The following is a 57,671-nucleotide window of genomic DNA, read 5'->3' on the forward strand; positions in this document are numbered from 1 at the left end:
GTTCCAAAAAGGATTTTCCCGATTATGTTCATTAACCAGAGATTTTGGCAGGTTTATTCGATGCATCGTTGTATATTCATCTAAAAATAGTTTAAAGTAGAGGGGAGAGGTGAAAGAAATGTCAGAAAAGGTTTCCAGTATAATGTGGTTTAGTCTTGCAGTACAAGCCTTGCTTGTTCTTGCTGATCATGATGGATTATGCAATAGTAATAAATTGGCTGATAAGCTTGATTCGGAGTCAGGTTTTCTTAGAAAAATATTAAGCAATTTAGTGAAGGCAGGGCTGATTAAAGCAAAGGAAGGCAGGGATGGAGGTTATTCACTTGCCAAAAATCCCGACCAAATCATTCTTGCAGATATATACGCTGCAATTAAATCCGAACCTTTTTCAAAGGGATTTCTTGATGTGAATGATAAGAAATGCTTTCAACCATCTTCACGCGAAGCTTTATGCGGATTGAAAAACGAGATGGAGAGCTGGATTATACAAGGCTTGGAGCAGAAAACGATTGCTGATTTACTTTCAAAATCATAATGTGAAAAACGAAACTGAAATGGTTTCGTTTTTCATAAACTGTATTTGACAAAAGAACAGTATGCGTTATATACTGTTCCTGTATTAATTACAGTTAAATGGAGGTCATTATAAATGACAAAAAATATAATGAGTAAAGAAGAGTATCTAAATAAATCGAAAGAATTGAATATACCGTTTGAAAAGCCCAAAGTCCTTAATGATACGGACTTCATTACGGTAGCAAAAGAACGGAGATCTGTTCGCCAGTACGATGCTGAATACGTGATGACTGAAGAGGAAATTCACGAAATCCTGGATATAGCGATCCAAGCACCGTCTTCTTCCAACTTACAGCCATGGAGATTCCTTGTGATCCAAGATAAGCAAACCCAACAAGAATTGCTCCCCATCGCCAATAACCAACAACAAATCGTCGATGCATCTGCTGTCATTGCCGTTTTAGCGGATATAGAAGGCTACAAAAATGCAGAGCGGATTTATGGTGAATTAGTCAATAAAGGGATCATGAAGAATGAAATCAAAGAGCCATATGTAGCATCCATTCTGCATAATTACGGTAACTTTTCCGCTGAAAAGGCTTTAAGTGTAGCCATGATTGACGGTGGCTTGGTTTCCATGCAGATCATGTTAGCTGCAAAGGCAAAAGGATACGATACAGTCCCAATGGGCGGTTTCGATGAAGCCAAATTTGTGGATGCATTCAATGTACCGGAAAACTTCAAACCTGTCATGTTAATTTCTATTGGAAAAGGAACTAAAGCAGGATTTGAAAAAGTCCGTTTGCCACTTGATACTGTATTGTCTTGGAATAAATACTAAGGTTTTGGAACAATATTTGTACTATGTTAAAAGGATAGCAAAACTCGCTATCCTTTTTTTCATGATTTGAGATTTGCTCTCTACTCCTAAAAATGATTATTCTCGCAAGCGATATAAGGATATGTTACAATTTTTCCACATATTTCTTTCAGGATATCTCTTCTGAAAATCACCGGAAAACTAAAAGCATAAGGGATAAAACGTGCTAAAGAATTATTTTTGGAGCTGCAAGCCAAAAAATACAGCAATTATCGTTGGCCGTTTACAATGGATGGGAGGGAGTCTTTATGAAGAATAAGAAAAGTGAATTGTTCTCGTGGTTGAAATCTATCTTATTCGCTGTAATGATCGTGTTCATTTGCCAACAGTTTTTATTTACACCAGTTACAGTAAAAGGTGAATCAATGGAACCGACTTATGAAAATGATGACCGGATAGTGGTAGCTAAAATCGGAAAGCCGGAGCGCTTCGATATGGTCGTATTTTATGCTCCGGATGCGGAAGAGAATTATATAAAAAGGGTCATCGGTTTACCAGGTGACAGCGTCGAAATGAAAGATGATGTCTTATTTATCAATGGGAAAAAGTATACAGAACCATATTTGAAAACAAAAAAAGGGGAAATTCCACCTGAAGAAAATCTGACGGAGAATTTCACCCTGAGTGATTTACTTGGAAAATCCAGGGTGCCTGCCGGCCATTTATTTGTCATGGGGGATAATCGAAGGAATAGTTGGGATGGAAGAAGATTTGGTTTTATTTCTGAAAAATCACTTATGGGCAAAGTGAAATTTCGTATCTACCCATTAAATGAAATGGGAGTGCCGAAGTAAATGGAAAGCCAAGAGGATAATTATATAGACTAAGTTGTATTTATAGCAGATGATGGATAAGAACCTTTTCCTGTGGTTAAGGTTTTTCATTTTGGATTGTAGGGGGATTAATATGACGAATGGATTAGCTGCCATCTCCATCCCGATGCTGGATGAAGAAATGGGCAGGCAGGTTAAAGGACATGTCGATTCACTGACTGTTCCTCTGGGGAGCCTAGGCCGGCTTGAAGAATGGATAATCGAACTGGCCAAGATGACAGGATTGGCATTTCCGGACATTTCGAAACCGGGGGTGATCGTGTTTGCGGCCGACCATGGAATTACGGAAGAAGGGATTTCGGCTTATCCTAAAGAAGTGACGGAACAAATGGCACTTAATTTCCTGAATGACGGTGCTGCCATCAATGTATTGAGCCGCGCGATAGATGCTTACTTGGACATTGTCGATATAGGGATCGATGCAGATATCGAAGCACCGGGGTTAACTTCGAGAAAAGTCCGCAATGGAACTAGAAACTTTTATAAAGAAGAGGCGATGACAAAGGAAGAAGTAATTCAAGCGCTTGAAATTGGATATGACCGTGCACAGAAAATGATTGCCCGTGGTGCGAACTGCCTGATCCTTGGTGAAATGGGAATCGGAAATACGACTTCCAGTACCGCTATCATCTCCCTCGTAAGCGGGAAAAGCGTTGAATCACTAGTGGGGCAGGGAACAGGATTGAAGTCAGAAGGCATTATACATAAGCAGAGAATAATTGAAGAAGCGATTTTATCAAGAAATCCTAATCGGGATGATCCAATCGATATTTTGATGAAAATCGGCGGGTTCGAAATTGCAGGTATGGCAGGGGCCATGCTTGCTGCAGCGAATAACCGTATACCCATTCTTGTTGATGGTTTCATTACAACCACGGCTGCTGTGTTGGCCAACCTGATTTCCGGACGTGCAGCCGATTATATGTTTGTTGGACATCGATCTGCAGAACCTGGTCATAGAACGGCCATAGAACTGCTTGGCAAGGATCCGATACTCGATGTGGGAATGAGAATCGGGGAAGGAACAGGGGCTGCCCTGTCATACCCCATCCTTAAGGCAGCGACATTGGTCATTAAAGAAATGGCAACATTTGAATCTGCAGGCGTGTCAAATAAGTAAGAAATAGGAGATCTTCATTGTGATGGTCTCCTATTTTTTATGTCTTCTTTCATTTCACTTTTACTTAATGGGCAGATGCCCTTTATATTTCTTCATTTTCCTGACGACGGAAGGCTGGCTGATCCCTAAGAATTTAGCCATTTCATATGTGGACTTACATTGTTTACTCGCTTTCATCATCATCCATTTTTCCACCTGTTCGAGAGCGGTATTGAGATCACTATCATCAACCATCACATCGTCAATCATTAGGGAATCATCTATTTTCTCAAAAGATTCTTGTCCATGGAAATGGGAGGGGAGAAAGCCAGGGAAAATGATGGAGTCTTCCGAGGTCAAAATGAGCCGTTCAATCAGGTTTTCCAATTCACGCACGTTTCCTGACCATTTATGCTGAATCAGTATTTCGTAAGTGGAAGGGTGCAATTTCTTATCTGACTTGTATTTCTTGTTGATGATTTCGAGATTATGATTGATTAAGATGGCAATATCTTCTTTTCTTTCTCGTAATGGCGGTATTTGGATGGGAATCACATTTAAGCGATAATACAAATCGAGCCTGAATGTCCCCTTTTCCACCATTTCCTCAAGGTTTTGATTGGTTGCCGTTACAAGCCGAAAATCTATCTTATGCTCTTTTTTTCCGCCAACCCTTTTAAAAGTCTTCTCTTGCAGGACATTTAATAATTTCACTTGCATATCCAGCGGAAGCTCTCCTATTTCATCCAGAAATAGGGTTCCATTATCTGCTTGTTCAACTAGCCCTTGCTTCCCCTGCTTCTGCGCTCCGGTGAAGGACCCCGCTTCATATCCAAACATTTCAGATTCAAAGAGACTTTCAGGGATGGTACTGCAGTTGACTTCGATGAATGGCTCTTTGCTGCGGTAACTCTGATTGTGCAGCCTGCGGGCGAATACGCTCTTCCCTACACCGGATTCACCAAGAAGCATGACTGTCGCATCCGTTTTGGAAACACGGTGTATCGTTTTGGCGATTTGCCGCATTTCCTTGCTGCGATAGATCAGCTCTTCCTGTTCCCTAAGTTCCTCGACTTCCGATTGGTATTCTTGAATCTTTCTTTCCAATTGACCGTACTGATCCTGGAGGTTCCTGATTTCAGTTTGATCTTGGGCATAGCTGACGACACGAATCAATTCACCATCATCATCAAAAATGGGATAGGCAGTCGACATGACGATTTTTCCCGTCTTTGTATGCTGCATGATCTGGACAGGTGTTTTCTCTTTCAATACCATGGCGGAAATCGACGGTGAAAGAATTCCTTCCGTCTCGAGCTGGTAAACTGATTTTCCAAGATAATGTTCCGGTTCGATTCCATATATCCACCAATGGTTAGGATTCGTGAATAAAATGAATCCTTTTTCATCGGTCACGGTAATATTATTATTGGATGTGTTGATGATGCATTCCAAAACTCTTTTGACATTATTATCACTCATCATTTTCCCCCTTATCCACTGTTCCGGTGATTCAAATATAAATCAAAAACAGAGGTGAAATCAAGAATTTTCAGATATTTTGATTTGGAATTGAATCATTTTTTATAAGAGCCATGCCTGGGATAGTCTCACTCACTTCATTCATCAAAGCTAAAACTAGAGTAATAGAGTAGCGAATCCACCTTAAGTATATGGATATTTACGGTTAACCTACTTATGTTTGGGTATAAATAAAGTAGAGAGTAATCGATTGAAGGAGTGATTGACTTGACTGAAAAAAGAACCTTGGGACAATATTTATACAACTGCTTAAAAGCAGAAGGCATTACAGAGATTTTTGGTGTGCCTGGAGACTATAATTTCTCATTGCTAGATACTTTGGAAGATTACGATGGGATTGAGTTCATAAATGGACGAAATGAACTCAATGCAGGATACGCTGCGGACGCTTATGCCCGTGTGAAAGGAATTTCGGCACTCATCACCACCTTTGGTGTCGGTGAAATGAGCGCATGTAATGCAATCGCTGGCGCGTACAGTGAGAATGTGCCGCTCATACATATTGTCGGCTCGCCAAAGTCCATGATGCAACAGAAGAAGGAGCTTGCCCATCATACGTTTATGAATGGAGATTTTGATGTTTTCCGTAAGGTTTATGAGCATATCACCAGTTATACGGCAATTCTTACACCAGAAAATGCAGCAAGGGAGATACCGGCTGCAATCAGAATCGCGAAAGAAAAGAAAAAGCCCGTTTATTTGGTAGTGGCTATCGATCTTGTTGAAAAACCGTTGGTTTCTCACGGTGAGGCTTCTGAAAATGTGGCCAAAACGAATGTCGATGCGCTGCAGTCAGCAGTGAAGCATATAAAAGGGATGCTAGAACATGTGAACAAAGCGGTTCTGCTTGTCGACGTGAAAACACTTCGTTATAACCTGCAGAAACCCGTACTGCAGCTCGCTGAGAAGTTAAATGTTCCAGTTGCTTCGTTAATGCAGGGAAAAAGCGGGTTTGATGAGAGCCATCCCCAGTATATCGGTGTTTACGGCGGAGCTTTCGGAAGTAAGGATGTAACTCAGACTGTTGAAGAAGCGGATTTCATCATAGCCGTTGGTGCTGTTTGGTCAGACGTCAATACCTCCAAAGGTACAACAAAGCTTAACCCATTGAAAATGGTGGAAATTCAACCTGATACAGTAAAAGTGGGGGAAGCCAGCTATATGAATGTCAAGGCGGAGGAAATTCTAAATGCACTCCAGGACATTGGGTACCGGCAGAACGAATCTGTTGGAAACATCTCATTTCCTTATGACACAATGGTTGAAGACCCATCAGCACCATTGAAGGCGGCTTCTTATTATCCTCGAATTCAGCAAATGTTAAAAGAAAATGACATTGTGGTCACGGAAACAGGAACATTCTCTTATGGCATGTCACAGGTCAGGTTGCCGAAAGGGGCGACCTACATAGCACAGGGAGGCTGGCAAAGCATCGGATATGCCACGCCCGCAGCTTTCGGTGCTTGCATAGCGGATAGAAACCGGCGTGTTCTTTTGTTCACCGGGGACGGATCGATACAGCTGACAGCACAGGAAATAAGCTCGATGCTGGAGAACGGCTGCAAGCCTATCGTGTTTATTCTCAACAATAACGGTTACACGATAGAAAAATTCTTGAATGTAAAAGTCGATATAGAAAAACAGAAATACAACGAAATACCAGAGTGGGATTATACAAAACTGGCTGAAGCGTTTGGGCAAGAGGCATTTACAGCAAAAGTCGAGACGAATGGTGAACTGGATGATGCCATTACAAATGCTCAGAACGCCGATAAGCTTTGCCTTATAGAATTGGTCGTGAAAGATCAAATGGATGCCCCGGAATATTTGCAAAAAATGAGGCAGTATCTTGAAAAACAAGAGAAACTAAAGTAATGCCATGTTCGAAATGCTCTAACGCGGGCGGTCCGGGAGCCTCCTCGGCGCTCTTTGCGCCTATGGGGTCTCCCTTGGACACGCTTTTCTAAGCAGGAGTCTCGAACAGCTGCTCCAATCAACTTCGTTTAAAAAATTCAGATAGAAACCCTTTTGGGGAAAGGGAGCTGATTTCTGAAATCAACTGAACTTTTTAAATAAAAAACTCCAGGCAAACTGAGTTTTCATAGAGTTTGGCGCAAAATGGTGTTCGAAGTCCGAATAGTAAGGTGAAGGTCAATAAAATTCTTGAATGGTCGAATATGGTGCTTCGGCCTTTATGGTTTTTACTCTAATCCTCATTGGATGGAAGAAATATGCGACACTGCTACCGAATAACTGGCTAGCCGAAACCCTTCAGCTGCTTGCTTTGATGAGAAGCCAGCGAAAAGAGAGAGGATTATTGAAAACAGCTGGAACGGATTTTTAAAGAAAGGTCTTCAGTTTATGAAGGCCTTTCTTTTTGGTATGGATACTGTACTTAGATATATCTATACGGCTCGATCAAGGACAAGAATGCAAGTTGGAAAAGTAATAGGATGGATTCCAAAAAGATAATGAGAATGGTTATAAGCCATAACACCAGTTGGCAGCTATTTGACATTATAATACGCAAAAAAGCGTGTATGATAGTTTATCAAAACACGCTTTTTTGTTCTTTTATCAAGGCATATAGTGTTTTTTAGCCAACAATCGGATATTGACATCAATGTTTAGTTAAGTACACGAACTGCCTTTACAAAGCTAGGTCCCCAGTAAGAACTGTTTATGTCAGCGTAGGAGACACCTTTAGATGTGGAAGCATTCAGCATTTGACCATTACCGGCATAAATTCCCACATGATTGATTACACCATCATTGTTGGTATCGAAAAATACTAAATCCCCTTTTTGGAGGGATTTTGAAGATACCGTTGTACCAACGTGTGATTGAGCCACTGAATTTCGAGGCAAGGAAACACCTGCACTTTGGAATGCCCTTAATGTGAATGAAGAGCAATCAAATACATCAGTGCGTGAAGTGCTAGCACCGTAAACATACTTCGCGCCCATATATTTAGCGCCAGCAGCCAAAACTTGATCCGCCTTGGTCGATTTGGACTGTTTTTTAATTGCAGATGCTGAGGCTTGTCCGGAAACCCGGATGGATTGGCCGATACGAATACGATTTGAATTGGAAATAGTAGGGTTCATTTTAAGTAAGGCACTAAGGGAAAGGTTATATCTTTTAGCGATTGTTGATAAGGAATCCCCTAATTTAACCACATAAACTTCTGTTGTATTTTTACTATTATTCGTATTCGTATAGTTGTTAAGGGTATTAACCTTCAAGATCTGGCCGGGAAAAATAAGGTTACTGGTCAAATTGTTTTTAGACTTTAATTGTTTGACAGTCATATTATTGACTCTAGCAATCTTATCCAGGGTGTCACCGGATTTGACCCTATATGTTGCATTAGAAGGGCTGTTTTTAGCCGCAGAGCTAGATGCAGGGGCTTTTCCGGAAACCCGGATGGATTGGCCAATATAAATGCGATCCGAATTAGAAATATCAGTGTTTAATTTAAGCAGGGCACTTAGGGAAAGATTATACTTTTTAGCAATTTTTGATAAAGAATCCCCCAGTTTAACCACATATTTTTCGGTTTTATCTATATTTTTATCTGTTTGGTTGTTAAGGTTATTAACCTTCAAGACTTGGCCGGGAAAAATAAGGTTCCTAGTCAAATGGTTTTGAGACTTTAATGCTTGGACAGTTGTATGATTAGCTTTAGAGATTCCATCAAGGGTGTCCCCTGATTTAACTTGATAAGAACCAGCATAAGCGGAAGTGCCTGCCACTAGGGTACCTATAATAGTACCTGCAAGAATGAAAGAGTTTTTAGAGTTGTTCATTTAGGAAAGTTCCTCCTGATGTGGTAAAAAAATATGTAGCATTTATATTATAAGGGTATGGAATATAAAAAACATGACCCATATAAATAAAATTCAACTTTTTCGTCATTTTTCAGGTAATCTTGCTACAGGTAAATGGGGGTTTATGGGATTTAGATGGAGTGTAAGAGGGCCATACTGTAATTTCGCATAAATGGATAAAAAGAGCATTTCATAAAATGGAAGTTTGAAGTAATTAAAAAGAAAGGTAAGAATAGAATATCCTTACCTTTCCATGATTCATTTTTTAATATTGTCTATAAACGTAGGGATCATCCGGTTCAGCGATTTTACTATGTGATGATACTTTGAGCAGGGGAATGGTTTTCTTGAATGGCTGATAATAAATGGATTCCAATTCACCTGTCACGGAATACCACTCATCATTTTTGGGATGCATTCCTTCAGGAAATTCGATTAGCATACCGAATACCCCAGAGTCCGCGACACAGTGAATGACCCCAAACCGGAACAAGAATACCTGGTTTTTGGCTAGCTCATTTGAATTGTACGAAAATCCGGTTAACGTTATTTGCTTGCCAGCGAACTTTCCAGGAGAGTAATAGATGGCTTCTAAATCGTTTAGGTAGTTTTCATCTGTTAATTGAAGACTATCACGATCAACCAAGCCTTTGAGAGAGTTATCCATTAAAGTTAAATAGTCATCCTTGCCATAATAAAGACTCGTATCCGGCTGCAGGAATTGATGCTGGCTATATTCATCTGAGTCTTCATATACTGGGAAATGAAACCCCTTTTTTTCTACAATATTGGAGTCCATAGTGGCAACAGGCAAAAAGAGACCGGTTAAAATGGGAATGAAGAATAGGAAGTAAGTAAGGTTCCTTTTCCATTTCTTATTTTCCTGGGAGTGATCATGTCCGCACTGACAATCATCACCTTCTTCTTGATTATCTTCTTTAAAATATAAGTAAGATCCCATTAACGTGAATATTGCCAGTATATAGATGGCAACCTGTGAAACATATGAATATTCCATATTAATGTATTTCGATATATTCCCTGAGGCGTGTAAATGCATGAATAAAAAAGTAAGTCCAAGTAATATGAATAATCTTCCCATATAAAACACCCTCTTTAAGAAATAAACAATAAAGTTAGGCCTAAGACGGAAATAAATATATAGGCCATCAAACATAAAACGAATTTTGTTTTGAAGGTACCTAAAAGCATGATTGTATTTTTAATATCAAACATGGCCCCGAATACAAGAAAAGCAACTAGTGAAGAGGGCGAGAAGGTACTTCTAAAAGAACTTGCAACAAAGGCGTCCGCTTGGGAACACAAGGACATGACATAGGACAAAGCCATCATGACTGCATTCCCGGATAGTTTTCCTTGACCGATTTCAAGCAATAGGGATGTTTTCAAAAAAGTTTGAATGGCAGCTGCCAGTAATGCACCAATGATTAAGTATTTTCCAACAGAAAAGAACTCTTCAATCGAGTGTTTGAACATTCCCGTTATTTTTTCTTTAAATGTAAGTTTATGTTGATGTATATGTTCGATATGTTCCTGTTTAAGCTGATTTGTCTTAAACTGAAAAGACAGGATGCATGCAATGATCAGTACGACCACGAATGCAATTCCACCACGATAGAAAACCATGCTCCAGCTATTACCAAACGCTATATAGGTGGAAAACAGGACAATCGGATTGAGAATGGGTGCAGAAAGCATAAAGGCAATGGCCGCTGAAAGAGGAACCCCTTTAGCGATCAAACGGCGGGTGATCGGGACAATCCCGCACTCGCAGGCAAGAAAAAAGACTCCTGCACCTATTGCGGTTAGAACAGATAAGATCGGATTTTTCGGAATGATTTTTGCAATCATCTCTTCTGACACAAACATTTGGATGATTCCAGATATAAGGACTCCCAGTAAAATGAAGGGAAGGGATTCAATTAGGATACTAATAAAAATTGTATTCATTTGCAAAAGGGCCTGAACGTTCATCATAAACCACCTTCCATATTGCTGACTTTACTATATTAGGTTCGTAATAGAAGGAAGTCAATTTATTATTACTTGGGTAATAGGCTGGAAGTTGAAGGGGTAAGGAACTTATGGGATATTGAGGGACTTGGATGATCAAATGTATAAGTTTGGCAGGAATAAGTAGTACTTCAATATAAGCCTTGATCCTTTTGAGGCTAGAGCCTACATTAGCGATAGTCATAATGCTTTCATACACGACTTGTTGATATGGATCTAGGGATGCTTACGGACAAAGTAAAATCCCCTCAAAGTTGTGTAATATCCACGGAATTTACACAACTTTGAGGGGATAAAATCATGGTTCATTTTTCGGCACAGCCTTATTAATTAAGTTTTTACGGGATATGAACGGATTGTCGGTAATCCAGAAACGCCAAGGATAATCTTTTGCTGCCCCGGAGTTCTCGATTCCGACGCGGGGGCCGCTGGATATGTGTTCAGGCATTTTTCCGGCAGCAAGATATAGCGGGGGATCCGTAAAAGGTCGACCATAATCATCCATGGTGATGCCTAGTGCCTTTGTTAGCTTCCCAGGTCCATCGGTCCATTTTCGGATATCGGCAATGCCGCGTCTTTCCTGCATTAACTCAAGCCCTGAATAGGGTTCAACAGCTCGAATTAAAATGGCCTCCGGATTTTCAGGCCCGCCGCTTACGACATTGACCAGAGTATGTGTGTGCATGACGTAAGTATAAATCAATCCGGAATTACCGAACATCACTTCCGTCCGTTTTGTCCTTCTATTTCCAAAACTATGTGCGGCCCTGTCCCCAGGTCCGATATAGGCCTCTGTTTCAACAATGAATCCAGAAGCGGTTCCATCCGCTGTTTCTTTTACAATGAGGCAGCCAAGAAGGGATTTTGCCAGTTCAAGCGTGGGCTGCTGATAAAAATCTGCGGGTAAAATTGAATGGTTTATCACAGTATCACTCCATTTAGTCTCATACAGGTAAAATTCCCTTATCAATGAAAAAAAAACATCAAGGGATTAAAAAGACCGGCTGAATATATCAGCCGGTCCCGAGCATATTTTTAGCCTAATTCTTTTTCCGTTTCTTGATCTTTTTTGATACGGCCTGAACCCACGGAAAGTGCCACCAATATCCCCGCGGAAACAAAAAAGATACCGGTGATGAAAACGCTGGAGAATGCATCGATCCAAGCATTTTCAATCGTTTTTACAAGGACATTGCTGACTTCTGCCGGCATTTTAAGGTTTTCCGGATAAAGCATGATGTTGAATAACGCATCCGTTTTATCGGCCAATGCTTTCAGTGCCGCATGCAATATAGGGTCCTTTTGGCTTACGACCGCATCATCCATATTTTGCTGGAGATTATGATTCATGACAGCGTTCAAGATCGTGATGCCCATCGTTCCTCCTATAGATCGGAAGAATGTGGAAGCTGCTGTAACCGACCCTAGCTGGGATTTTGGAAACTCGTTTTGAACGGCAATCATCAATGTCGGCATGACAAGACCCATACCTATTCCAAGGATGGCCATGAATGAGTACGCAGTGAATATAGTCGTACTGCTGTCCATCATGCTCATTAGGAAGAAGCCAAGCGTTGCAAAGGCCATTCCAAAGGTAAGGACGGTACGAAAACGGAATTTCAATAGTAACCGCCCGCCAATGATGCTGGAAAGAATCATGCCGACCATCATCGGAGTCATGGTCGATCCCGCTTTTGTTGGTGAAACTCCCAGTACGCCTTGCATGAAAAGCGGGACGAACATGATTGCCCCGAACATACCAAGGCCAAGCAGGAATCCCAAAATATTCGTGGTGGAAAAAACTCTATTTTTAAAAAGGGATAAATCAAGGATCGGTTCGACTGCTCTTCTTTCAAAAATGATGAATAGGGTAATGAAGACAATGGTGCTGCCAAAAATCAAGAAAGATTCCAGTGATAGCCATTCAAATTTATCACCACCGAAGGTCAAGCCCAGCAGTAACAGCACAATACCAGGAATCAAGGTGAAAATCCCCAGGTAATCGATATTCACCTTCTCTGCTTTCCTTATGGCTTCATGTTTCAATCCCACATAAATCAAAATGGCAGATAGTAAGCCCGTCGGTACATTGATCAAAAAGATCCAATGCCAGCTGATATGGTCAACGATCAGGCCGCCCAGAAAAGGACCGATGACGGAACTTAAACCAAAAAGAGCTCCAAATACACCCTGCCATTTGGCTCTTTGTTCGGCAGAGAATATATCGCCGATGATCGTTTGGGATAAAGGCATGATCATCCCGCCGCCGATTCCCTGCAGCCCTCTATAAATGATCAATTGCTCCATCGAAGTGGCTGTGGCACATAAAAACGAACCAATCGTGAAAATGATCGTACCAAGCAGATAAAGGGAACGCCTGCCATATAAATCAGATAGCTTTCCAACAATGGGTACGACAGTCGTTGAGGCTATTAAATAGGCAGTCGTCACCCATGCAAAGATGGTAAAACCATTCAATTCCCCGATAATTGTCGGCATGGCCGTACCGACGATTGTCTGTTCCAATGAACTGAAAAACATTCCTATGATCAATCCTGTTAAAACTAGCTTGGTATTAACTGCTTTTTTTTCCGTTTGCATATGATTTCTCCATTCCTGGAATTTTATTCCTTATTCGTTTTGTGACTGATAGGTCAAAATTATAAATCCGAAATGACCATTTAGTCAACGGTTTTTTCACTGAAAATTTCAATTGAAGTTGGATATCAAGATTCATCCATAACAATTAAGTAATTCGACCAGAAACCACCAAATCCTTCCTGATTAATATTTCCAACGTGTTTCCATTTATGATATCCGATATAATAAGAAGGAATATAGATGAACTTATGATTGGAAGTGTAAGATATGAATAAAAAAATCGGGTTTATTGGATGCGGCAAAATGGGTGAGGCAATGCTTGAGGGCATGTTGCTTGCAGAGGTCATTTCACCTGAAGGGATCATGGTCAGTACTGCGAGTGCGGAAACCAAAACTAAAATCACCACGAAATATAACGTTAAAGGCACTTTGGATAATATAGAGGTTGCTGGTTTTGCCGACATTCTCTTTCTAGGGATCCAACCTGCCATGCATAAACAAGTGCTTGAAGAAGTGAAGAATCATGTGAAAGAAGAAGCTGTAATCATTACCATGGCAGCTGGGATCACTATATCTTTAGTGGAGAGCAGTATCGGAAAAAAAGTGAAGGTTATCCGGACGATGCCAAACACTCCTTCGCTTGTCGGTGAAGGCATGACGGCCATGAGCATCAATGGTGAAATTACCGATGCTGATATAGAGGATGTGACTTTTTTGCTGAATAGTTTCGGTAAAACGGAAATCCTCCATGAAGATTTGATGGACGCAGTACCGGCCATCAGCGGTTCGTCGCCTGCTTATGTATACATGTTCATCGAGGCGCTGGCTGATGGAGGGGTCCGTGATGGCATTCCACGGAAACAAGCGTACCGAATGGCAGCACAAGCTGTAATGGGGGCTGCTAAAATGGTACTGGAAACGGAAAGGCATCCTGCTGCTTTAAAGGATGATGTCTGCACGCCGGGAGGGTCAACGATAGCTGCGGTAGCGTCTTTAGAAGAGAATCAGCTAAGATCCAGCATTCTGCAAGCAATGAAGTCCTGCACGGATAAAACGAAAGGCTTCAGTAAGTGAAGAAAGATGGATTGCCCATTGGCGGGCAATCTCATTTTGTATAATATTTTCAGAATGTTTGGTAAAAAAAGAGGGGGGCAGCATAATGAATGGTTACATAGAAGAATTAAGGAAGATATTGACGGAAGAACAAGTAACGGTGAATGAAACATTATTGGAACAGCATAGCCATGATGAATCCTACCATACTCCGCATTTACCGGATATGGTTATATACCCAAGGGATACTGGGGAAGTAAGCGCAGTCATGCGGTTTGCGAATGAGAATGAAATACCGGTCATTCCTTTTGGATTGGGTTCTAGTTTAGAGGGGCATGTCGTTCCAGTCAAGGGTGGAATTTCCCTGGATTTGTCCTTGATGAATCAAATATTGGAAATCAGGGAAAATGATTTCCTTGTGAAGGTCCAACCAGGTGTGACAAGGACGCAACTCAATAAAGAATTAAAAAAATACGGTTTGTTCTTTTCCGTCGATCCTGGTGCAGATGCTACATTGGGAGGGATGGCAGCTACGAATGCAAGTGGTACGACCTCGGTCAAATATGGGATAATGCGAGATCAAGTCAGGGATCTGGAAGTGGTTTTAGCAAACGGTGAAGTCATTCATTCCGGAAGTTTAGCGACAAAGTCATCTTCAGGCATTCATTTGAATGGCTTGTTTGTCGGCTCTGAGGGTACGCTAGGTGTATTTACTGAACTGACATTAAAGGTATATGGCATTCCTGAAGTCACAATGGCTGGAAGGGCCTCGTTTCCAACCGTCGAACAGGCAGTATCTGCGGTTAATGGGATCATGCTTGCTGGAATTCCGATTGCACGAATTGAATTGGTTGATGCCGAGTCCATAAAAAAGGTTAATCAATTCATGGACAAATCCTATGATGTCAAGCCAACTTTATTCCTCGAGTTTCATGGGAATTTTGCCGGACTGGAACAGGACGTCAAATTTGCCAAGGAAATCGTAAGTGATTTTGGCTGTGGCGATATTCAGTTTGAAACCGATTCAAAAGCACGGAATGCCTTATGGGAAGCACGCCATAACCTCGCTTACGCATTCATTCACAGCGCACCTGGAAAGAAACTGATGGTGACCGACGTAAGTGTGCCCCTTCATGAATTATCGAATGCCATACTGGATACAAGGAAGAAAGTCGAACAATCCAAAGTGGAGGGTGCGATCGTAGGACATGTAGGTGACGGGAATTATCACGTATTGTTCATGATCGATCTGAAAAATCCTGAAGAAATAAAAGAAGCGAAGAGGTTAAATGAAGAAATCGTCGAATATGCATTAACAAAAGGCGGTACATGTACGGGTGAACATGGAGTAGGACTTGGAAAATCGAAGTATCAGCGAAGGGAGCATGGAGGAGCTTACGTAGTGATGAAAACGATCAAACAGGCATTGGATCCGAAAGGAATAATGAATCCTGGGAAGATCTTCATAGATTAAGAGGAATGTACTATTTTGTAGATTAGTAATAACATCAAACAGACTTGATCCCATATAAAATATAGTGGAAATCTTGTCTATTATATGGGGCCAAGTCGAAAACGCCAATTATATATCACGGAATGTAAACATATATTCGCATAAAAATGACTTTCGTCTTTCATTCGGGCTATAATCGGAAAATGGTCCGTCCGATCTGATAATTCGACCTATATCTTGCTAAATCGCCTGTAGTGCGGCTAATCCGGCCTGATCCAGATATTGAACGAAGAAGTACAGCTTTCAACGGGATTCTTGTACAAAAAAACAAGACTCCAGACAAGGTTGTGTCTGGAGTCTTGTTTTTTATTAAGCGTTAATGTTATTTGAATTTAAGGCATTTTCAACACTTACATAGTTGTAGCCAAGGTCTGTGGCAACTGCTTCGAACGTGATTTCACCGTTCGCTACATTGACGCCTTTTGCAAGTGCATCATTTTCAAGGATCGCTTTGATGGCACCTTTGTTTGCAATTTGAAGTGCAAATGGTACTGTTACGTTAGTTAATGCAACTGTAGAAGTTTGAGGCACTGCTCCTGGCATATTCGCCACTGCATAATGCACTACTCCATGTTTAACATAAGTAGGGTTATCATGTGTTGTTATGTGGTCGACCGTTTCAAAGATACCGCCTTGGTCGATTGCAACATCGACAATGACTGAACCAGGAGACATCGATTTAACCATTTCTTCAGTAACGAGCTTAGGAGCTTTTGCACCTGGAATCAATACAGCACCGATCACTAAATCGGCATCTTTGACTGCTTCCGCAATATTATAAGGATTGGAGATAAGTGTAGTCAGTTCATTTCCGAAAATATCATCAAGCTGACGAAGGCGGTCAGGGCTTAAGTCAAGAATGGTAACATCTGCGCCTAATCCAATAGCGATTTTAGCAGCATTCGTTCCAACCATACCTCCGCCGACAACAGCGACTTTACCACGTTTAACTCCAGGAACTCCGCTTAAGAGTATTCCTTTGCCGCCGTTATTTTTTTCAAGGAACTGAGCACCGATTTGTGCAGCCATGCGTCCTGCAACTTCACTCATTGGTGTCAATAATGGTAGTGTGCGGTTTACCGCAACCGTTTCATAAGCAATGGCCAAGACACCGCTTTCTTTTAGGGCCTGAGTTAGTGCCGGTTCAGCCGCAAGATGTAAATATGTGAAAAGGATTAAATCTTTTCGGAAATATTTATATTCAGATGAGATAGGCTCTTTTACTTTCATGATCATTTCTGTGCTTGACCAGACGCTAGCAGCGTCCTCGACTATAACAGCACCAGCTTCTTGATATGATTCATTTGTAAAGCTGCTTCCTAGACCTGCGTTCATTTCGATTAATACTTCGTGACCTGCATTGACTAATGCCACAACCCCGGCTGGAGTGATAGCTACACGGTTTTCATTGTTTTTAATCTCTTTTGGAATTCCTATTCTCATCTTAATCCCTCCAATAATATGTTTTTACTATTTGTATAACAAGTATAGTTGGAAAAAGAAATAGTTAGTATGTGGAAATCAGAAAATTGAAAAAGGTGTATTTGTGGAATTCCACAAACGCAGTGTCAAAAAATATGGGCTAGCCAGGAACAAGACCTTTTTAAAAGCCGAATTCAATTCTTTGCAATAGGTTCTTGAATGCGCTCTAAAATCCTTCTTTTCTTATATAGCATGATTCCCGTATCGGCTATATCGGCAATCATGGAACGATTTGTAAGGGCGCCAAAGATTATCCCGGCAACAGGAACCATTTGCATAAGCTTTTTCCAGCCAAACTGATCACGGTATGTATAAACGACTTCCCGCCAACCTTGCAGTTCGGATGCTATTTCCCTTTTTGATTGGGAATCGGTCTGGTCCATTTTCGATAATTCATTTAATAGAGCCTTTTTGCCGACAACATCCGATGTTGTGAATTGCAGACATTTGACGATGAAAATACGTTCTTGGCGGTCTCTAGGATTGAAGCCATATGTAATGGAGATATCCTGAAGCGTTTTGATCGACATGCCGAGAAGAAGGGGGATGTCGATGGCCAAAGTGAAAATTCCGCCAATCCCTGTAGTGGCACCTTGAACCGTTGCCAATTTGCTGCCTGAATTTTTAATATCCTGACTCACGCTATCCATGATTTGGAGGGGGATGCCTGAAACATCTTTCAGGGCTTTAATTTCCAACTCGGGAACCTTTGCTTGCAGCTGACTTAGAATATGAGTTTCTTTCGTTAAATATTTTCCGCCATTCTGAATGTAGCTGCCGATTTCATCAAGCATGACACCCAATTTTTTCTGAATGAAATCCGGTGTCAACTTATCCAATAGCTTGAAGGGAATCCGTCCGATCCGCTCCCAAAACCATAGTCCTTTCTGATCTTTTTCCCATTTTTCAATGATTGTTAATTCTTTTTCAAGCTCTTCTTTTGTTTCAAGTTTCATATGATCAACCTTTCCACACTTCTAGTATTCCATATCAGGGAATATATCATTAATTTTTCTTGTGAAATTCATCATATTGATTAAGTTTAATGTTAAGGAAGAGGGACATTTTTTGAATCGGGTCTTTTAGTCGAATATTTCCCACTTCAGAGATTCTTTTTAATCGGTAATTCAATGTATTCACATGGATATGAAGATTACTTGAAGATTCATTTGGATTGCAGTCTTTCTCTAGATAGACAGTGAGCGTTCGCAGCAATTCCGTCTGGTTTTTCATGTCATATGCTTTTAGCTTAAGGATTGAAGGATGAACACGACGCTGTTTGTTGCTTGCGAGTGACTCAATCATTTGAAACATGCCAAGTTCTTCATAATGTAAAATGAGTTTCATGTCATCTGGGAAAATACTCTTCATTTTAAGGGTGTATTGAGCTTCTTCGTAACTTGATTTAACATCCATTAAGTTTTTATACATATTGCCAGCCGTTCCAAGGATATGCTCAACACCGAAACGCTGTTTCATCTCCAGAATGAAAAAAGGAATGAACTCATAAATCGATGAAGTGAAAGATGGGCTGTTTTCCTGGTTGCCTCCCGCGAAAAGAATGAGCTTGTTATGGTCAATGGCGAATAAGGAACTGTTTATCTTCTGAGTGGTCGTTAACATGTATGAGATGTAGCGCTCCACTTCGCGATTGATCTCTTTAGGAAATTCGAATACCAATATGGAAAAAACCACTGGAACGTGGATGGAAAATTTCTTGAAATGTTCAATTATTTCCGATTCTTCTTGGTAGTGCCCGGTCAACATGCGCCAAAGGAACTCTTGATGACCTGCTTCTTTCCTTTTCTTTTTCAATTGCAATTGCTGTAACTGGTTCTTCGCCTCCTTGGCAGCGAATTGCAGAAATTTCATATCTTCTCCGGAGAAAGGTTCATTTACTTCCAAAGCCCAAATGAATCCAAGTACTTCATTATTTTTCCGGATGGAAACCGCAACCCTGTTACCGAGACCGACATCACTGATGGCCCCGATTTTAATGGGGGCATCTTCTTTCAATAATGCGGGGATGAAGCCATCTTTCCATAAACTGTTGATGACCTTTTCAGGGACACGTCTTCCGATTATGGTCATGATACGAGCCTGATCCGTAGTATCATCGTGTGTGCTATAAGCAAGTAAGCGGTGGTTACCGTCCTCGATCGTAATGGGGCAACCCAAAACAGAACTGATTCTATCGGCAAATTCCATCATATCTCCATAAAGGTCTTTAAAAATATCTCTATTTTTTTCGAATTCCTTCATTTTTATTTGCCCCTCGCTAAAAAAAATTCCTTCTTCTTGAATTTTAAACGTTTCCTATTAATAAGCATAGATAAATCCTTTGTTAAAAACAGAAAATCCCTACCGTGGAAACCGGAAGGGATTTTATTTTAGAATAAGAAGTTAATTAAAAGATAAAGCAAACCAGCTAATGTTGCCGAGATGGGAATGGTAATGAACCAAGTGATGATCATTCTTTTTGCCGTTCCCCATTTAACGCCCTTGACACGATGCGCAGATCCAACACCAAGGATTGAAGACGAAATAACATGGGTTGTACTGACTGGCATGTGTATAACTGTCGCGCCGAAAATGATGAAAGCCCCGGTTAAATCCGCTGCAACACCATTGACCGGACGGATTTTCATGATTTTGCCGCCAACGGTTTTAATGATTTTCCATCCGCCGACGGAAGTTCCAAGCCCCATTGCTAGCGCACAGGAGAATTGAACCCAGAAGGGGATATCGGTACTTGATGCATAACCATTCGCAATGAGGGCCATCGTGATGATACCCATCGCTTTTTGTGCATCGTTCGTTCCGTGGGTATACGATTGAAGTGCCGCAGTAGCAATCTGTATAGTACGGAATTTTTGGTTTGTTTTTGTCAGGTTATTATTTTTAAAGACTACTTTAAAGATGCTGTATACGATAAACCCGATTGCAAAAGCAATTAGCGGGGAGAAGATCAAAGCTTGAAGAATTTTCATGAATCCTTCCCATTTAATGCCGGTGAAGCCTGCTGCAGCAATGGCGGCACCGGCAATCGAACCAATCAATGCATGGGAGGAACTGCTTGGTATTCCGTAATACCAGGTAAGAAGGTTCCATATGATAGCGGCAAGCAGAGCAGCCATGATTACATACGAACCATTCGGAAGCGTGAACGGATCCACGATATCCTTCGTTATGGTCTTCGCTACTCCAGTGAATGTCATAGCTCCGACGAAATTCATGATGGCTGCCATGATGATGGCATGCCTAGGCTTCATGGCCTTTGTTGAAACGGCAGTCGCAATTGCATTGGCTGTATCATGAAAACCATTGATGAAGTCAAATGCTAAAGCAAAGAAAACGATTAATATTGTTAAAATTAATAAAGTATCCATTTATTGGGGTACTCCTTAGGCGTTTTTCATTATGATTGTTTCAAGTGTATTGGCCACTGCTTGACAGTGATCGGCAATCTCTTCAAGGCTTTCGTAAATTTCTTTATATTGAATGATCCTGATTGGATCTTTTTCAACTGTAAACAAGTTTTTGATTGATTGACGTTGGATTCCGTCACAAACTGATTCAAGATCTTTAATCTTGATTGCATTTTCACGAATCATTGGTAATTTCTTAGTGGATAGTGTATCGACAGCATTTTCAATCTCATACGTACACTGTTTGATTGCATCCACAAACTTAAGCATATACTCATCTGCATTGACAATTGAGTACATCTCGAATAATGCTGCACAGTGTTCCAAACCGTCTATGACATCATCCATTCTCATGGTCAATTCAAGAATATCTTCCCGTTCGATAGGAGTGATGAAGGCATTGTTCAGCTCTTTAATCACATTATGAACCATTGAATCGCCTTTATGCTCATAGTCTTTCATCGTATCTGAAAATACTTTGAGATCGGAGATGTTTTTGAGTTTATAATCCGCGAAATAGTCAGCACCTTCTTTAAGGTTTTGAGCGATGTTAAAAAGCATTACTGCGAATTTGTCTTTTTTTGATTTAAAAGCCATGTTAAAGCCTCCCAATTAGTCATGCAAATTTACGCACTTTAGTCGTACGCTTAGTATTAACAAATTGATTGTAACGAATTCATGTAGTATCCGGGAAGGTTTTTCGACGAAAATTTACAAAATCTTAATAAAACTTTATATAAAAACACAATGAAAATTAAAAAATGGGAAAAACCCTACAATTATAAGGGGAATCTGTAGAAAAAAAGCCTTTCCAATATGGAAAGGCAAAAGTTTCTATAAAAATAAAGCAATTAAATAGTAAATGATTCCAGCTAAGGAAGCGGAAATTGGCAATGTAATGAACCAAGTGATCAACATGTTTTTTGCGGTTCCCCATTTTACCCCTTTGATGCGGTGTGCAGAACCGACCCCAAGTATTGAAGAAGATATGACATGTGTCGTGCTGACCGGCATATGCAGGAAGGTTGCACCGAAAATGATGGATGCTCCAGTCATATCGGCAGCCACGCCGTTAACCGGGCGGATTTTCATGATTTTACCGCCAACGGTTTTGATGATCTTCCAGCCTCCGATTGATGTTCCAAGCGCCATGGCTATTGCGCAGGATAGTTGTACCCAGAAAGGAACTTCAGAGGTAGAGGCATACCCATTTGCGATTAAAGCCATCGTGATGATCCCCATGGATTTTTGAGCATCATTCGTTCCATGTGTATAAGACTGGATGGCAGCCGTGAGAATCTGTATTCTCCTGAATCGCTTATTGGTTTTACCTAAATTATTATTTTTGAATACTACCTTGAAGATACTGTATACAATGAATCCAAGCGTGAAGGCAAGGATAGGGGATAGAATCAATGCTTGTACAATTTTAGTGAATCCACTCCATTTAATCGTATCGAATCCACTAGCCACGATGGCAGCTCCCGCTATTGAACCAATGATCGCATGGGAGGAACTGCTTGGAATGCCAAAATACCAAGTGATTAAATTCCATATTATTGCCGAAAGCAGGGCGGCAAGGATTACATAAGAACCATTGTTCAATGTGAAAGGATCAACGATATCCTTCGTTATGGTATGCGCTACACCGGTGAAGGTCAGTGCTCCTAATAAATTCATGACCGCAGCCATGATGATTGCATGACGTGGTTTAAGCGCCTTTGTTGATACTGCTGTAGCGATGGCGTTAGCCGTATCATGGAAGCCATTGATAAAGTCAAAGACCAAAGCAAAAATAATAATTAGCGCGGTTAAGATGAGTAGGCTATTCATACATGGAGGACTCCCTTGATTTCAAGTATGTAAAGTGTATATGGATTGTCGCCAATGAATGGGCAGGACAGTTTGCAACTCCTCAATATTAGAATGGGAGTTTTACATTTGATTATTCTTAAAATTTGGCACCTTCTTTTTTACTTGGTTTTAAGCCGAACTATTCAATTGTAACGAATTTCATACCTATAAGGATAGATGTTTCGTCATTTTTTTACAAAATATTTAACTTAGTGAATGATTTAAAAGACAAAATGATCCCTTTAATATATATAAATGGTATGTAAGGGTGTGTTTTCGCTTAAGAGGCTCTATAAGTCCCGAAGCTTATGGTTAGAAATAGAAGGTGGAGGGAGGTATAATTGGTAAATAAAAGTAAGGGGGAATGATGGAATGATTTCAAATATTGGGGAAACGATCACCTTACATAATGGAGTTAAAATGCCACAGTTGGGTTTCGGTGTATTTAAAGTGAAAAATGGCAATGAAACGGTTGAATCCGTCAAGAAAGCGATCGAAGTTGGTTATCGTGCGATTGATACGGCGGCCATTTATGAAAATGAAGAAGGTGTTGGCCAGGCGATTAGGGAATGCGGAGTGCCACGTGAAGAATTGTTCATTACATCTAAAGTGTGGAATACAGAGCAAGGATACGAAACGACGCTCCAGGCATTTGATGATAGTTTACATCGCCTTGGTTTGGAATACTTGGATTTATACCTGATCCACTGGCCGGGAAAAGATAAATATCTGGAAACCTGGAGGGCATTGGAAAAGCTTTATAAGGATGGAAAGGTGAAATCAATCGGTGTAAGTAATTTCCATGTGCATCATTTGGAGAAGTTACTTGCAAACAGTGAAGTGAAACCGGTGGTCAATCAAATTGAATTGCATCCACTTTTGACTCAAGTCGAAATTCGTGACTACTGTGCAAAACATGAAATAAAGGTAGAATCTTGGAGCCCGCTGGGCAGAGGGAACCTATTGGAAGAGCCGACAATTAATCATATAGCGAAGAAGCACGGGAAAAGCTCAGCCCAAGTGTTGATTAGGTGGCATCTACAACATGATCTAGTTGTAATACCTAAATCGATTACGCCGTCCCGTATCAAGGAAAATGCAGAGGTATTTGACTTTTCATTAAGCCTGAATGAAATGAATCAAATAGATGCCTTGAACAAAAATGAACGGTTCGGCAGCAATCCCGATGAACTTTTGTTCTAAAAAATACTGATAGAAGGGTGTCCCGAATGGGGCATCCTTTTTCTTTTTCCTCATGAACATAATTGAGACAGTTATTGCTTATACTAACTATGTGACAAAGTTGAGCATATGGTATACCCGTTTAATATGTCTAATAATCCTGTTTTCGTTGCCAAATATTTTTAAAAAAAATTAGGTTTTAGATTAATTAAACGGGGAAAATAATGAGTACAGCGGCAAACAAAAAGAAAAAAATCACTAACATGAGGATTGTCCAATCAGTTACTCAAGGGCTATAGCTAGCTAAATCTACCCAATAACTAAAACATTCACATTCATTAGATATTGTGCGTTATCGGCATCATACCATTTGAATGTAAAAGTTAAAAATACTGAAAAAAGGCATGACAATATGGAAGTGATTTGATTTCTTGGAGTCTGCTGCAGAAATTGAAAAATAACTAATTTAAAGGAGGAAATATATTATGGGATTTTTATGGTCATTAATTATCGGAGGTATCATTGGTTGGTTAGCAGGTATGATCGTTGGACGTGACGTACCATTTGGAATTATCGGTAACATTATCGCTGGTTTTGTTGGTGCATGGTTAGGTTCATTAATTCTTGGGAACTGGGGCCCTTCAGTAGCGGATTTCGCTATAATTCCAGCATTGATTGGTGCTATCGTGTTTGTTTTCGTCTTAAGCCTTATCTTAAAAGGCATGAGAAAAGCTTCATAAATGCAAAGATTAAGCTGGCCCAAGTGGCCAGCTATTTTTTTTTTGCCAAAATGGACAGATTTCGTCCCGGCATGCTTTAAACCAATTCAACCCAATCGTAGAAAATCCTGCCGCTGGTCCACAAAAAATATGGGCAACAATTTCAAACCAATGGAAGTAATAAGAACACCGTCCCAATGGAACGGTGTTTATTCAGTTTAAATGGTGACATCGAATATTTCAGGTCTATCCATGAAAGGAGCTTCAATGCTCATTTTTTTTTCTGAAATGGGGTGGATGAATTCGATTTTCCTTGCATGCAGGGCTTGACGTGGAAATGTCTTTTTTCCGCCATACAAGGTATCTCCGGCCAAGGGGTGATTCAAATGACTGAAATGCACCCTGATTTGATGGGTTCGGCCGCTTTCCAGTGTACAGCTGACAAGCGTCAAGTTTTTCTTGGGATCGCGATTGAGTACCTGAAAATGGGTGACTGCCGTCTGGCCTGTAGGGGAAACCCTTCGTCTCGTGGCATGGTGTCGGTCGCGGCCAATTTTTTCTTTGATTTCGCCTTCGTTCTTTTTAATGTTTCCTTCGACTAAAGCTAGATATGTCCGTTTGATCTCCCTTTCTTCCAACATTCTATCTAGCATGGACCCTATGAGGCGGTTTTTGGCAAAAAGGACCGCACCGGTGGTATCCTGATCAAGCCTATGAATATGCTTGATCATACAGGACTGGCCAGTTTTTTGAAGATGGTGCGCCACTCCATTGATGAGGGAGTGTGACTCACCCGGTTGAGAAGGGTGGGTATCCATTCCAGCCGGTTTATTGGCTATCAACAACACATCATCTTCATATATGATGGAAATTCCTAAGTCTGTCGCTTGAACAGTTTCTTTTTCAGCGTGATCCGATAAAGGGATGCTGATCGTATCCCCTTCATTAAGAACAGTTGACCATGCGACGGAATTTCCGTTCACTGTCACTTCTTTACTCATCCTCCATTCATGGACTAATTTCTTTGGGGCCTTCCACCGCTCCCTAAAAAGCTTTTCCAATGTTAATCCATTCCAACTTTGAAGAACATCTATTTTTAAATGTTGGTTAGTTAATTTAAAATTTTCCAATTAGACTCCTACTTTCGACTACTTTGGTTTTATTTAAATGAAAAAAATATTTAATATTTAAAGATAAATCGTGAAAAAAGTAACCTTGGACCTATTGATGAAATTTTCGTGGTGGAAATTACCACATATTTTTTACAAAATTTATGTTATTCTATTGGGAAAGAAATCGCTTGTCCTAGAATATACATATAATAGATAGGTCTAACGGATCTGAAAAAAGGTGGTTTTTTTAGTGAAGACGGTCTTTTCTTCAACTGAAGAACAAGAGCAAGAAATAGCGAGTCTCGTTTCTCGTTTCTACGAATCTGTATTTCCAAAATACTTTACGGAAAGTGAAATTCTTCATTTTCGCGAGATTGGCGTTTTAGAACCCAATCAAAGTTCTGTTACTTACTTGGCAACATTAAGAGACGCATTTCAAGTAATGACATGTCTTCAAGTTCTTATGTCGATATTAGACAAACAAAAGAGAGAAGATTTTATAATGATGGAATCTAAATCTGAAGAATTGTTCCAACATAACATCACACTATTGAATGAATGCGGAATATTCTTCCCCTTTTATTATGACCATTTTTCAAGTATAAACCAAGAAGCGAATAATGATATGCAGATGATGGACATCCAGGTGGCGAATCAATATTTAGTATAAGGCAAAAAAAATGAGCCGGCTATAACGGGAGAAGCATTTCCGTTAAGGCCGGCTCATTTTTTCCATTCCTAATTAATATCATGGTCCTCGAACCATTTCTCGAACGTTACTTCATCATTAAAACCGACGATTCGTTCTTGTTCTTCACCATTTTTATAGTGAACGATGGTCGGGGTCTTTTTGATGCCATAATCGCTCCATCCTTGTTCAAACTCCAAAAGATTGAATTGAACAAGATCAATACCCAACTTCTCTGCCAAAGGTGCTACGACTGGTGTGGTTTTTTGGCTGGTTGAATTCGTAGGACTATAGAAATAAACGGTCACGTCTTTACTATCTTGGAGGTCCTTCTCCAACTCTACAGGAAGGATCAAATTTTGATAATTGGGGTCATCCAGCTGATCGACAGTGGCAGGTTTAAGCTTATCCTTGCCGTATGGATTTCCTTTTGATTTTTCTTCTTTTTTCATGTTTGTAAAAACGCCCAGCAGGACAAAAAGGGCGACGATTATCACTAAAAATATAGCCATTTTCTTCATTAAGCTGCAACCTCCTTGGATCTTGTCCATACGATGTAAATAATAATGACGAATGCAGTCAAGGCTAGAACGTGATGGTGATGAAACCAATACGTTAATATATTGTCCTGTACATGGAACCCTTCCTCATGCAAGGGTGTGTTCGGGAAAGAATGAAACCTTTGCAAAATAATGATACGTGAAAATGTATGCACCGATGCTGTTACTATCCTGGTATAAAAGCAAATCCAATGATCTTATCGAATGATTGCAATTCCTAAAATGATCGTAAAAGGATACGCCGCTGATACCAACAGAGCGCAAACGGTTCATTTTGCTTAATTTCAGAGAAATAAAAGCTTCCAAACATAGCAATGATGGAGCAGCCAAGGCTAAAGTTAATAGGTTTTCCCCATTGCAAATAGTCTTGTTCATGGTTCCTCTTCCCCATCTCTTTTTGCTCTCATGAAAAGTATAGTATGTATGGACGGGGTCTGTAAAATATATATTCTTTTTATCGGGCATTGAGAATGGTTTTTATCCATGCAATTTTGAAATCCATGGGTAGGTTCAGTTGTTTTAATTTTTGAATAAGGGGTATAATTCTTATGGAAGAGATTAAAGGAGTATGAGGAAAATGCCCAATTTGGACCTGCATAAATATGAAAAAATAATGGAAATACGTAATATGAGGCTAGGAGACATAGATGAAATAATTGCTTTGCAGTCGAGTTGCTTTCCTGGAATGGTTCCCTGGAAGCGAGATCAGCTTGAGAGTCATCTGGCAATTTTTCCGGAAGGACAGTTTGTGGCTGAATATGATGGAAAAGTGATTGGCTCATGTTCCAGTCTCATTATTAATTTTGACGAATATGATGACCGACATACATGGGATGATGTAACAGATAATGGATACATCACGAATCATAATCCGGACGGTTATAATTTATATGGGATCGAGGTCATGGTCCATCCTAAATTCCGCAGGATGAAAATTGGTCAAAGACTATATGATTCACGAAAAGAACTTGTTGCCCATTTGAATTTAAAAAGCATCATTATCGGCGGCAGGATCCCCAATTACCATAAACATGCGGAGGAACTGTTACCAAGGGAATATGTGAAAGAAGTGCAATTGCATAAAATATATGATCCGGTTCTTTCGTTCCAGCTTTTAAATGGGTTCACGCTTATGAGGATCAATCCGAATTATTTACCGGATGATCTGCAATCGAATAAGTATGCTACGCTCATGGAGTGGAATAACGTCGATTATCAACCTAAAACAAAACGTTATTATAAAACATCAGAACCGGTAAGGGTTTGCGTCGTGCAGTACATGCTGCGTAAAATCGATTCATTCGAAGACTTCGCTAACCAAGTCGAGTATTTTACCGACGTTGCTTCGGATGCCAATGCGGATTTCGCCGTGTTCCCGGAATTATTCACCACCCAGCTGATGTCTTTCTTGAATGAAAGATCACCAAGCTTGGCTGTACGGAAACTGTCGGATTTCACGGAGCAGTACATTGAATTGTTTACCACTTTAGCTGTAAGGTATAACGTCAATATCATCGGCGGTTCCCATTTCGTAAAAGAAGATGATGATAATATCTATAATATCGCTTATTTATTCCGTCGCGATGGAACGATTGAAAAGCAATATAAAATTCATATCACACCAAATGAAAGAAAATGGTGGGGTATTAACGCCGGTGACCGCGTTCGAGTCTTTGATACGGACTGTGGAAAAATCGCCATACAAATTTGTTATGATATTGAGTTTCCGGAACTCGCCCGGATTGCTACCGACATGGGAGCCAAAATCATATTCACTCCATTTTGTACAGAAGACAGGCAAGGCTACCTGCGAGTTCGTTATTGTGCTCAGGCCCGTGCTGTGGAAAACCAAATTTATACCGTCATTTCCGGAACGGTCGGGAATCTTCCGCAAACGGAAAATATGGATATTCAGTATGCCCAATCGGGAATCTTCGCTCCATCGGATTTCGAATTTGCGCGTGACGGCATAGTCGGGGAAACCAGCCCGAACCTTGAGATGGTCCTGATAGGCGATGTTGATTTGGAGATCTTAAGGCGGGAGCGTCAGTCTGGTACTGTAAGGCAATTGAAAGATCGCCGCCATGATATTTACAATCTGCATTACAAAAATGGCGAAAAATAAAGAGGTAAAAAAGGCTCGTGATGTGAAGAATGCTAGATGTGGTTCTTTTCATTACGAGCCTTTACTTCATTTATTGGAATAAATATGATAATTTTGTATATGTAAGGAAGATACATAATCATTACAAATAAGGCGTTGGGAGGAGATGTTGGAGATGGATTGGAAATCTTTATACACCACATGGGCAGGGTACCAGAATTTAAATGGGGAATTACGTGTCCTCCTTGAGGAAATGCAGCGGGATGAAGCAAAACTCGAAGATGCCTTTTATAAAAATTTAGAATTTGGAACAGGCGGGATGCGTGGGGAAATCGGAGCGGGAACGAACCGGATGAATCTTTACACTGTAAGGAAGGCTACGGTTGGGTTGGCTCAATATATCTCTTCGTTTGGGGAAGAAGCAAAAGGAAGAGGGGCTGTGATCGCTTATGATTCGAGGCATAAGTCCCCGGAATTTGCACTCGAAGCAGCTAAGACCTTGGCTACATTTGGGGTGAAGGCTTATTTATTCGATGAATTGCGTCCGACTCCGGAATTGTCGTTTGCGGTTCGCGAGCTGAATGCTTTTGCTGGAATCGTCATCACGGCAAGCCACAATCCGCCTGAATATAATGGTTACAAGGTTTATGGGCAGGATGGGGCACAATTGCCCCCGGAAGCAGCCGATCAAGTGATCAGCTACGTGAATGCCATTGAAAATGAGCTTGAAATTCAGATTGAAGAAGCTGATATCCTTAAAGGGAAGGGCCTCATCGAAATGGTCGGGGAGGAATTGGATGCGGCATATAACCGTAAGTTGCTCACAGTTCCCGAGAATCCGCAGCTTGCCGAGGAAATAGATGTGTCAATCGTCTTTACACCGCTTCATGGAACGGCCAATAAATCCGTCAGGCGGGCACTGCAAAGCTTAGGGTATCAAAATTTGCATATCGTCAAGGAGCAGGAATTGCCAGATCCGAATTTTTCGACAGTTAAGTCACCAAATCCTGAGGAACCAGCTGCATTTGAAATGGCCATCGAACTTGGAAACAAAGTGGATGCGGATTTATTGATCGCAACAGACCCAGATGCCGACCGGCTTGGAATTGCCGTGAAAAACGAAGTAGGTCAATATGTTGTCCTGACTGGAAATCAAACAGGTGCACTTTTCCTGGACTATTTACTGTCCCAGAAAAATGAAAAAGGGAAGATTCCTCAAAATGGAGTCGTCTTAAAAACCATCGTCACTTCAGAAATCGGTCGGGCGATTGCCGAGTCATATGGCTTGAAGACGGTTGATGTACTTACCGGGTTTAAGTTCATCGCCGAGAAAATAAATCAATATCATGTAAGCGGGGAAAATAGCTTTTTGTTCGGATATGAAGAAAGCTACGGTTACCTGATTAAAGACTTTGCACGTGATAAGGATGCCATTCAAGCCGCAGTGCTGGCTGTTGAAGTCTGTGCTCATTATAAAAAGCAGGGATTGACACTATATGAAGGGTTACTGAATGTGTTTGAAAAATACGGCTTTTATTTGGAAGGATTACGTTCATTGACTTTAAAGGGCATAGAGGGAGCGAAACAGATTTCTGGAATATTGAATCAATTCCGTCAAAATCCCCCTTCCCGAATAGCTGGCATTCCGGTAGTTGCTGAAGAAGACTATCAACGCAGCAAAAAGCGTACATTACTTTCGAATGATGAAGATTTGATCGAGCTTCCGAAATCAAATGTATTGAAGTATTTCCTTGAAGATGGTACATGGGTTTGCCTCCGCCCTTCTGGCACTGAACCGAAAATTAAATTCTATTTCGGTGTCCAAGGTAAATCAATGCCAGAAGCTCAGTCCAAGTTATCGGGAGTCATGGAAGATTTCATGAGCAAGATTGAGGCGTTGGTTTAAATATATGAAAGCTAAACGAAAGACCCTTTTCGGTCTTTCGTTTTTTTGTGATAGGAAATTTTCAGCAGCATGAATGATCAAAACTCTAGGAAATTCCGTTTCCGGTTTGGTATACTGTATTGGCGACTGATCTCGGAAAACATCGGGAATAATGGAGGTATTAATTCATGAAATTAGTAATCATTAACGGTTCACCACGTAAACAAGGGCGTACGGGGATAGCCTCACGCTACATATCCAAGAAATACGGAGCGGAACTTATTGATTTAAGCAATAGTGAAATCCCTTTATATTCAGGTGAAGGTGAGCAATATCAATTGGATGTGATTCAAGGTCTTCGGAAAAGCATCGAGGAAGCGGATGGCGTAATCCTGACCACTCCGGAATATCATGGTTCCATGAGCGGAGCCTTGAAAAATGCCTTGGATTTTCTAAGTAGTGAGCAATTCACGCATAAACCAGTTGCACTTTTGGCTGTCTCCGGCGGAGGTAAAGGTGGAATCAACGCCTTGAATTCCATGAGGACAGTGGGGCGAAGCCTTTATGCAAATGTGATAGCTAAACAATTGGTGCTTGATCCACATTGCTTCGATTACGAAAATGATGGTTTATTTGAAGAATCTGCCGTACTTGTAGAAGGTATGATTGAAGAGCTTAAAATGTATGCAACTGCATATACTGCAATGAAAAAATAATGAAAATGGGGGTCAGGTATTTAAATACCTGACCCTTCCTTGTTTTATAGGGTTTCACCAGCCAAAGTTATATCCCCGATAATTAATCCTCTTGTATAAATTTTCCCGTTTTGCAAAAACTATAGTTGATTTTAGCTTGGAAGTTCACTTAAATAATCACTTGTTTGTTCTGCTGCATGATCCAGATAGCGAAGCAGTGCATACAGCTGGGATTGAATGATTTGATAATCATGCTCAAACCTGTAAGCATGCAAAAAATGTTCTATTTTTTTCGAAAGAAAGTGATCTTTCGTTCGAACCATCAATACTAACAAGCTGTCCCAATCAGAACGGTGTGTGTGAAACAATGCCTGATCATAATCCGCAATCCTCATGTTCTTCTCCCCCTTAATAAGGAGCTATTTGTATTTTGTTCAGATATGAAAGAACATTTCCTTACAATAAGTGGCGATGTATTTGGACCGCGGTTGTTGCTTTTTTCCTGAATAAAAATAAAAGGTGAGTGCATGAGGAAAATACTTGTAATAGGAATATTGGTGCTGCTTTTTTTTCCTGAACCATCGCTGGCGGCAAAAGCGTATTCCCCTGAACAGATGGAAATGGATCTGCAGGGAATCCAAAAGCAGTATGAAGTTAACGTTAAAATAATCGGACAAACTGAAAAAGGGAAAAATATAAAGGCAGTCAAATTAGGGAAAGGAAAAAGATCGATTTTGCTGGTGGGATCACATCATGGAAGGGAATGGCTCAGCTCCATACTTTTAATGCGCATGCTTGAAGAGTATGCAGCCGCCTATCAAGCGGGCAAACCAGTTGGAGAATACCGGACGGAATCATTGGATGAAGTGAGCATCTGGTTCATTCCGATGCTGAATCCAGATGGAGTAAGCATCCAGCAAGGAGATCTCTCCAACTTAAATGTTTTTGAAAAGGCTGCAGTATGGAAAATGAACCGATTTAGCAGGAATTGGTCCAGGTGGAAAGCCAACGCTAAAGGCATTGATTTAAATAGGCAGTATCCGACTGGATGGCAAGAGGTCATGAGTGATGAAACAAAACCAACGTATCAATTTTATAAAGGCGGAAAACCATTAGTAGCAGCTGAAGTAAAAGCGCTTACGGATTTCACGAAGGAGATCGATCCCCTTATTGCTGTTTCCTACCATACCTCAGGAAGGGAAATCTTTTGGCATTACAAAAACAAACGGAAAAATATGGCGAGGGATTATGGGATTGCCAAAAAAACTTCCGAATTGACTGGATATGAACTGACCTTTCCGGAAAAAGAAGCGGTAGGAAGCGGATTTACGGATTGGTTCATCACTGAATTCCGCCGCCCGGGAATGACGATCGAGCTTAGTTATTTAGTGGATGAAACCAATCCGCCGTTGGCTGTGTTTCCTGAGGAGTGGAAGAGGAATCGATTGGTTGGAATCATGCTTGTAAAAGAAGCGAAGCAGCTGCATAACAACTGAACAATTTTACATAATAATAGTAAGCGGAAAGTATAAGGAGGAAAAGATTTTGAAAAAAGTCATCGTGTTGCTAATGGGGATTTTTTTGATCATGCAAGCAGGGGCCATTTCAGCACATGCCCAAAAACCCGATTACGAAAAATACGGAAAGATTGCAATTACAGTTGTGCAGGCAGATTATCCTGAAGTTGAGATTAATGATTACGAATATAAGGGCAGAAAAACTGTATCGAAAAATCTCGTCGAAGACGTTTTCAGATTCTTGGTCGATGATAAAGGTCAGAAGTTCAATGTAATCGTGACCGTACAACATGATTTGAAAAATGAAAAATTACTTAGTTTGAAGGTCACGGAGCAAAAAGAGAAGTGAGGTCAGAACAAACGGAAAATTCAAGGTAGGCACCTTATCGGACATCTTCACCTCGAGAAGATGTTTTTTTCTGATTTCTTTTATAGGTTGTCGGGAAAATGGTGAATACCGGATTAGTTGCCAATGGAAAGTGATTCACATCCGTTCAGCTGCCATGAAGTTTTCATTGCATTTATGAGCAGCTAACCAGTATAGTTAGTATCAGATTGAAACAATAAGCTTGATTGTAGGGGTATTAAAAAATGAGAAGGTTTAAGAAAGTTTATGTGGAAATTACGAATATATGTAATTTGAAGTGTAATTTTTGTCCAAGTTCCAGCTTGCAAAGGACCCTGAAATTCATGGATCCTGAAGGGTTTACGGATGTAATCAAGAAAATCAAACCACACACCGATCATATTTATTTTCATCTGATGGGTGAACCATTTTTAAATAAAAATTTGGGTACATTCCTGGATATCAGTGCTGAAAATGACCTGAAGGTTAATATTACAACGAACGGTACTTTGATTCAAAAGGTCAAAGACAAGCTGCTCTCCAAAAAAGCCCTTCGGCAGGTGAATATTTCACTTCATAGCTTTGAGGCAAATGATACGAGCAATAGCCTTGATTCTTATGTCAGTAATATTGCCGATTTCATAAATGAAGCAAATGAAAAAAGTGAAGTGATTTGTGCCATTCGTTTATGGAATATGGATACGGCTGAATTAAAAGCGAGTAATGGCCTGAACGACGATATTCTTAGCATGCTGGAGGAGAAGCTTTCATTGGACATTCGTTTAAGTGAAGCTCTTCAGCAAAAGAATAATATTAAGTTGAAGGACCGGGTTTATATAAACATGGCCGAAAAATTCGAGTGGCCGGAATTGGACCGTGACATTATCGATGAAAATATTTTCTGCTATGCCCTTAGAGATCAGTTAGGCATCTTGGTGGATGGTACAGTGGTACCTTGTTGCTTGGATAGTGAAGGGAAAATACCGCTTGGAAATATATTCGAAACATCACTTGAAGACATTTTAAATGGTGAACGGGCGAAAAATATGTATGATGGTTTTTCAAGAAGATGTGCAGTTGAAGAATTATGTAAACGCTGTGGCTATGCAAAGCGCCATAAAAAATAAGATTAAGAAAAACCACGGAGCCCATCTTCGTGGTTTTTTGTGTGATTGAATGATATTGCTCCTTCTTTTTTATTAAAAATTCAGAATATTGTTGTTTTATTGGAAGTCCCGTGATAAAATACTCACTATTATTGATGAAGTGATAACTTCATATTGTTCTATAAAAAGTATTGGATTCATATCTTGCTTCAGAGGGGATGTTTTATGGATTTACAGCAAAAGGTTAAAGAAGTATTCCCTAGTTTATCCACTGGTCAAAAAAAGGTAGCAAAATACTTGTTAGTGCATTCACATACATTTGCAGTCACTTCAGCTCAAGAGCTCGGTAAGGATATAGGGGTGAGTGAAACGACCATCATCCGCTTTTGCTATTCATTGGGGTTAAGTGGATATGCGGAACTTCAAAAACTTATTCGCAATCAATTGATATACGAGAGCAGCAGTTTGAATGAATATCATTCTTCAAAACTTGAAGCCGCGAATCAGCCAAACTTCATGGCTCAGGTGATGGGGCAAGATATCATCAGCATTGAAAAGACAATGAATAATTTATCAAATGAAGATTTCTCCAAAACAGTTGATAAATTGGCGGCAGCTGACAATGTTTTGATATCCGGACACCGGTTATCATTTTCGGCAGCACATTGGTTAACCTTTACGCTGAGGCTTGTTAGGGAAGAGGTCCATTTATATAGGCCTGATACAGATGATATTTTTTTACTGTTGAATAAAATGACTGAAAATTCCGTTTTCGTATCCATTTCTTTTCACCGTTATGTTAAAGAGACTGTGAAAATCACGGAAATGGCCAAAAAAGCGGGTGCATTTGTAATTGGTGTTACAGATTCTGAACTGGCTCCAATTGCTGAATACGCTGACATATTATTGCCCATTTCAACACCCAGGACTTCCACTATCGATACGGCACCGGTGTTATTCTCATTATTGAATAGTTTAGTAGCTGGTGTATCGATTAAGGACGAACAGGGTTTCAAAGAAAGAAAAGCTATATATGATGCGTTCAATCAAGACGAATTTTTCTTTTAAAAGATTAAATTTCCATCAGTTCGGTGAACAAGCCGATTAAACCGGGATACAAGGGGGAGACAGAAATGGATATCACACAATCTATCGAAAAATTAAGGCCTCGTATACTCGATATCTTTGAGCATTTACACGCGCATCCTGAAACGAGTTGGAATGAAGTGAATACGACAGCTTTCATTTCAAATATTTTAACGGAAAATCAGTGTGCGGTGAAAACATTCAAGGACTGTACAGGAGTGATTGGGGAAATCGGGGATGGGGATTTCACGGTAGGGTTACGATCGGATATCGATGCACTTTGGCAGGAGGTGGATGGGACGTTTCAAGCCAATCATTCCTGTGGACACGATGGGCATATGACCTTGGCACTTGGAGTATTCCTGGTATTGAAAGAAATGGACTTCCATCCAAGAGGTAAACTTAAATTCATTTTTCAGCCTGCTGAAGAAAAAGGTACGGGCGCCTTGAAGATGATTGAAGAAAAAGTATTGGATGATGTCGATTTCCTTTATGGGGTGCACTTAAGACCGGTTGAGGAAGTGAAGGATGGGCAAGCGGCACCAGCCATTGTCCATGGTGCCGCTCAGTTCATTAAAGGAGAAATAGCGGGGACTGATGCACATGGGGCCAGACCGCATCAAGGGCAAAATGCCATCGAGATAGGAGCAGCATTCATCACTTTGTTAAATGGTATCCATCTCAATCCATCCATCCCTTATTCGGCAAAAATGACGCAGTTTTTTGCTGGAGGGGAAAGCTCCAATATCATCCCTGGGAGAGCCACTTTCTCATTGGATTTACGGGCACAGGATAATTCAATGATGGAAGAGCTCACCAAGAAGGTGGAGAAGGTTGCAGAATCTTTGGCGATCGTCCATGGAGTCGAGGTGAAACTCGAACCGGGAACCAATGTTGCCGCAGCAACCGTGAACGATCAAGCCCAGGAAATAATGTCTGAAGCGATAGCCGATACAATCGGGGAAGAAAATCTGGTAGCGCCTGTCATTACGACAGGAGGAGAGGATTTTCATTTTTATACGTTGAAAAGACCTGAACTGAAAGCGACGATGCTTGGATTGGGCTGTGATTTGGCACCAGGGCTCCATCATCCGAACATGACGTTCAACAAAGATGCTTTGTTATCGGGGATTGAAATCCTGGCCAAAGCCATCATACTGACTTTTGAGAAATATGGGGAGGGGGGACGCTTACATGACTGATGAACTAATCATTAAATCCCTATCAACACTTGAGGATTTACAAGAAGTGCAGCGACTGGAAGTTCTTGTATGGGGCATGGATTGCGTTCCCATCCATCAGACGATTACGGCAGTCAAAAACGGCGGGCTTGTTTTAGGCGGCTACATCAATGGCCAGTTAGTCGGGTTTCAATACAGTTTTCCGGGTTTCAAGGATGGAAGGTCATATCTTTGTTCACATATGTTAGCAATCCATCCGGCCCATCAAAAGAAGGGCTACGGCAGGTTACTTAAACTTGCGCAAAAAGAAGAAGCACTGAAAAAAGGTTACGACTTGATCACATGGACGTATGATCCATTGGAAAGTGTGAATGCAAACTTGAACATCGGTAAGCTAAAAGCTGTTTGCTCTACCTATATGGATGATTGTTATGGAAATATGAATGATACCCTCAATGAAGGATTGTCGACTGATCGATTCATGGTGGAATGGAATATACGCCAGGAAACAAAGGAAGACACTCCGCTTCCAGATAAAGCCACACACATCGTAACGACAGGAATGAATGACCAAGGCTTTCCTTACATCAAGGATTATCATTTTGAAACCAATGCAGAAGTGATCGCCATACCCATTCCGACAGATATTCAACAAATCAAAAAGACTGATCTCAGCCTTGCGATTGATTGGCGGTTAAAAACCGGTGAATTATTCAAAAAGCTTTTTGCCAAAGGATATGTTGCAGCCGGGATTGAACGGGAACAAGGTGAAATTATTCAAAACTATTTATTAAAAAAACAAGAATAAGAGGAGAATCGGGATGAAAATAACAGAAGTGCGTTTACGTCATTTAAATATGGATTTGGTAGCTCCCTTTACAACAAGCTTTGGAACGTTTGTGGATAAGGAGTTCATTCTTGTGGAAGTGAAAAATGGAGAGGGGCTTTCAGGTTGGGCTGAATCTGTGGCGTTTTCAGCACCTTGGTATAACGAAGAAACCATAAAAACCAATTGGACCATGCTGGAGGATTTCCTGATACCGCTTGTATTGGATAAAGAAATAGAGCATCCCCGTGATGTATCGGATATGTTCTCGCATATACGTAAGAATAATATGGCGAAATCGGCAATCGAGGGAGCCATCTGGGATTTATACGCAAAAGAAAATAATATCCCATTAAGCATGGCTTTAGGCGGGGAACTGGAAGAAATCGATGTTGGGATCAGTATCGGCATCCAAAAAACGGTACCTGAATTACTGGCGAAGATAGAAGCTGGATTGAAGGATGGGTATAAAAGAATAAAAATGAAAATCCAACCAGGCTGGGATGTAGATGTAATCAGGGAAGTGCGCAATCGATATCCCGATGTCCCGATCATGGCGGATGCAAACTCCGCTTACCGCCTGAAAGACATCGAATTACTGAAACAGCTTGATCAATTTGATTTAATGATGATCGAGCAGCCTTTGTCATCAGATGATATTGTCGATCATGCCACATTACAAGCGGAAATCAAAACACCGATTTGCTTGGATGAAAGCATACATTCCGTGGAAGATGCAAGAAAAGCCCTTGAATTGGGAAGCTGTAAAATCATTAATATTAAGATCGGCAGGGTTGGCGGTTTAACGGAAGCAATGAAAATACATGAATTATGTAAAGAAAGGAATGTACCGGTTTGGTGCGGAGGCATGTTGGAGTCTGGTGTGGGGCGTGCCCATAATATCGCATTGACAACACTTGATAACTTCACGATGCCTGGTGATACGGCAGCATCCGCGAATTATTGGCATAAAGACATCATCCAACCGGAGGTTACAGTGGAAGATGGAGTCATAACGGTTCCAAAGGCGGCAGGCATTGGCTATGAAGTCGATTACGCTGCGGTCGATGAATTCACTTCCTATAGTAAAAGATATACCAAATGATAAATGTATAAGAGTTGAAAATAAAAGAGCCTCCCAGCTTCATGGGCTTCGGTCCGTTAACTTGAAGCAGGGAGGGGTTTGAAAGAACCGGATAATGATGAAAGGGAAGATATTTCCTTTACCTTAAATTGTCAGAATAATCATATAATTGAGGTGGTATGTGAAATGAAAAATAGTGTAAATCTTGCAGGGGCCTATATTGGAATCATCATTGGAGCAGGTTTCGCTTCAGGACAAGAAGTATTACAGTTCTTCACGAGTTTTGGAATCTACAGTGTATTGGGAATTTTGGTGGCAACAGCTTTATTCGCGTTTTTAGGCATGCAAGTTACTCAATTGGGGAGCACTCTCCAAACACGCTCCCATAAAAGCATCATCGATCATATTTGTGGCCGCTATATAGGCAGGGTGGTCGATATTATTATTACATTTTTCTTGTTTGGCGTTACAGTCATCATGATTGCCGGTTCCGGAACGATTTTTGAAGAACAATTCGGGATTCCAAGTATAGTTGGTGCAATCGTCATGACGGTGCTCACGATTGGTACTCTTTTACTAAATGTTAACAAAATAATGTCCATCATAAGTGCCGTAACACCGTTTTTATTTGTTATCATGATCATTATTTCAGGTTATTCATTTTTTACATCCGATCTAAGTTTCAATCAAATCATTTCATCTTCAAGTAAAGGGACGGCAGCAACCGGAAATTGGATGATGGGGTCATTACTTTATGTTTCATATAATATGACTGCCGGAATTGCCATGCTAGCCGTAATGGGAGGGACCCTCAAGAATAAGAAAGAGGCTGGTATGGGAGGGGTTCTAGGAGGTATCGGATTGGGGATTTTGCTATTCTTGATCAATTTGGGGATGATGTCCGACTTGAAGGGCATAGAAGGCTCAGGTATGCCTACCCTTCATTTAGCAAATCATATTTCTCCATGGTTGGGATATCTCCTATCAATCATCCTTTTAGGAATGATTTATAATACAGCTGTCGGGATGCTGTATGCATTCACCGCCAGGTTGGTGCCTGCTGAAACGAAACGCTTTAAAATATCCGTGATCATGGTCGGGGTCCTCGCGTTCCTTGCAAGTTTCGTTGGCTTTATTGAATTGGTTGGGACGGTATACCCAATCACAGGGTACTTAGGTTTTGTAATCATAGCAGCGCTCATCATTTCCTGGGTCCGTTCAAAAACGAAAAAAGAGGCTGTGAATACGGAATTAGTGAAATTTTAATATCCATAAGTTTGAGTGCAGAACTGCATGAAACATTTTGCCTGACATCTTCTTCATGGAGGTGTTTTTTTTCTGTTATCGAGGACCTTTACTCATGATCACGGCATTTTTCCTCCTTTTTTTCATACATTAGTTTAAAGGCGGAAGACAAGGGGGATATCGGATGAATGAAGCGGAGCAAAAGGCTCTGGAATATGCCATTAGTGAAATTACAGAAATAGCAACTGGGTTCGGGTTGGATTTTTACCCGATGCGTTATGAAATTTGCCCTTCAGAAATCATTTATACATTTGGTGCCTATGGGATGCCGACCCGTTTTTCTCATTGGAGCTTTGGGAAGCAATTTCATAAAATGAAGCTGCAGTACGACTTTGGATTAAGTAAGATCTATGAACTGGTCATTAACTCTGATCCTTGTTACGCTTTTCTGCTGGACTCCAATTCACTTGTACAAAATAAATTGATTGTTGCGCACGTTTTGGCGCATTGTGACTTCTTTAAGAATAATATCCGTTTCAATAATACTAAGAGGGATATGGTAGAAAGTATGTCGGCAACGGCAGAAAGAATCCGTGAATATGAAATCCTGCATGGCAAAAAGGAAGTGGAAACCTTCCTCGATGCACTTTTAGCCATTGAAGAACATATCGATCCGTCGCTGATGAGACCGAAACTTGCCTGGACGATGGAAGATGAGGAAGAAGAAGAGGAAGTAAAACCGACAGCCACACAATACGATGATTTATGGAACCTTGATAAAAAGGATAAACCGAAGCAATCGAACATTAAAAAGAGAAAAAAATTCCCGCCAAGGCCTGAAAAGGATATTATGCTTTTCATAGAACAGTACAGCAGGGATTTAACCGATTGGCAACGGGATATCATGACGATGATCAGGGAAGAGATGCTGTATTTCTGGCCGCAGCTGGAAACGAAAATCATGAACGAAGGCTGGGCATCCTACTGGCATCAGCGCATAATCCGTGAATTGGATCTATCCTCAGGGGAAGCCATTGAATTCGCAAAACTGAACGCAGGCGTCGTTCAGCCATCACGGACCAGCATCAATCCTTATTATCTTGGATTGAAAGTGCTTGAAGATATTGAAGAACGCTATGATAATCCAACTGAAGAAATGATCAAGCTGGGCGTCAAGCCTGGATCTGGCCGGGAAAAGATGTTCGAAGTCAGGGAAATCGAATCGGATATTTCCTTTCTCCGCAATTATTTGACGAAAGATCTAGTCATGCGGGAGGATATGTACTTATTTCAAAAGCAGGGCAAGGATTATAAAATCGTCGATAAGGCATGGGAAAATGTTCGTGATCAACTCGTGAGTATGAGGGTTAACGGCGGTTTTCCTTATATCACAGTAAATGATGGGGACTATATGCGCAATGGGGAACTTTATCTAAAGCATTGGTATGAAGATATTGAACTGGATCTGAAGTACCTCGAAAAAGTCATGCCATATATCCATCAGCTCTGGGGCCGCTCCGTTCATATGGAATCAGTCATAGAAGGGAAAGAAGTCCTGTTTTCCTATGATGGAAAAGGTATTCACCGGAAATATTTATAAAGCAGAAAAAACTGCCGATCACTCGGCAGTTTTCTTGTTTCAAGCTCTGTAATTCGTTATAAAGAATCATGATACTTGTGATTTGCAACTATTAATGTTATAAATCGATTATAGAATTTTGAAAAAACTCATTTGGCAAACGGAAGGGGAAAAGTATGATCATTCGTGAAGCGATGGAAACGGACATAGTTTCCATCAAAGAACTTTACAATCAAGGGATTGAGGATCGGGCTGCCACGTTAGAAATTGAAACGAAGGACCAAACCTACATGGAGGAATGGTTTGCCAAACACATGGGACGATATAAGGTCATTGTCGCTGAGCAAGAAGGGCAGATTGTTGGATGGTCTTCTTTAAACCCATATAACAGCCGCGCTGCTTATAAAAGGGTTGCGGATTTATCCGTCTATATCTCAAGAGATCATCGAGGAAAAGGGATTGGCGGTTTATTGCTGCAATCAATAGAAAAGCTCGCAATAGAAAATGACTTCAATAAAATTGTGTTATTCACTTTTCCCTTTAACCGGATGGGTCAAGGATTGTATAAAAAACGGGGGTATCGCGAAGTGGGTGTGTTTAAGAACCAGGGGATGTTAGATGGTGAATTTGTTGATGTGATGGCTATGGAGAAATTACTGTAAACAATAAGGGAGGAGGAGTATGACAGTGAACCATTCAAGTGTGTTGTCTGTTGGATATTTTGATGCCTATTTCAAACTGGTTTTAGCTTCTCGTGAACCTGTGGTGGAAAAGGCAAAAGAATTCATTGAAACCAACTTTTTTAAAGGCGAAGCGTGTTATTATGGTAAGCAAACTCACCGAAATTTCATGACGGCTTTTAACAAGCTAAAAGGATTAATAAGAAAAAAATCGTATCGAATAGTTGTAAAATGCAAGTAATTAGCGTATAAATAAAGTGAGGTGACAGTAATGGAAAATGAAAACCTTAGAGGTCTCTTCCAACTCTTAACTAGACGTTTTGGATTATTGAATAAAAATTGTTGCAGCGCAGATGGAATTGAGATTTCACTCGTACAAAGCCATATCCTGTATGAAATAAACCGACAAAACAACGCTTCGATCCAGCAAATTGCAGAAACCCTGGGAACGGATATCACGACGTTCAGTCGACAAATCCAATCCCTTATAAAGTTGAATTTAGTCACTAAAACGCCTGATGCAGAAGATCGGAGAATTTCTATCCTTTCCCTGACCGATGAAGGCGTGAAAATCAATCAAACCATCGATCAGCAGATGAATGATTACTTAAATGAGATTTTCAAGACGATGAATGAGTTTGAAAAGGAATCAGTCGTGCGTTCTCTGCAACTGCTTAATGATCGAATGCTGAAGTCTTCGGTATGTTGTACTACTCCTTGGGGGTAGTATAATTTTTCGACAATACTTGCAAATTACAACTTTTTTAAATATAGGAGGGAATAATGATGGGTCAATTTGATAAAAGTGCATTACCAGTGGCAATTATAGGAGGAGGTCCTGTGGGGCTGGCCGCGGCCGCTCATTTACTAAAAAAAGGGGAGAAGTTTATCGTATTGGAAGCAGGGAACTCGGTGGGTTCAAGCATACTGGAGTGGGGACACGTTCGAATGTTTTCTCCGTGGCAGTATAACATCGATCAAGCAGCAAAGGAATTACTGGAGAACGCTGGATGGACGTCACCTGACGAAGAAGCTTTGCCGACAGGTCGCGAATTGGTAGAAGAATACCTTTTGCCGCTAAGTAACCTTCCAGAAATAAAAGAACGGAACGGATGATGTTACAAGCAAAAGTAGTCGGTGTTGCCAAAAAGGCTTACGATAAATTAAAAACAGGAAAACGGGACACGGCTCCCTTTCAACTGTATGTAGAAGTGAATGGTGACACAACAGTCATTGAAGCGAAAGCTGTCATTGATTCATCAGGTACTTGGACCAATCCAAACCCTATCCTTTCAAATGGAATCTGGACGAATGCGGAGAGACAATTACACAAACAAATCCACTATGGCATCCCTAACGTCGTACAACTAGAAAACAGATATCAAAATAAAACGACCGTGGTGATTGGAAGCGGCCATTCTGCCATCAATGCCCTATTAGATCTGGCCACCTTACAGCAACAATATACGGATACAAAGATCTACTGGGTTCTTCGTAAAAAACAGATCCATGAAGTGTATGGCGGGCAAGAAAACGATGGATTGGCCGCTCGAGGAGAATTGGGCATTAGAATTCAGCAATTAGTGGAATCTGGACGAATCCATATTCTTACTCCCTTTCATATTAACGGAGTTACTCCAACAAACGGTAAAATCAAGGTAGTAGGAGAACTAAACGGAGAAAACTTCACACTCGGTAATATCGATGAAATCGTTGTGAGTACGGGCTTCAGACCTGATACATCCTTTTTAAATGAAATAAGGATAAACCTTGCTTCAGCTGTGGAAAGCATAGAAGCGCTTGCTCCGTTAATTGATCCCAATATTCATAGTTGTGGAACCGTGCGGCCGCATGGTGAACAAGAATTACGGCACCCTGAAAAGAACTTCTACATTGTTGGCATGAAGAGTTACGGAAGAGCACCAACCTTCTTACTGGCAACAGGCTATGAACAAGTCCGTTCCGTGGTGGCATATTTGACAGGAGATGTAGAGGGGGCAAAAGAAGTGCATTTGGAACTCCCTGAAACAGGGGTTTGCAGTGTGAATCTCGCTTCTAGTTGCTGCGATTCTAATATTCCTGCAAATGAAACAAAAGATAATTCTTGCTGTGGCAGTCCCGTTTTAGCGAGATTGGACATTAAAAATAATTCATGTTGTGAATAAACCAAAAGACCAGTTTGTAACCAGACTGGTCTTTTATATTGAACCCTTTTATTTCTAGATGAAGTAACCTATGGATTAGCTTAATAACATTATTGTGATTTTTGAACAAATAGAAGAGACAACTTATTGTGGTCTTCTTTAGGGTCCAATAAAACTAATACCTAAACGCTAGTAAAGGGAGCGTGTAGGCTAAGTTCGCCTAATTTTAAAAAATTATTTTGTTGAATATTTAAGCCTTAATTAAATAAGAATATGCTTATACAATGATATTGAATTACTACATAAGCATTTGATTATATATTCGATTAGGCTAGGAGGGATAACATGCAAACGAATGAAGCGTTGGATATAGAAGCTACGGCAAATGTTCTTAAACTTTTAGGTGATAAAACCCGTTTGACGATGGTAAAAATTATGTCTGAACATGAATGTTGTGTCTGTGAATTTGTAGACCTGTTTGATATGAGCCAACCTGCTATTAGCCAACATTTACGAAAGTTGAAAGATAGCGGAATCGTGAATGAGGCGCGAAGGGGACAATGGATATTTTACTCGTTAAACCAAACATCTCCGTATCACTCATATATTCTAACTGTTATCAAGGCTTTGCCAAGTCAGGCATTTAAAGTAGAAGAATTAAATGCACAAGGAAAACGAATTTGTTGTGACTAACGAGGAGGAGAACAACAATGGGTACAGTTATATTAGCTAGTATCATCTTTCTGCTGACGTTGACACTCGTCATTTGGCAACCTAAGGGATTGTCAATCGGCTGGTCAGCATGCGGGGGTGCGGTACTTGCCTTACTCGTTGGGGTTGTTGACTTCAATGATGTAATTGCCGTTACGGGTATTGTATGGAACGCGACGTTGGCGTTCATTGCTATTATCATTATTTCTTTAATTTTAGATGAAATTGGTTTCTTTGAATGGGCAGCTCTACATATGGCGAGAGCGGCCAAGGGAAATGGAGTAAGGATGTTTGTGTATGTGAGCATTCTCGGAGCTCTAGTCGCTGCATTCTTCGCAAATGATGGAGCCGCGCTCACTTTAACTCCGATTGTATTGGCGATGGTTCGAAACTTGAAGTTGGAGGAGAGAATGATCTTCCCATTTATCATCGCGAGTGGGTTTATTGCGGACACTACATCCTTACCGCTTGTCGTAAGTAATTTGGTCAACATTGTTTCTGCTGACTTTTTTGATATCGGGTTTATTGAGTTCGCATCTAGAATGATCGTTCCCAACCTGTTTTCATTAGCGGCTAGCATCCTGGTATTATATTTATACTTCAGAAAGAGCATTCCGAAGAATTATGATATGGCTCAATTGAAGAAGCCAGTTGATGCCATTCGTGATATAAAAATGTTTCGCCTATCTGGGATTGTTTTAGGGGTTCTGTTGGTAGGCTATTTTATCAGTGAATTTTTCAACATTCCTGTATCCATCATTGCAGGTGTTATCGCCATTTTCTTCTTGTTTATGGCAACACGAAGCCCAGCTGTTAATACTAAGGCCGTTGTAAAAGGCGCACCATGGGCGATTGTGTTCTTCTCCATTGGAATGTATGTCGTGGTGTATGGATTAAGAAACGTTGGATTGACGAACATTTTAGCTGACCTTATTCAAGTGACGGCTGATCAAGGATTATTCGCTGCTACTGTTGGGATGGGATTCACCGCAGCCATTCTTTCATCGCTTATGAATAACATGCCGACGGTCATGATAGACGCTCTTGCCATATCTGACACACATACAACAGGGGCAATCAGGGAGGCTCTTATTTATGCAAATGTCATCGGTTCGGATTTGGGACCGAAAATTACACCGATTGGTTCTTTGGCTACATTATTATGGCTGCATGTCCTTTCATTAAAAGGTGTGAAAATCTCATGGGGAACCTACTTCAAAACGGGTATCATCCTAACCATCCCAACATTGTTCATCACATTAGCCGGCCTATATATATGGTTACAAATCATTCATTAAACACTTACTTTACTAACAAAGGGGAGAAACATCATGGCTAAAAAAACACTATACTTCTTATGCACTGGTAACTCTTGCAGAAGTCAAATGGCAGAGGCGTGGGGGAAGAAATATTTAGGTAACGAATGGCAAGTGCTTAGTGCAGGAATCGAGGCCCATGGATTGAATCCAAAAGCTGTAAAAGCAATGAATGAAGTTGGATTGGACATCTCCAATCAAACATCGAATATCATCGACCCTGACATATTGAATAATGCTGATTTTGTCGTTACGTTATGTGGTGATGCGGCAGACAAATGTCCAATGACACCACCGCAAGTTAAACGTGAACATTGGGGCTTTGAAGACCCGGCAAAAGCAGAAGGAACAGATGAAGAAATATGGGCTGCCTTCCAACGTGTTCGTGATGAAATAAGAGAAAGAATTTCACGTTTCTCTAAAACGGGTGAATAAATAAACATGAAAAGCCGTTAGTGTTAGTAGGCGGACCGAAGACCATAAAGAAAGAGCTGCCAATTTTGGCAGCTCTTTTCATCATTAAATCTTAATATCGACCTTAGCATTTTTCTGAAGTTCTTCCACATGCTTCACAAGCTTTTCCTGTTTCTTTTGCTGCTCTAATTGTTCCTTGATTTGCGGCTTCAATTCTTCGAGTTTCTGTACCTTCTGCCCGCTTGTTTTAGCTTGCTCTGCAACCTGGTCATAATACTTTTGGATTTCTTCATCAGTTACTTCTTCCACTTTAATCTCTTTTTCAACATACTTCGTATATGGGATATTCTCTGCGATCTGAGCATTCAGCATTTTTGAATTCAGGCCTGCTTGCTTCATCGCTTCCTTGAATTTCTCTTCACTCTTATATGGCTTTTTGATTTCGGCAAGTTGCTTTTCAATTTCGGCCTTGGAAGCTGTGTAGCCCTTTTTATCAGCTGCTTGAAGCAGCAATGTCTGCCCCACTAAAGAGTTGAGCGTTTGCTCTTTAATTTGTTTGGCTCCCTCCTTGGTTGTTGGATCTTGTCCGAATTGCTGCATTTGCATTTGTGTGGTAGACAACACGGTATTATATTCCGCACCTGAAATTTTTTCGTCATTGACGATGGCCACCGTTTTCTTTTCATCCACCTTTTGCTTGTCTAGTTTCTTCTGCATTTCTTCCATCTGTTTTTGCTGTTCTTCAGTTGCTTTAGCCGTTTCTTTCTCAGTTGTTTTAGTCTCTTTGTCGTCATTTTTCTTATCAGCTTCATCGTTCGAACCACAAGCCGTCAGAACAACTGCCAATAATCCAATGATGATTGGGTATAATAATTTCTTCATATTTCAGTCTCCTCTCGTATTCAATGCTAAAAAATCATCTAATGCGCATTATAAAGGAATTTCCCATTAAAACACAATATTTTCATTCTTTTTTCCAGAAAACAGGAGGATAGTATAGGCATTAGCTCATTATATAAGTGTAACATTCGCGGAAATGAACCAATTTACCCTTCGTCATGAAAAAAACTTAAAAGGAATTCGAAGGCTGATACGTGGTGCAGACAGAAACTTGTAGTCCATCACTTACACACAAAACATTGCTTAGTAACTATTGTATCTAAAACTTGTATGGTATTATATACTTTATCATCCGAATGTAGTTCATTTAGCCTATATGTTGAGATTTTTAATCATGAACGGAGTGAGCCGTGAAAATGAGAAAAGTGAAGAGACAGGATTGGAAATCCAGCTATTGGAGGTATAGATATTGAAAGGGAAAACAAGGCTGCCATCTGAATTAGCAGCGTATTTAAAGTTGGGGGATGCCGTCATCATTACGGATCAAGATCATCGCATACTTGATATTAATGCTTATTATGAAAGGACGACAGGATATTCAAGGAACAGTATCATTGGGTTCAAAGCTGGATTCCTAAAGTCAGGGATAACACCTTTGTATACATACACATCCCTGAAAAACGAATTAAGGAAGGGAAATCCATGGTCAGGGGTCTTCACCAACCGAAAGAAATCGGGTGACATTTGGCATTCCTCGATTACGATTACTCCTATTCAACTAGGAGGGCAGTGGTATTTTGTCGGGATTTTCCGTGAACTGGAACAATTGAAAGAAGGGATTTACCTTTCGGAAAAGAAAAGGGCAGAGACCCAAAGGGAGTTGTTAAAGGTTCTCGCCATTTCATGCGAAATCCGTGATCCAGGCATTGAAGAGCATTTATTGAGAGTTCAAAACCTAACCGAGCAGCTAGTCATGGTTCATAATCGAAGATGCCAGCTGGAACTATCTAAAAGCTATATGAATCATATCGTTCATTCAAGTATTCTGCATGATATCGGGAAAGCGGAAATTCCTGAGGGGATATTATACAAACCTGGCCCGTTATCTCCATATGAACGAAAAATCATCGAGATGCATCCATTAATGGGATCCGATATTTTGAATAAGATTTCAAGGGAAATAAACCATGATGTAATCAGCAGCCTGGAAGTGGCTGAAAACATCATCCTCCATCATCATGAAAAATGGGATGGAACTGGATATCCACATCGTTTGAAAGGTGAGGGCATTCCATTTGAAGCAAGAATGGTTGCCATTGTGGATGTGTTCGATGCATTGACCAGCAGAAGGCCGTATAAAGATTCCTGGTCAGTGGAGCGGGCCTTATCATTCATAAACGAACAAAAAGGAAAGCATTTCGACCCATCCATCGTAGCGTCTTTCATTTGTTATTTTAATGAAAAGGGAGCGCAGAAAAAAGGTTTAGAAACCGTTCGCAGCACAGGGATATATTAAACGAACTCATCGAATATCTTATCCCGGTATAATTAATGGGTTGGTAATGCCTTATTTGAAATAAAAGGTAGTGTCCGCCATCTGGATCTGGTCGTTAACCATTGGAGACCAAGGGGGGCGGCTCCTTATCAATTGTAGGGTTGAAAAGAAAATCCCTGCCAATTTACCCTAAAAGTAGAGAAGCCTTTTTACTACATTCCTTTTTTCTTGTTTCTATTAAAGTAATAAACGATTGCGATTACCAGAATCAACAGTACCAAAACAATTCTTACATCGCCCGATGCCTTCAATACTTGTGTTACCGAATACGCTTCGACAAGGAGGGCAGGCAGTTTTCCGATGGATGTCGCGAGAAAGAAAAGCAGCATTCCCGTCTTGCTTAATGCTGCTGTAAGGTTGATCACGCCAGATGGAATAAAAGGAAGGAGCCTAAGCATCAGGATCATCCAAAATGCATGATAGCCTTGTGACTTATGCAGCAGCATGACCCAGCGGTTCTTCATGAACTTGGGTTTGAATGTTTGAAAGCCCTTTCGATATAACCAAAAGCTGACCACTGCTCCGCCAATTTCCCCCATGTAAGAAAGGATCAATCCCTTTTCAAATCCAAACACGGTGATATTGGCAGCCGTGATGAATACGCTTGGAATAAAACCAAGCACACTAATCAATATATTGAATGCTAAACTTACAGCAATGGAAAAAGGTCCGCTGGATAGTAATGCCTCAGAAATGAAATTCATATCAATCCACGGAACTCCATTTATACCCGATGCCCCAGACCGATTTCAAATGTTGATCTGCTGGAAAACCGGCATGACGCAGTTTCTCTCTAATATTTCGAATATGGGAATCGATTGTCCGATCTTCCGTATCCGTTTTAAATCCCCATATGGTCGAAAGGAGGTGGTCTCTGGAATACACTTGATCTGGGGATTTTAAAAACAAGCACAACAGTGAGAACTCTTTTGGTGTTAATGGGATTGTTTTGGTATCATAATGTGCTTCATAAGCGGATTCATTTAATTTTAGCCCCCTAAAGATCACATGATCATCCTGTTTATGCACTCGCCGCGTGACCGCTTCGATTCTGGCAAGTAAAACATCTTCATTAAAGGGTTTCGTAATATAATCGTCTGCGCCCTTTTTCAACCCTTTCACCATTTCTTGTGCAGCATCCCGGGCTGTGAGCATGATTATGGGAATATTGGAAAACGCACGGATCCTTTCGCACGTTTCCCACCCATCCATCTCAGGCATCATTACATCTAGAAGTACTATGTCCGCATGTTTATGCCTTAAGAACCGAATGGCTTCATATCCAGATTTAATCTTCATGCATGTATATCCGTGAGGTTTCATGTATAGCTCTAATAGATCAAGCATTCTCTGTTCATCATCAACCAGAACTACTGTCTTCATTTGTTATCTCCTTAAATGTGATGGTGAAGCACGTTCCTTGCTTCAAGTTGCTTTTAACCGAAATGGTTCCTCCTTGTATCTCCACTAATTGCTTGACGATGGAGAGTCCCAATCCGAATCCACCGCTATCTCTGGCGCGTGATTTCTCGACACGATATAAACGATCAAAGATATGGGGGATATCTTCAGGGGGAATGCCAACCCCTTGATCGATTATGGAGATGGAAATCCTGCCAAGGCATTCAGTGGCTTCGATGGTGGTGACTGTATATTCGTTCGAGTACTTCAGCGCATTATCCAGCAGGTTAAGAATGACTTGCTCAAACCGTGAAGGATCTATATCGATAAATAAATCATCCTTACATTCCAGATTCAATTGAATTCTTTCATTTGTAAAAGCCGGTAAAACTTTTTCGTGAATGTTTCGCAGGAATGAGGAGAGCTGGACGGTTTCTTTTGATATGGTGAATGTATTTAGATCCATTCTAGCCATATTGAATAGTTCGTCCAATAATCTGTTTAATCGTTCGGATTCATCATGGATGATCTCTAGGTATCGTGATCGTTCGGAATCATCCAAATCTTTCCTTCGGGCAACATCGGCATATCCCTTTATATAAGTTAGCGGCGTTCGCAGTTCATGAGAAATACTTGCCAAAAACTCATTGCGTTCCTTCTTTAAATAGTTCAATTCATCAGCCAAGCTTTGAATGGATTGGGCAAGCTCCCCAAGTTCATCATGAGATCGTACGGGCACAGCCACAGAAAAATTCCCTTTGCTGAGCTTGGTTGTCGCTTCCTTCATCGATATCAGTGGCCTGGTCAAAGCCTTTGATAGAAAATAAATGATGACAAGCATGAAGAAAAGGAGCAAAGCAGTCGCAAGAAGGAAATGCCTATTCAATTGTGCGATTAAATCCTCCACTTCTCTTGTATCCTTAAACATATAAACATAGCCTTTGTTTTCTTCATCGCTGATAAATGGCGTAACGGTGGCTATGTATCTTTCATCCTTCCAACTAGATTGGATGATCAGACCTTTTCGGGGGACTTGCGGGAGGTTTTTAGCTAAGATTTTTTTCATTCCCCCATTTACCTTTTCGGAAGAGATCAGAATAGCTCCTCTTGTATCCGTAATCACAACATCCGTATCGGTATGTGATTCCATCAGGCTGATATGCTGAAGGGTTGAGCTGGAATATGTAATTTCCAACACATCACGATGACTATTGCCACGGGCCTTCAGTGACTCCAATTCCTGATTGACACGCGAATGTATCACTTTATTATGCAAGTAAACCATGGATACGGTTTCCAACAAAAAAATGCAAACAAATATAGATAGTCCGAGCTTAAGTGAGATTTTCAGGAGCATTCACCTTCTTATAGAATAAAGTCAGTTTAGCGAAAAAATATGAAGAAAGTATGCAGTTTTTTCAATTTCTGCGCTTCTTCTTAAACAATAATACGGTTTTCAAACGGAACAAGCCAATAAATTGCCGAGGTCATCAGTTTGATGTTGGAGGGGGGGGGCGTGTTAGTAAACATATGAAAACTGCCAACCACTACAATATGTTTCGGATTGCATCCCGTTGTTATTAAAAAAAGCTGTTTTCGCATACTTTGTTGCTATTCACCAAGTAATGCGGTGCGGTTGATTTCCCCTCCATTGTCCCGCTGCTCCCGCAGGAGTCTCGCACTTCCGCTCCAATCAACCTTATATAGTTTCGTTTTGAAAACAACATCTTTACGAAAAGAGCTTAAAAAAAAGATGATTATTCATCACTTGAACTTTAAATATGCTGGTCATATTTTAATCACCTATAACCATATGGGGTTTCCGGGAAATTGGACGGTTCTTTTTATTTAGTTCATTCAAAATATTTTGTATTGAGGAAACATTTTGTCGTAAGTGAATACTATGTAAAAAAGGAGTTGAACCATATGAATTGTACAAACCGTACGCAGAAAAAAATAATCGCTTATTCCGCATTATTCAAAAAAATGGGCATTCTCAATGATGAGGAATATAAAAACATCGCAAAGACTTTTCAAACAAAGGATTGAGGAAGTGTCCATTGAATCTATTCATAAACTTTCATCCTGCATTAATAGGTCTGTAAAACCCCCGCCTTTCAATTTTTCGAATGAGGAGGGGGAGTTGCAGTCTGGCAGGAACTCATTTGCTCCCATTAATTACTGAGGAGGATGGTTTCCCATACTGTCTCTTAAGGGTGTGTCGCCGGTGCCATCAATTTGTCCCGCTCTGATTCCCATCGGATTTTTCATCTGTTTGATTGCTTCGTTTTTAGCCATACAGCTGGACGAAATGATGTATCCTAAGTTTTTTAAAACTACATATATGATGGACGATCATGTGCAAATGGAGGGAGATTATTGAAAATGGGCATGCCTTATTTTTTGGCTATCGGTTAATTTCCGCCGTTTTTAATGGAGGTTAAAAAGTGAAAAGGAAGATCGTTGTGATCCGATGGTGTACTCTGCGATAATGGAATAAAGAAATTGAAAAGGGGTTACGTAGGATGGCGGAGGACTTTAAGATTCCTAGCTTGAAAGTTGATGAGATCGATAAGAAAATCATATCGGTTTTACATGAAGATGCGCGGATTTCGTATACCGACTTAGCGAAGAAAGTGGAGCTCTCCAGGGTTGCGGTTCAGATGAGAATCAATCATCTTGTTGAAAACGGTGTGATCGAGAGGTTCACCGCGGTCATAAATCCAGCCAAGGTCGGCATCCATGTTTCGGCATTCTTTAACGTTGAGGTTGAGCCTAAATATCTGGAATCGGTCGCACAGCAATTAGAAAGTGAACCGGCAGTAACGAGTTTATATCATATGACCGGTCCGAGTAAACTCCATATGCACGGAATCTTTACTGATAACCAGGAGATGGAACGATTTCTCAATGAGAAGCTGTATGCCGTCGAAGGTGTTGTCAGCGTTGATTGCCAAATTCTCATTAAACGTTATAAAAGCCGGATGGGCATGAAACTTTAAATGAAAAAAATCCCCCTATATAGGTGGATTTTTTATTATTAGGTGTGCGGGATGATAAAGCCGCCGTACGCAAAGGCAAGAATGATTACGAAGGCGGGGTGGACCTTGAATTTACCTAGGGCCAAAAAGGCCAATCCAGCGATGACGATTGAATGGATATAGCCGATGGAACCGACGGCATCCTCGGCCATATTCCAGGTGAGCAATAACATCATGATTGCAATCACGGGCTGTACAAGCAGGGACATGCCTTTTACGATAGGCGAATGCTTGTATTTTCTCAGGATTTTTAATAAATATATCAAAGCCACGGCTGAAGGGATGATCGTGCCTGCCAATGCGGCTAGAAATCCTGGCCAGCCATATACATCATATCCGACATATGCGGCTATTTTCGTGGCGATAGGTCCTGGAAGTGAATTTCCTAACGCAAGCATTTGTGAGAATTCGGCATTATCAAGCCAGCCATAACGGATGACGATTTGATCATACATAAGCGGAATCGAGGCTGGACCTCCGCCATAACCAAGAATATTGGCAATGAAAAACGCTAGAAAAACAGCAACACCTATTGGGATAATAAGACCCATTAACCGGATTCCTCCTTCCTATTCACCTTTTTATTATTCAATCTTTCCTTTAATTTAAAATGGAACGCCCCATATAGAAGGAAAATCATAATGACGATACCCGGATGCAGGGAAATGACTTGCAGAAGCAAAAAGGAAATCGCAAAAAAGGTGATTCCGAGCACCTTTCCTAACCCTTTTACCGCCTTTTCGCCAAACTCATAAGCCATTTGACCAAGCATGACAGCAACAACCGGCATGACAGCAGCGATCATATTACTGATCATGGCCGAATTACTTAAAACATTAATGAATGCAATCAAGAAAACCATCGCAATGCATGAAGGTAAAACGTGAGCGGCCACGCTGATGATGGCTCCTGGCCAGCCTTTTAATTTATAACCAAGATATGCTGCCATCTTAGTGGCAATAGGTCCTGGGAGTGTATTGGCAATCGCCAAAGTGTCCCCGAATTCATCATCGTCGAGCCAGTGATAACGGGAAACTGCTTCGTGGCGGATGAGCGGGATGACAGATGGCCCGCCGCCGAAACCTAAAATCCCCGTTCTCATCATCCCGAACGTCAATTCCGTATATGGATTTTTCAAGAACATTCCTCCTTGGTTTTAGAATTCTTTTCCATGATTATGAATTAATGATAACAAAAACGCTTTCGAAATGTACATGAAATCATGATGATAATTACGTAATGAATGTATAAAAGGTATTTTTCAATACAATAGGTTGAAGTAAATAAAAAAACTTCTTTTTGTCTTAAGAAATAAAAATTGGATTGCGCAAGAAAAACAAACAGGTAAAAATACAAAAAGTACCCTATAGGCAGATCTTTTTAAAGTGACTGCTCTATAGGGTACTTTTTAAAATATATAACTTTAATAAACTTTTTAATGTGGGTTATTCTTCCCGAATGACTAATAACACACCAATAAAAATTAATATTGTACCGATCCAAAAAGACAAGCCGATTTGTTCACCTAGTATTAACCAACCTAAAAAAGTACCCACTATAGGTTGTAAAAAGAAAAATAATCCGCCACTTGATGCGGTAAGCATTTGCAGTCCGCGATTCCACAATAAAAAGGCACATGCTGTGGAAATAACGCCCAAGTATAAAAGGCCGCCCCATATGGATGGATGCATGATTGCTTGAAAGTCAAGCTCATCTAATCGACTAATCGTAATGGGTGTTAAACAGACAATTGCCACAAGTACTGCATAGGTCGTTATAACAATTTGTGAATATTGCCCAGGTATCCGTTTAATTAGAACTGACATAAGTGCCCAAGTTAATGCAGCAATTAACAGCGATACGCCCCCAAGTTGGTGAGATGAGCCGATATGGGCATTTCCGACAATGATGCCGACACCGATCGTCGCTAAAATAACAGAAATTGATTTTTTTAAAGTGATCTTTTCTTTTAAAACAATACGTGCAAATATCACCATAAAAGCAGGTGTTGTCGAAGTAATGATGGCTCCCATTTGTGCAGTGGATAGAAGCGTACCGACTTCCTGGGTTACGATAGAAATTGTGTTTCCAACAAGTCCTATAATGAAAACCAAAAGCCAGTCTCGTCTTTCAATCCGCCAAGATTGTTTTGTTATAAAACCAATTGTCAGCAATGCTAAAATCGCAATCACATATCGTAATAATACTAATTCAAGTGGTGGAACAACGTCTACCACAACTTTTACCACAACATACATCCCGCCCCAAATGCTAGCAGCGAGTGATAAATATAAAGAACCTAATATAGTGTTTTTCATTTTGTACCCTCCGTTTTAACTAAACATTTCCAGTCCCTAACGGAGTTGCAATTTTCTACCGTTAAGGAAGAATAACTGCAGGTACATCATTTTCGAATAGCGGGGACCACAACATCAGCTTTCAGCTCTCTTTCAAAAATATTAGTTTCAATGATTTTAGTTAGTTATAAAACTATTCTGTTGTAACGGATCATTTGATTCAATAATCAGTAAGTTATATTAAATATAAAAGATTTTAGGTATTTATAAAACAACAAAAAATAGTTTTGGACACAGTGTACCGATGGAAAACAACTCCCTTGAAAATCTTCCATTAAAAAACTACTTTACACATTGAAGCCAATTTATCCGGCGTGGCTGCAAAAGAGGGGCCTCCCAGTTTACGTAGATGTAGAAACCACAACTAGAAACCCCACCGGTTGTAATAGGAAAAGGTGGGGGGCCATGTTTTAAGCTTTAGTATACTGTCTTGATTGTCGGATGATCTTTGCTTTTGTTTTAACGTAAGATAAGAAAAATGGATTCCAGTTTGATTGAAAAGAGGGATTTATAGGGAAGGGAAGCAAATGGTGCAGTAATGGTGTTAATCAAATGTCGGCAGCGGTAATGATGAAAGAAAAAACGTGGATTAGGATTAAAAAGGCTCCCTTTAAGAGTTTAATCATAATCCACCATTAAGTTTTTTTTAGTGCATGGCCTTTCCAGAAGCATCACAATCGGTTATATTTTCGTTCGATTTTCCTGAACTCATCTGATAGTTCAAATAAGGTGTGTAATACTGCTGTTTGAATATATAGATTCATATAATTATCATTACTCTTCTTTTGAAAGGATAAATCGTGTTTTTCATTAATTTTCCTAGTTATACATTCATTAATTTCGCTCCACATTTCTTTTGTGCCTTCTTTAATTTTAGTCTCCATAATCTCCCACTCCTTTTTTATTAGTTTATCCAATCTATTACATTCTTATACTTATTTATTGGCCAAGCTGGTGACTTTTTTATCTTAAAATTAATATTTACCGTTCAAGTTATGATTCTTTGCGTAGAAGAGGAGAGAGTAGCGATTATAGTGTTAGTCCATAATTATTTTTTTGTGGAATTCAATAACCTCTAATGGATGATGACCTATCCTTATTTTTCGAGTTTGTTCTCAAACAGCAGGATACCAAAGGGCTAATGGACTACGGGTTCTTTGCTTCATTATCGGAGGTTGCTTTGGCAGCACATTATGGAGCTAAAAGGGAAAGGATAGTTGCATAAGACCATAAGGTGCTGGAGCAGTTTATCTTTTAAGTGGATTTAATTGAAAGATAAGGAATAAAAACGAGCTTATCTACAGAAAATACTGCTATTAACTACAAAATAGGAGTGTAAATATGGAACAGACACTTTATGGAAAAGTCGGCGGAGAAGAAGCGATAGCAAAAGTTGTGGACTATTTTTACTCCGAGTTGGTTCTTAAGGATGATACAGTTAATCATTTTTTTGAAAAGACGGATATGGAAAAACAACGCCGTCATCAGACGAAATTTATTAGTTTTGCATTAGGTGGTCCAAAACAATACTCTGGACAATCCATGGCAAAAGCTCACCAAGGATTGAATCTGCAACCAGCCCATTTTGATGCCATTGTAAAACATCTAAATGATGCACTTGCTCACTTTGGA

Annotated in this window: 59 protein-coding genes (1 of these 59 only partly in view); 35 read left to right on the plus strand and 24 right to left on the minus strand. The window is 40.4% G+C overall.

Annotated elements, in window-relative coordinates; translation table 11 throughout:
* The first annotated feature begins 118 nt into the window (after nt 1–118).
* The 4 genes from N0M92_RS02925 to cobT all read left to right on the plus strand — a co-directional run bounded on the left by N0M92_RS02925 (nt 119) and on the right by cobT (nt 3,349).
* Nucleotides 119–535, plus strand: coding sequence for an Rrf2 family transcriptional regulator (locus N0M92_RS02925; protein WP_260284380.1), 417 nt, complete (start codon nt 119–121; stop codon nt 533–535).
* A 114-nt stretch (nt 536–649) separates the two neighbouring features.
* A complete protein-coding gene (locus N0M92_RS02930; RefSeq protein WP_260284381.1) occupies nt 650–1,357 on the plus strand; it encodes a nitroreductase family protein in 708 nt (235 codons plus the stop codon).
* A gap of 287 nt (nt 1,358–1,644) precedes the next feature.
* The gene (gene lepB, locus N0M92_RS02935) at nt 1,645–2,190 is read left to right on the plus strand and encodes a signal peptidase I (protein ID WP_260284382.1); all 546 of its coding nucleotides are present in this window, start codon (nt 1,645–1,647) and stop codon (nt 2,188–2,190) included.
* A 112-nt stretch (nt 2,191–2,302) separates the two neighbouring features.
* Nucleotides 2,303–3,349: a nicotinate-nucleotide--dimethylbenzimidazole phosphoribosyltransferase gene (gene cobT / locus N0M92_RS02940; protein WP_260284383.1), complete on the plus strand. Its 1,047-nt coding sequence runs from the start codon at nt 2,303–2,305 to the stop codon at nt 3,347–3,349.
* 60 nt (nt 3,350–3,409) lie between these two features.
* Here cobT and N0M92_RS02945 read toward each other — a convergent pair whose 3' ends face one another.
* Nucleotides 3,410–4,813, minus strand: a complete 1,404-nt coding sequence (locus N0M92_RS02945) for a sigma-54 interaction domain-containing protein (protein ID WP_260284384.1) — start codon at nt 4,811–4,813, stop codon at nt 3,410–3,412.
* 264 nt (nt 4,814–5,077) lie between these two features.
* Here N0M92_RS02945 and N0M92_RS02950 point away from each other — a divergent pair, with 264 nt between their 5' ends.
* Both N0M92_RS02950 and N0M92_RS02955 read left to right on the plus strand, forming a co-directional pair.
* Nucleotides 5,078–6,745, plus strand: a complete 1,668-nt coding sequence (locus N0M92_RS02950; protein ID WP_397443796.1) for an alpha-keto acid decarboxylase family protein — start codon at nt 5,078–5,080, stop codon at nt 6,743–6,745.
* 319 nt (nt 6,746–7,064) lie between these two features.
* Nucleotides 7,065–7,214, plus strand: a complete 150-nt coding sequence (locus N0M92_RS02955) for a hypothetical protein (protein ID WP_260284386.1) — start codon at nt 7,065–7,067, stop codon at nt 7,212–7,214.
* 283 nt (nt 7,215–7,497) lie between these two features.
* Here N0M92_RS02955 and N0M92_RS02960 read toward each other — a convergent pair whose 3' ends face one another.
* The 5 genes from N0M92_RS02960 to N0M92_RS02980 all read right to left on the minus strand — a co-directional run bounded on the left by N0M92_RS02960 (nt 7,498) and on the right by N0M92_RS02980 (nt 13,335).
* Nucleotides 7,498–8,679, minus strand: coding sequence for a C40 family peptidase (locus N0M92_RS02960; RefSeq protein WP_260284387.1), 1,182 nt, complete (start codon nt 8,677–8,679; stop codon nt 7,498–7,500).
* 286 nt (nt 8,680–8,965) lie between these two features.
* Nucleotides 8,966–9,802, minus strand: coding sequence for a TIGR03943 family putative permease subunit (locus tag N0M92_RS02965; protein WP_260284388.1), 837 nt, complete (start codon nt 9,800–9,802; stop codon nt 8,966–8,968).
* A gap of 14 nt (nt 9,803–9,816) precedes the next feature.
* Nucleotides 9,817–10,698, minus strand: coding sequence for a permease (locus N0M92_RS02970; protein ID WP_397443797.1), 882 nt, complete (start codon nt 10,696–10,698; stop codon nt 9,817–9,819).
* Between the two features lie 334 nt (nt 10,699–11,032).
* Nucleotides 11,033–11,659: a DNA-3-methyladenine glycosylase gene (locus tag N0M92_RS02975; protein WP_260284389.1), complete on the minus strand. Its 627-nt coding sequence runs from the start codon at nt 11,657–11,659 to the stop codon at nt 11,033–11,035.
* 110 nt (nt 11,660–11,769) lie between these two features.
* The gene (locus N0M92_RS02980) at nt 11,770–13,335 is read right to left on the minus strand and encodes an MDR family MFS transporter (protein ID WP_260284390.1); all 1,566 of its coding nucleotides are present in this window, start codon (nt 13,333–13,335) and stop codon (nt 11,770–11,772) included.
* Between the two features lie 267 nt (nt 13,336–13,602).
* Between N0M92_RS02980 and proC the strand changes: the two genes are divergently transcribed.
* A complete protein-coding gene (gene proC / locus N0M92_RS02985; protein ID WP_260284392.1) occupies nt 13,603–14,409 on the plus strand; it encodes a pyrroline-5-carboxylate reductase in 807 nt (268 codons plus the stop codon).
* Between the two features lie 85 nt (nt 14,410–14,494).
* Nucleotides 14,495–15,862, plus strand: coding sequence for an FAD-binding oxidoreductase (locus N0M92_RS02990; RefSeq protein ID WP_260284393.1), 1,368 nt, complete (start codon nt 14,495–14,497; stop codon nt 15,860–15,862).
* Nucleotides 15,863–16,210: 348 nt separating this feature from the next.
* Here the strand turns inward: N0M92_RS02990 and ald are convergent, their stop codons facing one another.
* The 6 genes from ald to N0M92_RS03020 form a co-directional block, all read right to left on the minus strand.
* Nucleotides 16,211–17,344 (minus strand): alanine dehydrogenase, encoded by a 1,134-nt coding sequence (gene ald / locus N0M92_RS02995; protein WP_260284394.1) that lies wholly within the window; start codon nt 17,342–17,344, stop codon nt 16,211–16,213.
* 173 nt (nt 17,345–17,517) lie between these two features.
* Nucleotides 17,518–18,339 (minus strand): EcsC family protein, encoded by an 822-nt coding sequence (locus N0M92_RS03000; RefSeq protein ID WP_260284395.1) that lies wholly within the window; start codon nt 18,337–18,339, stop codon nt 17,518–17,520.
* A gap of 49 nt (nt 18,340–18,388) precedes the next feature.
* Entirely contained in the window at nt 18,389–19,645 is a 1,257-nt protein-coding gene (locus N0M92_RS03005) for a PucR family transcriptional regulator (protein ID WP_260284396.1), read from the minus strand.
* Nucleotides 19,646–19,773: 128 nt separating this feature from the next.
* The gene (locus N0M92_RS03010) at nt 19,774–20,772 is read right to left on the minus strand and encodes an inorganic phosphate transporter (protein WP_260284397.1); all 999 of its coding nucleotides are present in this window, start codon (nt 20,770–20,772) and stop codon (nt 19,774–19,776) included.
* A gap of 15 nt (nt 20,773–20,787) precedes the next feature.
* A complete protein-coding gene (locus N0M92_RS03015; protein ID WP_063235631.1) occupies nt 20,788–21,408 on the minus strand; it encodes a DUF47 domain-containing protein in 621 nt (206 codons plus the stop codon).
* Between the two features lie 237 nt (nt 21,409–21,645).
* On the minus strand, nt 21,646–22,644 hold the full coding sequence (locus N0M92_RS03020) for an inorganic phosphate transporter (protein WP_260284398.1): 999 nt from the start codon (nt 22,642–22,644) through the stop codon (nt 21,646–21,648).
* 393 nt (nt 22,645–23,037) lie between these two features.
* On the opposite strand from N0M92_RS03020, the gene N0M92_RS03025 reads away from it, so the two are divergent.
* Nucleotides 23,038–23,868 (plus strand): aldo/keto reductase, encoded by an 831-nt coding sequence (locus N0M92_RS03025; protein WP_260284399.1) that lies wholly within the window; start codon nt 23,038–23,040, stop codon nt 23,866–23,868.
* A gap of 464 nt (nt 23,869–24,332) precedes the next feature.
* The gene (locus tag N0M92_RS03030; RefSeq protein WP_179086047.1) at nt 24,333–24,587 is read left to right on the plus strand and encodes a GlsB/YeaQ/YmgE family stress response membrane protein; all 255 of its coding nucleotides are present in this window, start codon (nt 24,333–24,335) and stop codon (nt 24,585–24,587) included.
* 197 nt (nt 24,588–24,784) lie between these two features.
* Here the strand turns inward: N0M92_RS03030 and N0M92_RS03035 are convergent, their stop codons facing one another.
* Nucleotides 24,785–25,696, minus strand: coding sequence for an RluA family pseudouridine synthase (locus N0M92_RS03035; protein WP_260284400.1), 912 nt, complete (start codon nt 25,694–25,696; stop codon nt 24,785–24,787).
* A 232-nt stretch (nt 25,697–25,928) separates the two neighbouring features.
* Here N0M92_RS03035 and N0M92_RS03040 point away from each other — a divergent pair, with 232 nt between their 5' ends.
* Nucleotides 25,929–26,348, plus strand: coding sequence for a YhcU family protein (locus N0M92_RS03040; protein WP_260284401.1), 420 nt, complete (start codon nt 25,929–25,931; stop codon nt 26,346–26,348).
* A gap of 68 nt (nt 26,349–26,416) precedes the next feature.
* On the opposite strand, the gene N0M92_RS03045 is transcribed toward N0M92_RS03040, so the two are convergent.
* Both N0M92_RS03045 and N0M92_RS03050 read right to left on the minus strand, forming a co-directional pair.
* Nucleotides 26,417–26,887 carry a thioredoxin family protein gene (locus tag N0M92_RS03045; protein ID WP_192203476.1) on the minus strand — a complete coding sequence of 157 codons (471 nt, stop codon included), beginning with the start codon at nt 26,885–26,887 and terminating at the stop codon, nt 26,417–26,419.
* Nucleotides 26,888–27,013: 126 nt separating this feature from the next.
* Nucleotides 27,014–27,301, minus strand: coding sequence for a hypothetical protein (locus N0M92_RS03050; protein WP_260284402.1), 288 nt, complete (start codon nt 27,299–27,301; stop codon nt 27,014–27,016).
* A 202-nt stretch (nt 27,302–27,503) separates the two neighbouring features.
* On the opposite strand from N0M92_RS03050, the gene N0M92_RS03055 reads away from it, so the two are divergent.
* The 3 genes from N0M92_RS03055 to N0M92_RS03065 all read left to right on the plus strand — a co-directional run bounded on the left by N0M92_RS03055 (nt 27,504) and on the right by N0M92_RS03065 (nt 31,631).
* A complete protein-coding gene (locus tag N0M92_RS03055; RefSeq protein ID WP_260284403.1) occupies nt 27,504–29,051 on the plus strand; it encodes a carbon-nitrogen hydrolase family protein in 1,548 nt (515 codons plus the stop codon).
* A gap of 154 nt (nt 29,052–29,205) precedes the next feature.
* Nucleotides 29,206–30,936, plus strand: a complete 1,731-nt coding sequence (locus tag N0M92_RS03060; RefSeq protein ID WP_260284404.1) for a phospho-sugar mutase — start codon at nt 29,206–29,208, stop codon at nt 30,934–30,936.
* A gap of 167 nt (nt 30,937–31,103) precedes the next feature.
* Nucleotides 31,104–31,631, plus strand: a complete 528-nt coding sequence (locus N0M92_RS03065; RefSeq protein ID WP_076367619.1) for an NADPH-dependent FMN reductase — start codon at nt 31,104–31,106, stop codon at nt 31,629–31,631.
* A gap of 131 nt (nt 31,632–31,762) precedes the next feature.
* Here the strand turns inward: N0M92_RS03065 and N0M92_RS03070 are convergent, their stop codons facing one another.
* Nucleotides 31,763–32,005, minus strand: coding sequence for a YhdB family protein (locus N0M92_RS03070; protein ID WP_260284405.1), 243 nt, complete (start codon nt 32,003–32,005; stop codon nt 31,763–31,765).
* A gap of 132 nt (nt 32,006–32,137) precedes the next feature.
* On the opposite strand from N0M92_RS03070, the gene N0M92_RS03075 reads away from it, so the two are divergent.
* The 17 genes from N0M92_RS03075 to arsC all read left to right on the plus strand — a co-directional run bounded on the left by N0M92_RS03075 (nt 32,138) and on the right by arsC (nt 46,866).
* Nucleotides 32,138–33,106: a M14 family zinc carboxypeptidase gene (locus N0M92_RS03075; RefSeq protein ID WP_260284406.1), complete on the plus strand. Its 969-nt coding sequence runs from the start codon at nt 32,138–32,140 to the stop codon at nt 33,104–33,106.
* A 49-nt stretch (nt 33,107–33,155) separates the two neighbouring features.
* Entirely contained in the window at nt 33,156–33,476 is a 321-nt protein-coding gene (locus tag N0M92_RS03080; RefSeq protein WP_260284407.1) for a YqzG/YhdC family protein, read from the plus strand.
* Between the two features lie 242 nt (nt 33,477–33,718).
* Nucleotides 33,719–34,600: a radical SAM/SPASM domain-containing protein gene (locus N0M92_RS03085; RefSeq protein ID WP_192203482.1), complete on the plus strand. Its 882-nt coding sequence runs from the start codon at nt 33,719–33,721 to the stop codon at nt 34,598–34,600.
* 204 nt (nt 34,601–34,804) lie between these two features.
* Nucleotides 34,805–35,647 carry a MurR/RpiR family transcriptional regulator gene (locus N0M92_RS03090; RefSeq protein WP_260284408.1) on the plus strand — a complete coding sequence of 281 codons (843 nt, stop codon included), beginning with the start codon at nt 34,805–34,807 and terminating at the stop codon, nt 35,645–35,647.
* A gap of 65 nt (nt 35,648–35,712) precedes the next feature.
* Entirely contained in the window at nt 35,713–36,867 is a 1,155-nt protein-coding gene (locus N0M92_RS03095) for a M20 peptidase aminoacylase family protein (protein ID WP_260284409.1), read from the plus strand.
* Nucleotides 36,860–37,654 (plus strand): GNAT family N-acetyltransferase, encoded by a 795-nt coding sequence (locus N0M92_RS03100; protein ID WP_260284410.1) that lies wholly within the window; start codon nt 36,860–36,862, stop codon nt 37,652–37,654. The genes N0M92_RS03095 and N0M92_RS03100 overlap by 8 nt, the downstream gene beginning before the upstream one ends.
* Before the next feature lie 13 nt (nt 37,655–37,667).
* The gene (gene menC / locus N0M92_RS03105; protein WP_260284411.1) at nt 37,668–38,777 is read left to right on the plus strand and encodes an o-succinylbenzoate synthase; all 1,110 of its coding nucleotides are present in this window, start codon (nt 37,668–37,670) and stop codon (nt 38,775–38,777) included.
* A 165-nt stretch (nt 38,778–38,942) separates the two neighbouring features.
* Complete coding sequence (locus N0M92_RS03110; protein ID WP_260284412.1) at nt 38,943–40,022, plus strand: YkvI family membrane protein; 1,080 nt, start codon at nt 38,943–38,945, stop codon at nt 40,020–40,022.
* 163 nt (nt 40,023–40,185) lie between these two features.
* Nucleotides 40,186–41,601: a SpoVR family protein gene (locus tag N0M92_RS03115; RefSeq protein ID WP_260284413.1), complete on the plus strand. Its 1,416-nt coding sequence runs from the start codon at nt 40,186–40,188 to the stop codon at nt 41,599–41,601.
* Nucleotides 41,602–41,756: 155 nt separating this feature from the next.
* Nucleotides 41,757–42,242, plus strand: a complete 486-nt coding sequence (locus N0M92_RS03120; protein WP_260284414.1) for an arsinothricin resistance N-acetyltransferase ArsN1 family A — start codon at nt 41,757–41,759, stop codon at nt 42,240–42,242.
* Nucleotides 42,243–42,261: 19 nt separating this feature from the next.
* Nucleotides 42,262–42,501 carry a hypothetical protein gene (locus N0M92_RS03125; protein ID WP_260284415.1) on the plus strand — a complete coding sequence of 80 codons (240 nt, stop codon included), beginning with the start codon at nt 42,262–42,264 and terminating at the stop codon, nt 42,499–42,501.
* Between the two features lie 30 nt (nt 42,502–42,531).
* Entirely contained in the window at nt 42,532–42,987 is a 456-nt protein-coding gene (locus N0M92_RS03130) for a MarR family winged helix-turn-helix transcriptional regulator (protein ID WP_260284416.1), read from the plus strand.
* Between the two features lie 59 nt (nt 42,988–43,046).
* Nucleotides 43,047–43,376 carry an FAD-dependent oxidoreductase gene (locus tag N0M92_RS29295; RefSeq protein WP_311202507.1) on the plus strand — a complete coding sequence of 110 codons (330 nt, stop codon included), beginning with the start codon at nt 43,047–43,049 and terminating at the stop codon, nt 43,374–43,376.
* Nucleotides 43,373–44,425 carry an NAD(P)-binding domain-containing protein gene (locus N0M92_RS03135; RefSeq protein WP_311202508.1) on the plus strand — a complete coding sequence of 351 codons (1,053 nt, stop codon included), beginning with the start codon at nt 43,373–43,375 and terminating at the stop codon, nt 44,423–44,425. Before N0M92_RS29295 ends, N0M92_RS03135 begins: the two co-directional genes overlap by 4 nt.
* Before the next feature lie 324 nt (nt 44,426–44,749).
* A complete protein-coding gene (locus N0M92_RS03140) occupies nt 44,750–45,097 on the plus strand; it encodes an ArsR/SmtB family transcription factor (RefSeq protein ID WP_260284417.1) in 348 nt (115 codons plus the stop codon).
* A 17-nt stretch (nt 45,098–45,114) separates the two neighbouring features.
* Nucleotides 45,115–46,413 (plus strand): arsenic transporter, encoded by a 1,299-nt coding sequence (locus tag N0M92_RS03145; RefSeq protein WP_260284418.1) that lies wholly within the window; start codon nt 45,115–45,117, stop codon nt 46,411–46,413.
* A gap of 33 nt (nt 46,414–46,446) precedes the next feature.
* The gene (gene arsC, locus N0M92_RS03150) at nt 46,447–46,866 is read left to right on the plus strand and encodes an arsenate reductase (thioredoxin) (RefSeq protein WP_260284419.1); all 420 of its coding nucleotides are present in this window, start codon (nt 46,447–46,449) and stop codon (nt 46,864–46,866) included.
* Nucleotides 46,867–46,950: 84 nt separating this feature from the next.
* Here the strand turns inward: arsC and N0M92_RS03155 are convergent, their stop codons facing one another.
* Complete coding sequence (locus tag N0M92_RS03155) at nt 46,951–47,727, minus strand: SurA N-terminal domain-containing protein (protein ID WP_260284420.1); 777 nt, start codon at nt 47,725–47,727, stop codon at nt 46,951–46,953.
* A gap of 427 nt (nt 47,728–48,154) precedes the next feature.
* Between N0M92_RS03155 and N0M92_RS03160 the strand changes: the two genes are divergently transcribed.
* Nucleotides 48,155–49,201: an HD domain-containing phosphohydrolase gene (locus N0M92_RS03160; RefSeq protein ID WP_260284421.1), complete on the plus strand. Its 1,047-nt coding sequence runs from the start codon at nt 48,155–48,157 to the stop codon at nt 49,199–49,201.
* 191 nt (nt 49,202–49,392) lie between these two features.
* On the opposite strand, the gene N0M92_RS03165 is transcribed toward N0M92_RS03160, so the two are convergent.
* Genes N0M92_RS03165 through N0M92_RS03175 form a run of 3 tightly spaced genes read right to left on the minus strand, consistent with a single transcriptional unit; the run spans nt 49,393 to nt 51,926 of the window.
* A complete protein-coding gene (locus tag N0M92_RS03165; protein ID WP_260284422.1) occupies nt 49,393–49,944 on the minus strand; it encodes a TVP38/TMEM64 family protein in 552 nt (183 codons plus the stop codon).
* A gap of 1 nt (nt 49,945) precedes the next feature.
* Nucleotides 49,946–50,623 carry a response regulator transcription factor gene (locus tag N0M92_RS03170; RefSeq protein ID WP_260284423.1) on the minus strand — a complete coding sequence of 226 codons (678 nt, stop codon included), beginning with the start codon at nt 50,621–50,623 and terminating at the stop codon, nt 49,946–49,948.
* Complete coding sequence (locus tag N0M92_RS03175) at nt 50,601–51,926, minus strand: HAMP domain-containing sensor histidine kinase (protein ID WP_260284424.1); 1,326 nt, start codon at nt 51,924–51,926, stop codon at nt 50,601–50,603. Before N0M92_RS03175 ends, N0M92_RS03170 begins: the two co-directional genes overlap by 23 nt.
* 641 nt (nt 51,927–52,567) lie before the next feature.
* Here N0M92_RS03175 and N0M92_RS03180 point away from each other — a divergent pair.
* A complete protein-coding gene (locus N0M92_RS03180; RefSeq protein WP_260284425.1) occupies nt 52,568–52,690 on the plus strand; it encodes a hypothetical protein in 123 nt (40 codons plus the stop codon).
* A 476-nt stretch (nt 52,691–53,166) separates the two neighbouring features.
* A complete protein-coding gene (locus tag N0M92_RS03185) occupies nt 53,167–53,643 on the plus strand; it encodes an Lrp/AsnC family transcriptional regulator (protein ID WP_260284426.1) in 477 nt (158 codons plus the stop codon).
* Between the two features lie 38 nt (nt 53,644–53,681).
* On the opposite strand, the gene N0M92_RS03190 is transcribed toward N0M92_RS03185, so the two are convergent.
* The 4 genes from N0M92_RS03190 to N0M92_RS03205 form a co-directional block, all read right to left on the minus strand.
* Nucleotides 53,682–54,233 (minus strand): chromate transporter, encoded by a 552-nt coding sequence (locus tag N0M92_RS03190; RefSeq protein ID WP_260284427.1) that lies wholly within the window; start codon nt 54,231–54,233, stop codon nt 53,682–53,684.
* Nucleotides 54,233–54,820 carry a chromate transporter gene (locus N0M92_RS03195; RefSeq protein WP_260284428.1) on the minus strand — a complete coding sequence of 196 codons (588 nt, stop codon included), beginning with the start codon at nt 54,818–54,820 and terminating at the stop codon, nt 54,233–54,235. The genes N0M92_RS03190 and N0M92_RS03195 overlap by 1 nt, the downstream gene beginning before the upstream one ends.
* A gap of 307 nt (nt 54,821–55,127) precedes the next feature.
* Nucleotides 55,128–56,000: a DMT family transporter gene (locus N0M92_RS03200; protein WP_260284429.1), complete on the minus strand. Its 873-nt coding sequence runs from the start codon at nt 55,998–56,000 to the stop codon at nt 55,128–55,130.
* A 710-nt stretch (nt 56,001–56,710) separates the two neighbouring features.
* Nucleotides 56,711–56,923, minus strand: coding sequence for a hypothetical protein (locus tag N0M92_RS03205; RefSeq protein ID WP_061461893.1), 213 nt, complete (start codon nt 56,921–56,923; stop codon nt 56,711–56,713).
* Nucleotides 56,924–57,380: 457 nt separating this feature from the next.
* Between N0M92_RS03205 and N0M92_RS03210 the strand changes: the two genes are divergently transcribed.
* Nucleotides 57,381–57,671, plus strand: partial view of a group I truncated hemoglobin gene (locus tag N0M92_RS03210; protein WP_260284430.1) — the 5' portion only. The gene runs 72 nt beyond the window's last position; the window shows 291 of its 363 coding nt (coding positions 1–291); it begins with the start codon at nt 57,381–57,383; its stop codon lies off the right edge, out of view.

The organism is Peribacillus aracenensis (genome assembly GCF_025175645.1).
Lineage (GTDB): Bacteria > Bacillota > Bacilli > Bacillales > DSM-1321 > Peribacillus > Peribacillus aracenensis.

Bases quoted from the DNA above. Each gene is read 5' to 3' on its own strand.
- N0M92_RS02925 (WP_260284380.1), top strand. From the start codon at position 119: ATGTCAGAAAAGGTTTCCAGTATAATGTGGTTTAGTCTTGCAGTACAA.
- N0M92_RS02930 (WP_260284381.1), top strand. From the start codon at position 650: ATGACAAAAAATATAATGAGTAAAGAAGAGTATCTAAATAAATCGAAA.
- lepB (WP_260284382.1), top strand. From the start codon at position 1,645: ATGAAGAATAAGAAAAGTGAATTGTTCTCGTGGTTGAAATCTATCTTA.
- cobT (WP_260284383.1), top strand. From the start codon at position 2,303: ATGACGAATGGATTAGCTGCCATCTCCATCCCGATGCTGGATGAAGAA.
- N0M92_RS02945 (WP_260284384.1), bottom strand. From the start codon at position 4,813: ATGATGAGTGATAATAATGTCAAAAGAGTTTTGGAATGCATCATCAAC.
- N0M92_RS02955 (WP_260284386.1), top strand. From the start codon at position 7,065: ATGGTTTTTACTCTAATCCTCATTGGATGGAAGAAATATGCGACACTG.
- N0M92_RS02960 (WP_260284387.1), bottom strand. From the start codon at position 8,679: ATGAACAACTCTAAAAACTCTTTCATTCTTGCAGGTACTATTATAGGT.
- N0M92_RS02965 (WP_260284388.1), bottom strand. From the start codon at position 9,802: ATGGGAAGATTATTCATATTACTTGGACTTACTTTTTTATTCATGCAT.
- N0M92_RS02970 (WP_397443797.1), bottom strand. From the start codon at position 10,698: ATGATGAACGTTCAGGCCCTTTTGCAAATGAATACAATTTTTATTAGT.
- N0M92_RS02980 (WP_260284390.1), bottom strand. From the start codon at position 13,335: ATGCAAACGGAAAAAAAAGCAGTTAATACCAAGCTAGTTTTAACAGGA.
- proC (WP_260284392.1), top strand. From the start codon at position 13,603: ATGAATAAAAAAATCGGGTTTATTGGATGCGGCAAAATGGGTGAGGCA.
- N0M92_RS02990 (WP_260284393.1), top strand. From the start codon at position 14,495: ATGAATGGTTACATAGAAGAATTAAGGAAGATATTGACGGAAGAACAA.
- ald (WP_260284394.1), bottom strand. From the start codon at position 17,344: ATGAGAATAGGAATTCCAAAAGAGATTAAAAACAATGAAAACCGTGTA.
- N0M92_RS03000 (WP_260284395.1), bottom strand. From the start codon at position 18,339: ATGAAACTTGAAACAAAAGAAGAGCTTGAAAAAGAATTAACAATCATT.
- N0M92_RS03005 (WP_260284396.1), bottom strand. From the start codon at position 19,645: ATGAAGGAATTCGAAAAAAATAGAGATATTTTTAAAGACCTTTATGGA.
- N0M92_RS03010 (WP_260284397.1), bottom strand. From the start codon at position 20,772: ATGGATACTTTATTAATTTTAACAATATTAATCGTTTTCTTTGCTTTA.
- N0M92_RS03015 (WP_063235631.1), bottom strand. From the start codon at position 21,408: ATGGCTTTTAAATCAAAAAAAGACAAATTCGCAGTAATGCTTTTTAAC.
- N0M92_RS03020 (WP_260284398.1), bottom strand. From the start codon at position 22,644: ATGAATAGCCTACTCATCTTAACCGCGCTAATTATTATTTTTGCTTTG.
- N0M92_RS03025 (WP_260284399.1), top strand. From the start codon at position 23,038: ATGATTTCAAATATTGGGGAAACGATCACCTTACATAATGGAGTTAAA.
- N0M92_RS03030 (WP_179086047.1), top strand. From the start codon at position 24,333: ATGGGATTTTTATGGTCATTAATTATCGGAGGTATCATTGGTTGGTTA.
- N0M92_RS03045 (WP_192203476.1), bottom strand. From the start codon at position 26,887: ATGAAGAAAATGGCTATATTTTTAGTGATAATCGTCGCCCTTTTTGTC.
- N0M92_RS03050 (WP_260284402.1), bottom strand. From the start codon at position 27,301: ATGAACAAGACTATTTGCAATGGGGAAAACCTATTAACTTTAGCCTTG.
- N0M92_RS03055 (WP_260284403.1), top strand. From the start codon at position 27,504: ATGCCCAATTTGGACCTGCATAAATATGAAAAAATAATGGAAATACGT.
- N0M92_RS03060 (WP_260284404.1), top strand. From the start codon at position 29,206: ATGGATTGGAAATCTTTATACACCACATGGGCAGGGTACCAGAATTTA.
- N0M92_RS03065 (WP_076367619.1), top strand. From the start codon at position 31,104: ATGAAATTAGTAATCATTAACGGTTCACCACGTAAACAAGGGCGTACG.
- N0M92_RS03070 (WP_260284405.1), bottom strand. From the start codon at position 32,005: ATGAGGATTGCGGATTATGATCAGGCATTGTTTCACACACACCGTTCT.
- N0M92_RS03075 (WP_260284406.1), top strand. From the start codon at position 32,138: ATGAGGAAAATACTTGTAATAGGAATATTGGTGCTGCTTTTTTTTCCT.
- N0M92_RS03085 (WP_192203482.1), top strand. From the start codon at position 33,719: ATGAGAAGGTTTAAGAAAGTTTATGTGGAAATTACGAATATATGTAAT.
- N0M92_RS03090 (WP_260284408.1), top strand. From the start codon at position 34,805: ATGGATTTACAGCAAAAGGTTAAAGAAGTATTCCCTAGTTTATCCACT.
- N0M92_RS03095 (WP_260284409.1), top strand. From the start codon at position 35,713: ATGGATATCACACAATCTATCGAAAAATTAAGGCCTCGTATACTCGAT.
- N0M92_RS03100 (WP_260284410.1), top strand. From the start codon at position 36,860: ATGACTGATGAACTAATCATTAAATCCCTATCAACACTTGAGGATTTA.
- menC (WP_260284411.1), top strand. From the start codon at position 37,668: ATGAAAATAACAGAAGTGCGTTTACGTCATTTAAATATGGATTTGGTA.
- N0M92_RS03110 (WP_260284412.1), top strand. From the start codon at position 38,943: ATGAAAAATAGTGTAAATCTTGCAGGGGCCTATATTGGAATCATCATT.
- N0M92_RS03115 (WP_260284413.1), top strand. From the start codon at position 40,186: ATGAATGAAGCGGAGCAAAAGGCTCTGGAATATGCCATTAGTGAAATT.
- N0M92_RS03120 (WP_260284414.1), top strand. From the start codon at position 41,757: ATGATCATTCGTGAAGCGATGGAAACGGACATAGTTTCCATCAAAGAA.
- N0M92_RS03125 (WP_260284415.1), top strand. From the start codon at position 42,262: ATGACAGTGAACCATTCAAGTGTGTTGTCTGTTGGATATTTTGATGCC.
- N0M92_RS03130 (WP_260284416.1), top strand. From the start codon at position 42,532: ATGGAAAATGAAAACCTTAGAGGTCTCTTCCAACTCTTAACTAGACGT.
- N0M92_RS29295 (WP_311202507.1), top strand. From the start codon at position 43,047: ATGGGTCAATTTGATAAAAGTGCATTACCAGTGGCAATTATAGGAGGA.
- N0M92_RS03135 (WP_311202508.1), top strand. From the start codon at position 43,373: ATGATGTTACAAGCAAAAGTAGTCGGTGTTGCCAAAAAGGCTTACGAT.
- N0M92_RS03140 (WP_260284417.1), top strand. From the start codon at position 44,750: ATGCAAACGAATGAAGCGTTGGATATAGAAGCTACGGCAAATGTTCTT.
- N0M92_RS03145 (WP_260284418.1), top strand. From the start codon at position 45,115: ATGGGTACAGTTATATTAGCTAGTATCATCTTTCTGCTGACGTTGACA.
- arsC (WP_260284419.1), top strand. From the start codon at position 46,447: ATGGCTAAAAAAACACTATACTTCTTATGCACTGGTAACTCTTGCAGA.
- N0M92_RS03155 (WP_260284420.1), bottom strand. From the start codon at position 47,727: ATGAAGAAATTATTATACCCAATCATCATTGGATTATTGGCAGTTGTT.
- N0M92_RS03165 (WP_260284422.1), bottom strand. From the start codon at position 49,944: ATGAATTTCATTTCTGAGGCATTACTATCCAGCGGACCTTTTTCCATT.
- N0M92_RS03170 (WP_260284423.1), bottom strand. From the start codon at position 50,623: ATGAAGACAGTAGTTCTGGTTGATGATGAACAGAGAATGCTTGATCTA.
- N0M92_RS03175 (WP_260284424.1), bottom strand. From the start codon at position 51,926: ATGGTTTACTTGCATAATAAAGTGATACATTCGCGTGTCAATCAGGAA.
- N0M92_RS03180 (WP_260284425.1), top strand. From the start codon at position 52,568: ATGAATTGTACAAACCGTACGCAGAAAAAAATAATCGCTTATTCCGCA.
- N0M92_RS03185 (WP_260284426.1), top strand. From the start codon at position 53,167: ATGGCGGAGGACTTTAAGATTCCTAGCTTGAAAGTTGATGAGATCGAT.
- N0M92_RS03190 (WP_260284427.1), bottom strand. From the start codon at position 54,233: ATGGGTCTTATTATCCCAATAGGTGTTGCTGTTTTTCTAGCGTTTTTC.
- N0M92_RS03200 (WP_260284429.1), bottom strand. From the start codon at position 56,000: ATGAAAAACACTATATTAGGTTCTTTATATTTATCACTCGCTGCTAGC.
- N0M92_RS03205 (WP_061461893.1), bottom strand. From the start codon at position 56,923: ATGGAGACTAAAATTAAAGAAGGCACAAAAGAAATGTGGAGCGAAATT.